Consider the following 54,784-nt stretch of genomic DNA (forward strand, 5'->3'; position numbering starts at 1 on the left):
GTCACCGTCGGACACACGGCAGCGCCGCTCGCCAGACAGGTCACGCTGGTCTTGTTCAGACCGGCCGCGGCCGGATCGCGCACCACCGAGCCGTCAGCCGCGCTCGGGCCGGCATTGCTCAGCTCAATCGTGTACGTGGTCGGGTCGCCGGCCTTGACCGTGTTGACGCCGTTGCTCTTGGTCAGCGTCAGATCCGCCACCGGAATGACCGGGTCGGTGTCGGTGACCGTGCCGGTCGGGGTCGGGTCGGTGGTGTTCGGCGGCAGGGTCGCGGTGACCGAGTTGCTCACCGAACCGCTGGTCGCGGTGACATTGGCGTTGACCGTGAAGGTCAGGGTGCCGCCGGACGGCAGCGTGGCGATCGTCAACCCGCTTTCGAAGTTGGCGACGGTGACCGCCGGACACACCGCATTGCCCGTTGCCAGGCAGGTCACGCTGGTCTTGCTCAGACCGGCCGCGGCCGGATCGCGGATCACCGTGCCGTTGGCCGCGCTCGGGCCGTTGTTGGTCAGCACGACCGTATAGACGGTAGTGCCGCCCGCGGTCACGCCGTTGCCGCCGTTGGTCTTGGTCAACACCAGGTCGGCCACCGCCGCCAGCGTGTTGTTGTCGGTCGCCGAACAGCGCCCCGTCCCCGGATCGAACACGCCGCCGTTGCGCGTGCACTGCGTATCGACGTTGGTCACGTTGTTCGGCGGCGCGATGGTCGCGGTGTTGCTCAACGTCGTCGGGAAGTTCTGCGCGAACGCAGGCAGGCCGGCCAGGGCCAACGCTGCGGCGAACCACATCCTCATCCCGGTGCGAGTCTTGCGCGGGCCAGCATCGGGGTCGCGCGGACGCGGCGACGGGCTGGACGGGATGAGGAAGTTGGCGATTTTCATACGGTAGCCCAAACAGGAGTTCGGTAAGCGCCGGGACGCGCGGGCATCCGCCGGAGGGCGGTGGCCTGCGCGCGTCTTGCGGCTGGTCGACGTGCTTACTGCGGGTTTGCCTTGGTATTGCGGGTCGTGCGGTGCGGCGGCGGGCGCTGCGGCGAACGCGATCGCGTTCAAGCCGCGACGCTCGGCTCCGCGCTCGCTGCGCCTGGACTGCGCGCGCGCTTCGGAGCCAGCTGGGCGGTGCCTGCCGCAGCCACCGGACGCGTGCGTCGGCGCTGCAGCCGCTACTGCCTGGCTGTCGCTTTTTGGTTACGGCGGGAACCGCCCGGCGCATGCCCAGTTCGGGCCACTGCACGACGAGCAGAAAGAAGCCGCCCTATGGGCGGATGGACCAGCGACATCCCCTGGGATATCGGTGCTCAGCCAATGACACGCCATGACGTGCCCCCCCTTGCTCCCACACCCGGTACGCCTTGGCGCTGTCGCTAGTGCGCCTTTTCCGTGCCTGGAGTGGAACCCCTATCGCCAATACGTGATTCGTACTGCCTTACAGGACAAGACCGCAAATAGTGTGCCATCCATCACATTGTTGCTTCAATGAAGATCACAATAAAAATGCGATGGGCAAAGCACAAATCGCGTCCTCATGGGGCAAAAAGTGACGCGAAGCGACGTTTTTTGCCCCACATTCCTGCAGGCGCGCCGAACCGCCCGGACTTACCTGCGACCAACGGACCACGAACTAAAAGTGCGTTTTCGTGTCAAAAATTAGCCGTCTTAGCGCAGAAGAGATGTGAAATTCACATGCGACTTACATCTCAAATAATCACTAAACGCGGGGAAAAAGCCGCTTAAACGCGATTTTCGGTTCAGCGCGTTCAGTCATGGACGCCACTTCGGCGTGCGCCGGGCCGTCCGCCCGGCATTCGCGGCGGACTGAGATGGTTTGCGCCCAGGCCCTATAATTCGCGTTTCTTCGATCCGACCGCCCCATGCCCTCCAGCGCTACGACCCTGTCAGTCCCCGACCTGGCGAACATCCAGTCCCTGGCCCGCGACGACATGGGCGCCGTCGACGCCCTGATCCGGCGCCGGCTGGCCTCGGACGTGGTGCTGATCAACCAGGTCGCCGAGTACATCGTCGGCGCCGGCGGCAAGCGCCTGCGGCCGATGCTGTTGCTGCTGGCGGCCGGCGCGCTCGGCCACCGCGGCCCGCAGGCGCACCAGCTCGCCGCGGTCATCGAATTCATCCACACCGCCACCCTGCTGCACGACGACGTGGTCGACGAATCCGACCTGCGCCGCGGCCGCAAGACCGCCAACGCGGTCTGGGGCAACGCCGCCAGCGTGCTGGTCGGCGACTTCCTGTACTCGCGCAGCTTCCAGCTGATGGTGGAGCTGGAGCGGCTGGAGGTGATGCAGATCCTCGCCGACACCACCAACCGCATCGCCGAGGGCGAGGTGCTGCAGCTGCTGCACGTGCGCAACCCCGACACCGACGAGCCGGCCTATCTGCGCGTGATCGAGCGCAAGACCGCGGTGCTGTTCGCCGCCGCGACCCGCCTGGGCGCGCTGCTGGCCGGCCGCGACGCCGCCGTGCAGCAGCGCCTGCACGACTACGGCATGGCCCTGGGCTACGCCTTCCAGATCGCCGACGACGTGCTCGACTACGCCTCCGACGCGCAGACCCTGGGCAAGAACCTCGGCGACGATCTCGCCGAGGGCAAGGCCACCCTGCCGCTGATCCACGCCATCGCCCACAGCGAGGACGCGGTGCGCGCGCGCCTGCGCGCGGCGGTGGAGCACGGCGACAGCGATGCGATGCCGCAGGTGCTGGCGGCGATCCACGCCACCGGCGGCCTGGCCTACAGCCGCCAGCGCGCGCAGGACTACGCCGACGCGGCCGAGGCGGCGCTGGATGGCTTGGAAGACAACGACTACGTGGCGGCGCTGCGCGGGTTGGCGCGGTATGCGGTGAGCCGCGATCACTGAGGATTGCGCGCGGGTGTGTCTGCGCAGACATCGGGGCTGGAACGTTTGCCGCTGAGCGGCAGGGCGTTTCGGCCCCGATTCGTTTTATCGCCGCGTTGTCGCGACCGCTACCTGTAGGAGCGGCGCGAGCCGCGACCGCGACAACGCAACCACCGCGCCAGTTTCATCGTAGTTGCGTTGTCGCGGTCGCGGCTCGCGCCGCTCCTACAGGCAGATCGCCAAGCTGCGTTGGTATCGGGGGCGCTTGCGCCGCTACGCGAGGCTGCGATGGTTACGGCGTAGTTGCGTTGTCGCGGTCGCGGGTCGCGCCGCTGCTACAGGCAGATCGCGAAGCTACGTCGGGGCTTCAATCGCGCGCGCCGAAGCGCTCGGCGAAGAACGCGCGCATCGCCGCGAACGAGCGCTTGGCCGCGCGCGCATCAAAGCGGCAGTTGTCTTCCGGCGGGTTGCCCGCGTTCTCCGATTCGGCGAAGCAATGCCGCGCGCCGCTGTAGTTGATCAGCTGCCAGTCGGCGCCGCCTTCGTCCATTTCCTGCTCGAAGGCGACGATGTCCTCGTTCGGCACCGACTTGTCGGCGGCGCCGTTGAGCACCAGCACCGGGGTGTTGATCTTGACCCCGTTGCCCGGCAGGTGCGCCTTGAGCCCGCCGTGGAAGCTGGCGACGCCGGCGAGGTTGACGCCGGTGCGCGCCAGTTCCAGCACGCTGGAGCCGCCGAAGCAGAAGCCCAGCGCGCCGATCCGCGACGCATCCAGCGGCGCGGTCTTGTCCTGCGCCTTGAGCGCCGCCAACGCCGCGGTCGCGCGCTTGCGCATGGTCACGCCGCCGTCGGCATAGACCTTGCCGACCGCGGCCTTGGCCTCGTCCTTGTTCTTCGGCCGCACGTCCTTGCCGTACATGTCGGCGACCAGCACCACGTAGTCGTCGCCGGCGATCTCGCCGGCGCGCTTGATCGCGTTGTCCGTCACGCCCATCCAGTTGGGCACCAGCACCAGGCCCGGCCGCTTGATCGCGTTGACATCGTCGTAGACCAGCACGCCGCTGAACGCTTCCTCGCCGATCCTCCATTCCACCGGCCGGGACTTGATCGCGGCGAAAGCGGGCGAGGCGCACAGGGCGAGCAGCAGGACGGCGACGGGACGGCGCATGGCGGGGCTCCGGGGTTGGGCGGTCGGCGCAGACTAGCGCGCTTGCCGGGCCATGGGCGTGACGATGGCGGCCGCGGGCCGATTCGATGCAAGCCGATGACGCGGGCTTTTGTGGGAGAGCCTTCAGGCCCGACGCGGTCGTTTCGGATTGCGGCGATCCGAGCGGAAGGCGTCGGGCCTGAAGGCCCTCCCACGAAAGCGGAGAGCCTCGGGCTGCGGTCTTCCCCGACGAGCGCCGGACTAAGCGATGCCGATGCCCGCGATCGCGCTGATCGTGTCGGGATCGAACCCCGCCAGTTCGGCGAAATGACGGCCGCGGGCGACGTAGTCGCGATACGGGCCGAAGCTCGGCGCGCCCGGCGACAGCAACACCACGCCGCCCTGCGCGCCGAGCGCGTCGCGGGCCTGCTGCATGGCGTCGGCGAGGTCGCGCGCCACGCTCAGGGCGAAACCGCCCTCGCCCGCCACGGCTTCGAGCAGGCGGTGGATGCGCGGGCCGTTCTCGCCCATCGTGACGATCGCCAGCGGTGCGCGCGTGCGCATCGCTTCGGAGAAACCCTGCCAGTCGATGCCGCGGTCGTGGCCGCCGACCAGCAGCGCGATGCGCTGGCCGGCATAGCAATCCAGCGCCGCCAGCGTCGCATGCGGCGTGGTGCTGATCGAATCGTTGACGTAGGCGACGCCGTCGCGCTCGCCGATCGGCTGCAGCCGGTTCGGCAGCGGCTTGAAGCTCGCCGCGGCCGGCGCCAGGGCGACGGCGTCGAGGCCGAGCGCCTCGATCGCGGTCAGCACCGCGCACAGATTGCCGCGGTTGTGCCGGCCCGGCAGCGGCAGCGCCGCGGTGTCCATGATTTCGCGCTCGCCGCGCCACAGCGCATCGCCGCGCAAATGCCAGCCGGCCGGGTCGCCGAACCAGCGGATCTCGCTGTCGGGCAGCGACAGCGCCGCCAGCGCCGGATCGGCGGCGTTGAGCACCGCGATGCGCGGCCGCGCCTGGGTCAGCAGGCGCAGCTTGTCTTCGACGTAGCGCGCCTGCGAGCCGTGCCAGTCCAGGTGTTCGGGATAGAGGTTCAGCGCCACCGCCACGTCCGGCCGCGCGCCGCCGAGGGCGACGTCGCCGGTCTGGTAGCTCGACAGCTCGATCGCCCAGAACTCGGGCGGCTGCGGCGATTCCAACGCGTCCAGCGCCTCCAGCAGCGGCAGGCCGATGTTGCCGGCCAGCGCGGTGCGGTGGCCGCCGGCGCGCAGCAGGTGCGCCAGCAGCGAGGTCGTGGTGCTCTTGCCCTTGGTGCCGGTGACGCACAGCGTGCGGCCGCCGGCGCGCGCGGCGGCATGCTCGCCGAACCACAGCGCGGTGCCGCCGATGAAACGCGCGCCCTGCTCCGCCGCGGCCACGGCTTCGGCGCGGTACGGGCTGATGCCGGGCGACTTGACGATCCACTCGAACCCGCCCAGGCGCTCGGCCGTGGCTGCGGTTTCGACGATCAGGCGCGCATCGTGGAGGCCGCGCGCGTCGGCGGCCTCATCGGGCGAACAGAACAGGGTCAGTTCGAGCTGCGGCAAGCGCGCGCGGATCGCGTGGTAGGCGGCGCGGCCTTCGCGCCCCCAGCCCCACAGCGCGACGCGCTTTGCGTCAAGCTGCGAAATACGCACGCAGTCGCTCCCACAGCGCCGGCGGCACGCGGTGCTCGCCTTCCAGCGCCAGCAGCGGCTCGATCCGCAGCTCCTCGCCCGACAGCTGCGGCCGGATCTCGCGCGCGAAGCGCTCGACCAACGCGTCCTCGCGCCATTCGGCGCGCTCGGCCAGCGCCGCCATCGCCGCGCGCGATTCGCGGCCTTCGCCGACGCATTCGAACGGCTTGTGGTTGCGGTATTCCAGCAGCGCGTCGAAGCCGTCGGTCTGGGCCGGATCGTCGAGCAGGTTGCGGCCGAAGATCGAGACCAGACGAGGCTTGGTCATGAACGGCGCCAGCGCCAGGAACACGAAGTGGCATTTCGGGCAGACGCCGCACCAGCGGCTCGCCGGCCGCTCGCCGAGGATGTGGAAATTGCGGTTGCAGCTGCTGAAATGCGCGTCGTAGCGATCCCCGCGCGCGAACTGCCGCGCCACCGCCAGTTCGCTCAACGGCCGCAGCAGCGAGTAGTAGCGCAGGTCCGCGGCCACGTGCGTCTGCAGGTAGTCGCCGAACGCCTGCTCGCAGGCCCAGCCCTTCGACCACTGGTGGTTCACCTCGCCGGTGCCCTCGATCATGCTGCCGTAGCTGGCCGAGCGCTCGTTGGAGAACACCACCTGGTCGACGCCGCGCAGCAGCGCGGCCAGGGCCATGATCGCCGAGTTCACCACGGTCACCGGGATGTGGCCGTTGTACGCGCCCTGGCGGTTGTACTCGAACAACTGCGGCGCCAATGCGCGGCCGAGGTTGAGCGTGGCCAGGCCGGTGCGCTGGGCGCAGGCGGCGATCAGCTGCGAGCCGCCGATCCAGGTGACGGTCTGCTCGATGCCGAGCGCGCGCAGGGCCTCGATGCTGACCAGCGAGTCTTTGCCGCCGCCGATGGCGACCAGCGCGTGTTCGCGCAGGCCCAGCGACGGCGCCGCCGGATCGGCGGCGGCCTGCGCCGGAAACTCGATCTTGCCGTGCAGGTTCAGGCCGTTGCGGTAAGCGAACTCGCCCAGGCCGTTGACGTAGATCAGCTCCAGCAGCGCCGCGGTGTCGGCGTCGATGGCGTACGAATCGATGCGGATCGCCTCCGGCACCGCCGCCTTGTAGTAGCTCACGCCGGCGATCAGGTGCAGCAGCCGCAGCATGCGTTCGACCGCCTGCGCGCGCGCGCCGTCGAGCGCGAACGGCGCGCCGGGCACGACGACGGTCTCGACCAGCTCCGGGCCGTCGTCGAAGGCGTAGACCAGTTCGGCCACGCCGGTCGCCGCGTCCAGGCCGCAGCGCACGAATCGGAAGGCGCGCACGGCGTCGCGCTGGAATTGATCGCTCACAGGTTCACTCTCGAAATCGAAACGGTCGCGCGCCGCGCAATCGCGGTGCCCAGGGTCGCGCAAGCGCTCATCCGAGCACCTCCTCGACCGGCAGCGCGCGCAGGTTGTAGCTGTTGGCCATGGCCATGCCGTAGGCGCCGGCGTCGGCGACCAGGATCGTGTCGCCTTCCTCGGTCGCCCTGGGCAGCAGGCGCGCGCGGCCGAGCACGTCGCTGCTCTCGCACACCGGGCCGACCACGTCGAAGGCGGCGGTGTCGGTATCGTCGGAGCGGCCGAGGTTGTGGATGCCGTGGTAGGCCTCGTACATCGCCGGGCGCATCAGCGCGTTCATGCCGGCGTCGCAGCCGATCCGGCGCACCCCGTCCTTCTCCACCACCTGGGTGACCGACAGCAGCAGCACGCCGCTCTCGGCGACCAGGTAGCGGCCCGGCTCGACGATCAGGCCATAGCGCGGATACGCGGCCTTGATCTCGTCCAGGCCGGCGCGCCAGGCGTTGAGGTCGAACTCGCGCGCTTCCGGCGTATACGCCACCGGCAGGCCGCCGCCGATGTCGATGGTCTCGATCGTGCCGACGCTGTCGGCCAGCCCGGCCAGGCTGGCGTAGACGCCGCGCCAGTGCTGCGGATCGTCGATGCCGCTGCCCAGATGCGCGTGCAGGCCGCTGATGCGCGCGCCGAGCTTGCGCGCCTCGTCGACGAAGGCGTCGAAGCGCGCCAGCGGCAGGCCGAACTTGGCCGCGACGCCGCCGGTGCGGACTTTCTCGTGGTGGCCTTCGCCGTGGCCCAGGTCCAGGCGCAGCCACAGGGTGCGGCCGCGGAACGTCTCGGGCCAGCGCTTGAGCGCCTCGACGTTGTCGAGGGTGACGATCACTCCGCGCTTGAGCGCCGCCTCGTACTCGTGGCGCGGGGCGAAGCTCGGGGTGAACAGCACCCGCTCGGGCGCCATGTGCGGGATCGCCTGGAATACCCGCTCGATCTCGGCCAGCGACACGCATTCCAGGCCGAAGCCTTCGCCGACGATCGCGCGCAGCACCGCCGGGTGCGAGTTGGCCTTCATCGCGTAGAAGCAGCGGTCGACCGCGGCGGTGCCGATCAGCGCGCGGGCGCGTTCGCGCACCGTGGCCAGGTCGTAGACGTAGCGCGGGGTGCCGGCGGCGGCCATCGCCAGCAGGCGCGCACGCTGCGCCTGCCACCACGGCGCGGCGCGTTGCGGCTTGCCGTCGGCGATCTCGCGCCAGCTCGGGCCGAACACGCTGTCGTCGCGCACCGGCATCGCGCCGCTGCGGATCAGTTCGTGGTGCAGGTGCGGCAGCAGGCCGTCGGCGTCGGCTTCGTCGATGACGAAAGTCAGGTTCAAGTCGTTGGACGACTGCGAGATCAGGTGCACGCGCTCGCGCCCGAACGCGGCCCAGATGTCGGACAGCCGGTGCAGCAGCGAGCGCATGCCGCGGCCGACCAGGGTGATCGCCGCGCACGGCGCGATCACCTTGACCCGGCATACCTCGGCCAGGTCCGCCGACAGCGCTTCGAGCACGTTGCTGTTGACCAGGTTCTCGCTCGGGTCCAGCGACACGGTGACGTTGGTTTCCGACGAGCCGATCAGGTCGATCGACAGACCGTGGCGCTTGAAGCGCTCGAACACGTCGGCGAGGAAGCCGACCTGCTGCCACATGCCGATGCTTTCCATCGACACCAGCACGATGCCGTTGCGGCGGCTGATCGCTTTCACGCCCGGCACCGTGGCGGCGCTGGCGTCGATGCGGGTGCCGGGCAGGTCGAAGCGCTCGGTGTCGAGGATCGCCATCGGCACGCCGGCGTCGCGGCACGGCGCGATCGAGCGCGGGTGCAGGACCTTGGCGCCGGTGGTAGCGATTTCCTGCGCCTCGGCGTAGTCCAGCCGCGCCAGCAGGCGCGCCTCGGGGACTTCGCGCGGGTTGGCGCTGAACATGCCGGGCACGTCGGTCCAGATTTCGACCCGCTGCGCCTTCAGCAGCGCGCCGAAGTAGGCGGCGGAGGTGTCGGAACCACCGCGGCCGAGGATCGCGGTGCCGCCGTCGCCGTGGCGGGCGATGAAGCCCTGGGTCAACAGCATTTGCGTCGGCTGCGCGCTGAAGCGCTCGAGGAAGCCCGGCTCGGCGTGGTGGCGGCAGTTCACCGACAGGCGCTGCGCCCACTCGCTGGCGTTAGGCAGCGAGACCGCGTCGAGCCACTCGCGCGCGTCGCACCAACCGAAGTCCAGGCCCTGCGAGCGCAGGTAGGCCGCGCCCAGGGTCGACGACAGCAGCTCGCCCTGGCCCAGCACTTCGGCCTGCCAGTCCAGCGCGCGGCGGGCCGCGCGCGGATCGGTTTCCAGCGCAACCAACCTCGCCAGGCGCTCGCCGAGCACGCGGTCGGGATCCAGGCCGAGTTCGGCGCAGAACGTGCGGTGGCGCTCGACCAATCCGGCGAAGCGCGCGGCCAGGCCGCCGTCGTCGCCGGCCGGCGCGTAGGCGATGGCCTGCAACTCGTTGGTGACGCCCGACAGCGCGGAGACCACCACCAGCACGCGGCGGCCGTCTTCGCGCAGACGTTTCCCAGCCAGGCGTCCGATCGTGTCCCAACGGTTGCGGCGGGATACCGAAGTACCGCCGAACTTGAGCACCACCCAGCCTGTCTGTTGCGTCTCCACGTCTTCCTCGGTCGTCGATTCCACTTGATGGGCCCGGCACGCGGCCGGGGCAGGTCGATCCGCCCGCAGCGGCCGATGAACGGGCGCGGCGGGATTCCACACTTGCGGGTCTGGCGTGCCTAGAATTACGCGCCTTGCAGCCGGCGCCCGTGTCGCATCAGCGCCGGCCCGGCAGCCGGGCACGAACCCGCGATTCTAGTCCAACCCGACCGTCGCCGAACGCCCGGCCCGCAAGTCTTTCGCCACGCTGTCGAAACGCACGCTGCCCCGCCGCTCCTCCCGCCCTGGCCCCGCCCTTGTACGCCACCTGCACGGGCCTTACGGAACTCCCCTGGAAATGACGCAACGCCGCTATCTGCAACTGGACGTCTTCGCCGACCGCCCCGGCGCCGGCAATCCGCTGGCCGTGGTCCTGGACGCCGAAGGCCTCGACGATGCCGCCATGCAGGCCATCGCCCGCTGGACCCGGCTGCCGGAGACCACCTTCGTGTTCGCCCCGACCCAACCCGGCGCCAGCTACCGCATCCGCATGTTCAGCCCGCGCCGCGAAGTGCCCTTCGCCGGCCACCCCAGCGTCGGCACCGCCTGCGTGGTGCTGGAGGCCGGCCTGGCCGCGCCGGTCGACGGCGTGCTGGTGCAGGAAGGCGTGGCCGGCTTGCTGCCGCTGGCGGTGTCCGGCGAAGGCGACGCGCGCACGATCGCGGTGCGCACGCCGCGCGCGCGCGTGGTCGAGACCGCCCGCGCCGACGATCCGCGCCTGAGCGCGGCTTTGCGCGATCTGCCGCTGGGCGCGCTGCCGCCGGCGCTGATGGACGGCGGCCGCCGCTGGTGGCTGGCCGAACTGCGCGACGAAGCCGCGCTGCGCGCCGCCCAACCGGATTGGGCGGCGATCGGCAGTTTGGCCGAAAGCACCGAAACGATGGGCCTGTGCGCGTTCGCGCGCGCCGATGCGGGCCAGGACTACGACCTGGTGGTGCGCGCCTTCGTCGGCGCGCCGGCGCAGTTCGAGGACGCCGCCTCCGGCGCCGCCAACGCCACCCTGGCCGCCTGGCTCAAGCACAACGACGCCCTGCCCGGCCGCGACGGCCGCTACACCGTCAGCCAGGGCCGCGAAGTCGGCTTCGACGCGCGCCTGCAGTTGCGCGTGGACGCCGACGGCGAGGTCTGGTCGGGCGGGCGGGTCAGCAACGTGGTGCGCGGGCAGATCGACTGGCGTTGAGCGCACTGCGCGACGGGCGGCGCGGACATGCGCCGCCCGCTTGCGACGGCCGCGTATCGACCGGGCGCGCCGCGCAGGCGCGCATCCCGACCGTGCGCATCGAAGCGGCCCGCGCTGCATAACCCACGCCGCGATCGCGGATTTCGCTCAAGCGCCTTCGGCCCGCGCCACCGCGCGCCGCCCCAGCCACGCCGCGACGAACGCAGGCAGGTACATCAGCAGGCCATACACCGCCGCCGGCACCGCGATCGCCGGCGACTGCAGCAGGGTCAGCGCGATCACGATCGCCAGGGTGCTGTTCTGCACGCCCACTTCCATGCCGACGGTGATCGCATCGCGCAGGCCGAGCCGGGCGAGCCGGCCGAGCAGGAAGCCGCCGCCGATCGCCGCCGCGCCCATCGCCAGCGCCGCCGGGCCGAGTTCGCCCAGGCTGCGCGCCAGCACGTCGCGCTGGGTGATGCAGATCGCCACGATCAACACCAGCAGCAAGCCGAGCGCGAAGCGGCTGACCCACGGTTCCACCCGCAGCGCGAACGCCGGCGCGAACCGGCGCAGGGCCATGCCGGACAGTACCGGCGCCAGCACCAGCGCGGCCAGGTGCAGCACGGTCTGGCCGAACGGCAGGCGGATGCCGCGGGTCTCGCCGCCGAACCAGTGCAGCGCCAGGTCGACCAGCAACGGCACGCTGAGGAAGGTCGCCAGCGCGCTGATCACGGTCAAGGTCACCGCCAGGGCGACGTTGCCGCGGGCCAGGTAGGTCAGCGCGTTGGAGCTGCTGCCGCTGGGGCAGGCGGCGACCAGCACGAAGCCGACCGCGAACTCCACCGCGCCGGGCCCGCCGGCGCGGACCACCAGCCAGGCCGTGGCGAAGCCGAGCAACGGCAGCAGCAGGTAATGGCCGACCAGGCCGACCGCGACCGGCCGCGGCCGCCGCAGGATCTGGCGGAAGTCCTCGCCGCGCAGGGTCAGGCCGATGCCGCACATGATGATGGCGATCGCCAGCGGCAGGCCGATCTTGAGCAGTACGCTGTCCTGCACGGAGCTCTCCTTGTTGGGTGGCGCGGACGCGGTCCGCAGAAGCGGGCCGGCGCGTCCTCGTTGGCCACGGTGCGGTCCGGCGTGGCGCGATTGTGTGCGGCGCGCCGCGGTTCCAGCCGGCCGCAACCGCCGGGGCGGGCCGGATCGACTCGCGCCGTTGCGGCCCAGCGGTTCGAACCGCCCGATCCGCCGACCTCGCGTCGATCCCGCTCGATCCTAGCCGCTGCCGCGTGGCCGCGCCCGAACGAGCGGACACCGGCCGCGGCCTGCGCCACAATCGCCCGAACCCGCCCGCCGCCGCAGACGCCGCCCTATCCGCATGACCGAGCCCGCCGCCCTGCCCGCCGATCCCTGGCTGCGCGACCTCTCGCCCGAGTTGGTCGCGCACCTGCAGGCGATGTCGGTGCGCCGGCGCCTGCGCGACGGCGAGCTGCTGTACGCGCGCGGCGACGCGGCCGAGGGGCTGTACGGCGTGGTGTCCGGGCGCATCCGCCTGAGCGTGCCGACCGCGGGCGGACGCGAGATGCTGATCGTGCAGTTCGAGCCCGGCAGTTGGTTCGGCGAGGTGTCGATGTTCGACGGCGAACCGCGGCCGCAGGACGCGCGCGCGGTCGGCGACAGCGAGATCCTGCTGCTGCCGCGCACCCGCTTCCTGGCGCTGCTGGAGCAGCACCCGGAGTTGTACCGCGGCTTCACCCGGCTGCTGTGCCGCAAGCTGCGCACGGCGCTGGACTACGTCGAGGACGCGCTGACCCTGCCGCTGGCCGCGCGCCTGGGCAAGCGCCTGCTGGAACTGGCGCGGGTGTACGGGGTCGAGCGCGAGGAAGGCCGCCTGATCGACCTGCCGCTGCCGCAGGACGACCTCGCCAACATGCTCGGCGCGACCCGCCAGAGCGTGAGCAAGCAGCTCAAGGCCTGGGAGCAGCGCGGCTGGATCGCGCTGCGCTACCGGCACGTGGTGGTGCGCGATGCGCCGGCGCTGGAACGCGCGCTGGCGCAGGACGCGGCACGCGACGCGCGCTGAGCGGCGCGGCGCATCGCTTGCGCCGGCGGTTTAGCTCGACGCCGGCAGGTCGACGACGGCTTCGACCCGGTGTCCGTCGGGATCGATCAGGAAACACGCGTAGTAGTGCGGCCCGTAGTCCGGGCGCGGGCCGGGCGCGCCGTTGTCGCGGCCGCCGCCGGCGAGCCCGTCGCGGTGGAACGCATCCACTGCGGCGCGCGAGGCGGCGGCGAAAGCGAGATGGGAACCGTCGCCGGGCGCGGCGGCGGCGGGCGTGAGGTTCAACAACAGCAGATCCTGGTTGTCGATGAGCCCGTAGCCGATGGATTCGTCGCCGTCGAACACCCGGCGGTAGCCGAGCGCGCCGAGAACCGCATCGTAGAACGCGCCGGCGCGGGCGAGATCGCGCACGCCGAGGGAGAGGTGATGGAACATGGATTCGCCGCGCACGAGTGAGACCGGCGCAGCTTAGCAGCCGCCCCGTGTAGGAGCGGCGCGAGCCGCGACCGCGACAACGCAACTGCGCCGAAACCTTCGCAGTCGTCGCGTTGTCGCGGTCGCGGCTCGCGCCGCTCCTACAGTCGGGCCTCGCGGCCGCCGGAACGGTCCGGCGGCCGCACGATCCTCAGAAGCGCGCGTCGAGGGTCAGGAACAACTGCCGCGGCGCGTTGGCGTGGAAGGCGTAGGTCTTGCCCTGCGGGTCGGACGCGCTGAACGCGGTCAGGTTGCTCGCGGTGCGCTTGTCGGTGAGGTTGCTGGCGTTGAGCGAGACCGACCACTGCCGCAGCGGGCCCATCGCATCGAAGGTGTAGCGCACGGCCGCGTCGAAGGTGGTGTAGCCGCCGAAGCCGTTGTCGTTGAGATAGGTGTAGTAGCGCTTGCCGGTGTACTTGCCGCTGACGCTGGCCAGCCACGGGCCGCGGCTGTAGCTGACTTCGCTGGAGAACATGGTGTCGGGCACGTCGACCACGCGCTTGCCGCTGGTCGGCACGGTCTTGCCGCCGTCGACGTAGTTGTCCTCGTAGGTCGACTTGTTCCACGACAGCGCGTTGTACCACTGCAGCCCGTCGAGCGGCTTCCAGATGAAGACCAGCTCGCTGCCGTAGCTGTCGACCGAACCGACGTTGAAGAACTTGGTGATGCACTCCGGACGGGTGCCGGCTTCGATGCTCGAGCACGGGTTCAGCGAGAGCAGGCGGTTGTCGAAGCGCACCTTGTATACGCTGAGCGAGGCCTGGTAGGTCTCGCCGACCTGGCGATAACCGGCCTCCAGGGTCTGCGACTCTTCCGGCTTGAGGTCGGCCTTCTGCGCGTCGAACGCGGCCTGGCCGATCGCCAGCGGGCCGCCGGCGCCGCCGCCGACGAACGCGGCGACGTTCTCGGTATAGGCGGCGAACAGTTCGCGGCCTTCGCCGAGCTTGTAGCCCACGCCCAGCTGCGGCAGGAAGCTGTCCTTGGTCTCCAGGCGGCCGCTCGCGTTGGGCACTTCCATCATCTTCGACGGGACCTGGGTCGCGCGCATGTCGACCTGGGTGCTCTTGGCGCCGACGTCCACGGTCAGGCGGCCGTCGAGCAGGCTCATGGTGTCCTGCAGGTAGGCCTGGCGGGTGTTGATGCGGTACTTCTGGAAGAACAGGCGGCGGTCGGGATCGTTGAGGAAGCGGTCGTCGTCGATCGGCCCTTCGATGAAGTAGAAGTTGCGCTGCACGTCGTGGTGGTTGCTCTCGTACCAGAACCCGCCCTGGATGCGGTGGATGCCGACTTCCCAATCCAACGAGGCCATCGCGCCGTAGCGGTTGATGCCGTAGTTGGTGCTGCGGATCGAGATCGGGATTTCCTTGGCCGTGTTCGGGTACGACCAGTTGCCCGGCGACCACCAATGGCCCTGGCCGCGGTCGTCGTGGTAATAGGTCTGCGCGTTCAGGCGCAGGCCTTCGCCGAGGTTGAACTCGCCGGCCAGCGCGGCCAGGCGGTCGGTGCGCAGCGCGCGGCTGGCGTAGTAGGCGTCGTCGATGGTCGCCGCCGGCGATTCGAACTTGCAGCGGCGGTCGCCGGCCTTGTTCGCCGGCCACGGCTTGGGCGCGCAATAGGCGGCGTTGAGCGCGCGCTGCCAGTCGGGCTTGTACAGGTTCCAGTCCCAATCCGCGCCGCGCGCGAGCAACGCCTTGGACAGATACGCGTAGTTGGCCTGGCTGGTTTCGGCGCTGGAGACGAACGCGCTGAGGCGGTTGCCGTCGCCGAAGTTGTACACGGCCTTGAGGTTGACCTGGCTCTGGTCCTGGTTGTCGTGCGGGCGCGACCACATGTCGGCGCTGAGCAACGAGCCGGACAGGTACATCGAGAAGCCGCCGTGCTCGCCGGTGTCCAGGCGCGCGTAGGTGCGGCGGGTGCTGTCGCTGCCGAAGGTCTGGGCCACGCGCAGGCCGAATTCGGCCTCCGGGTCGGCCGAGAAATACTGCAAGGTGCCGCCGAGGTTGCTGGTCGAGGCGGTGCCGAGCGAGCCGATGCCCGCGGCCAGTTCGGCGCCGGCGAGGTTCTCGCCGATCAGCGCGCGGCTGATGCCCAGGCCGTTGTAGTTGCCGTAGCTGTTGTCGCCCAGCGGGATGCCGTCGAGGGTGTAGCCGAGCAGGCGCTGGTTGAAGCCGCGCAGGCTGATGGTCTGCGATTCCTCGTTGGCGCCGTAGGCGTCGTTGGACTGCACCGAGATGCCCGGCAGCTTGTTGAGGATCTTCTGCGGGCTGGTGCCGGCGACGGTCTTCTCGATGTCGGCCAGCTTGACCCGCTGCACCTGGCGGGTTTCGCCCAGGCCGATGACCGAGACCGCGTCGAGGGTGGTGGCGTCGCGGGCCTCGCCGGCGGCCGCGGCGTCGGCGCCGTTGGCGGCGGCGTCGGCGGCATGAACGGGCGCGGCGGCCAGGGCGGCGGCGATCGCCAGCGCGAGCGCGGCGAAGGTGCAGGGGTACGGCTTCATTGCGGATCTCCGGGGGAGCGGGGCAAAAATCCGCGCAAGCATGGGCAATGCAGATGACGCGCTGATGGCGGCCGGGCGCGCGCGCAGGCGCCCTCGCGCCGGGCTAAGACCAATTGGCTATCCGCCGCCGGGCGCCGCGCGAGGGCGTTTTTGCGGCGCGAATCGACAGTTTCGCGGCAGCGCGGCGTGCCCGCGCCGGCCCCTAACCCTAAGGTGCTATTGGCCCTCCCCCTGCCGCCGCCCACCATCGGCGCCGGGTCTGGGGACGCCCTTGCGCGCCGTCGCCGATGCGACGCACGGACCGCGCTCCCACCCACGATCTTCGCAACAGGAGCCGATGTGAGCGCCATTACTTCCACCGAAGCCCCGGCCGCGGCCCCGAGCATGACCCCGGGCCAGCGCCTGAAATCGATCTTCTCCGGCTCGGTCGGCAACCTGGTCGAGTACTACGACTGGTATGTCTACAGCGCGTTTTCGCTCTACTTCGCCCACGTGTTCTTCCCCTCCGGCGACCGCATCTCGCAGGCGCTCAACGCCGGCGCGATCTTCGCCGTGGGTTTCCTGATGCGCCCGCTCGGCGGCTGGGTGTTCGGCCGCTACGCCGACCGCCACGGCCGCCGCGCCGCGCTGATGCTGTCGGTGCTGCTGATGTGCGCCGGCTCGCTGATCATCACCTTCACCCCGGGCTACGGCACCATCGGCGTGTTCGCGCCGATCCTGCTGGTGGCCGCGCGGCTGATGCAGGGCCTGAGCGTCGGCGGCGAATACGGCAGCTCGGCGACGTATCTCAGCGAGATGTCCTCGCGCGAGAACCGCGGCTTCTGGTCGAGCTTCCTGTACGTGACCCTGATCCTGGGCCAGTTGCTGGCGCTGCTGGTGCTGATCGTGCTGCAGCAGTTCGTGCTGACCGAAGAACAGCTCAGGAATTGGGGCTGGCGCATCCCGTTCGGGATCGGCGCGATCGCCGCGATCACCGCGCTGTACCTGCGCCGCAATATGCAGGAAACCGAATCGTTCACCAAGCTCAAGAACAGCGACGCGCCGGCCAGGCGCGAAGGCTCGCTGCGCACGCTGATGCGGCACCCGCGCGCGGTGCTGACCGTGGTCGGCCTGACCATGGGCGGCACGCTGGCGTTCTACACCTACACCAACTACATGCTGAAGTTCCTGACCATCAGCGCCGGCTTCGACAAGGAAACCGCGTCGTTGATCAACGCCGGCACCTTGTTCGTCTACATGCTGCTGCAGCCGCTGGTCGGCGCGCTGTCGGACCGCATCGGCCGGCGCCCGATCCTGATCGCCTTCGGCGTGCTCGGCACGATCCTCACCGTGCCGGTGATGCACTGGATCCGCGGCGCGCAGACGCCGATGGAAGCGTTCTGGCTGATCATGATCCTGCTCGCCGCGGTCAGCGGCTACACCGCGATCAACGCGGTGGTGAAGGCCGAACTGTTCCCGGTGGAAGTCCGCGCGCTCGGCGTCGGCCTGCCCTACGCGCTGACCGTCGCCCTGTTCGGCGGCACCGCCGAGCCGGTGGCGCTGTGGTTCAAGAAGATCGGCATGGAAACCGGCTTCTTCTGGTACGTCAGCGCCTGCATCTTGTGCTCGCTGCTGGTCTACGCGCTGATGCCCGACACCCGCAAGCATTCCGCCATCGACCGCGACTGACCGCGCGCGCCGACCGCCCCTGTTCGCTCACTCTCAACGCCCGGTGCCCCTCATGAAAAAATCCGGCTCCTACTTCTACCTCTGGGTGGTCGGCGCGATCATCCTCGGCGGCCTGATCGGGCATTTCTTCCCCGATTTCGGGGTCAAGCTCAAGCCGCTGGGCGACGGCTTCATCGCCCTGATCAAGATGCTGATCGGCCCGATCATCTTCCTGACCGTGGTGCTGGGCATCGCCGGCGTCGCCGACGTCAAGAAGGTCGGGCGCGTGGGGGTCAAGGCGATCCTGTACTTCGAGGTCGTCTCCACCATCGCCCTGGTGATCGGCCTGGTGGTGGTCAACACGCTCAAGCCCGGCGCCGGCTTCAACGCCGACCCGGCCAAGCTCGACCCGGCGCTGGTGGCCAAGGCCACCGACTACGCGCACAAGGCCGAGCAGCAGAGCACGGTCGACTTCCTGCTGCACATCATCCCCAAGACCTTCACCGACGCCTTCACCGGCGACGGCAGCCTGCTGCAGGTGCTGCTGCTGGCGGTGCTGTTCGGTTTCTCGCTGCTGCACATGGGCAAGGCCGGCGAGAAGGTCATGGACCTGCTGGAGCCGCTGTCGAAGGCGTTCTTCGGGATCATGAGCATGATCATGAAGCTGGCCCCGATCGGCGCCGGCGCGGCGATGGCCTTCACCATCGGCGAATTCGGCGTCGGCGCGCTCGGCCCGCTGATGAAGCTGATGGGCAGCTTCTACCTGACCTGCGCGCTGTTCGTGCTGGTCGTGCTGGGCCTGATCGCGCGCTTCACCGGCTTCAGCATCGTCCGCTTCATCTACTACATCCGCGACGAACTGCTGCTGGTGCTGGGCACGTCCTCGTCGGAATCGGCGCTGGTGCCGCTGATGCGCAAGCTCGAACGGCTGGGCTGCTCCAAGCCGGTGGTCGGCCTGGTCGTGCCCAGCGGTTACTCGTTCAACCTCGACGGCACCAACATCTACCTGACCATGGCGGCGATCTTCGTCGCCCAGGCGCTCGGCGTGGAACTCACCCTGACCCAGGAAATCACCCTGCTGGCGGTGGCGATGCTGACCTCCAAGGGCGCCTCCGGCGTCACCGGCGCCGGCTTCATCACCCTGGCCGCGACCCTGCACGTGGTGCCGGCGGTGCCGGTCGCGGGGCTGGCGCTGATCCTGGGCATCGACCGCTTCATGAGCGAGGCGCGCGCGCTGACCAACATCATCGGCAACGGCGTGGCCACGGTGGTGGTGGCGCGCTGGGAGAACGAACTGGATCGCGACCAGCTCAACCGCGAACTGCTCAATCCGCCGAGCGCGACCGAGCTCGACGCCGACCTGCCTTCCGACCATCACGGTCCGCTGGGCGAGAAGGCCTGACCCGCCGCGGGCGCATCGCCCGCGCCCGACCGGGCGGCCCGCGCGCGGGCCGCCATCCACCCGACTTCCCCCCTTGCCGGGCGCCTCGCGCGCCCGGCACGGAGCCCTGCTGCCAGGACGGCGCCGACGAACCTGGAGCACGACCATGCGCAACGCCCGCTTCGCCTTCGCCGCATCCCCCCTCGCCCTGGCCATGTGCGCGCTGCCGCAGGCCGCGCCGGCGGCGAGCTTCGACGACTGGCCGACCAAGTACCGCTTCGCCGACGGCACCGAACTCTCCGCCACCGCCAACTGGGCCTACGACGTGGTCGACTTCGACGGCGACGGCTACGGCACCGCCGCGACCCGGCTCAAGGACGACGGCCACTACCGCCGCCGCGAATTCGGCATGAACCTCAAGAAGAAGGACGTCTACGACTTCACCGCGGTGTTCGACTTCGAATCCAAGCTCTGGCTCGACGTCGCCCTGCGCCTGGAAACCAAGGCCATGCTCGGCGCCGACTACGGCAAGGTCCGGGTCGGCTACTTCAAGACCCCGGTCAGCATGGAGAGCGTCGCCGCCTCGCGCGCCGGCAGCCTGCTTGAGCTGTCGGCGGCCTCGCAGGCGGTCTATGAAGGCCGCCGCACCGGCGTGGAATGGTCGCTGGAACGCCCGCGTTACGCGCTCAGCGCCGCCTACTTCTTCGGCCACGACCTGCAGGGCGACAACCCCGGCACCACCGCCGCCGGGCGCGCGGTGTGGACGCCGGTCAAGGACAAGGACCATGTCGTGCACCTGGGCCTGAGCGGATCGGTCGAGAACCCGCACGGCTACCGCGACGGCCGCGGCGCCTGGTTCGGCCCCGCCGCGCGCTTGCGCGCGCGCCCGCTCAACGGCCTCACCGCGACGCGGCTGGTCGATTCGGGCAGCCTGCGCGACACCGACAAGATCGTACGCAACGGCCTGGAGGCGCTGTGGATCGACGGGCCGTGGTCGGTGCAGGCCGAGTACCTGCGCGCGACCGCGCAACGCGACAACGGCCAGCGCGATTTCAGCGCCGACGGCTATTACCTCACCGGCAGCTGGGTGCTCACCGGCGAGACCCGGCCCTACACCGGCAACAACGTCGGCAACGTCAAGCCGGCCCACGGCTACGGCGCGGTCGAACTGCTGGCGCGCTACGGCGAGCTCGACCTCGACGACGGCGGCATCGCCGGCGGCAAGCAGCGCGACTGGACCCTCGGCGCCAACTGGTACCTGACCAGCCACTTCAAGTTCCAGGCCAACTACGTGCACGTGAAGGCGGACAAGGGCCTGCTGTCGGCCGATCCGGATCTGCTGGAGATGCGCGCGCAGCTGCAGTTTTAAGGCTTGGCGCTGAGAAAGACGGGAACGCGGAGTGGTTGGAACCGCCGCGAATCTCGAAGCGCGGCGGGCATCACGTTCGCCGCGCAGCGCGGGGCCCGGCTTGACCGCCGTCTCACCCCCGCCCCGCTAGTCTGCCCAGGCCCCGACGCCGCGCTCCGCTCCCTTTTTCCTTTCTCCCTTCCCCGGCCCGAACCATGCTCCACACCCGCCGCCGCCAACTGCGCACCGCCACCTGGATCGTCCTGATCCTGGCCGGCATGCTGCTGTCGGCGTTGGTGGCCGGGCGCATCGCCTATTCCCAGGCGCTGCAGCGCCAGGCCGGCGAGGCCAGCGCGCTGCTGGCGCAGCGCGCGCAGGTGATCGAGCAGCACATCGACCGCTACCGGATCATGCCGGCGGTGCTGTCGCTGGACCCGCAGCTGCGCGCGACCCTGGCCAATCCCGGCGATACCGCCCAGCGCCAGCGCGCCAACGAGCGGCTGGTCCAGCTCAACTTCGCCAACCGCACCAGCACCCTGACCCTGATCGACCGCAGCGGCACCGGCATCGCCGCCAGCAACTGGGACCAGCCCAACAGCAACGTCGGCTATTCCTACGCCTTCCGTCCCTACTTCCAGCTGGCGATGGCGCATGGCGCCGGCGAGTTCTACGCCATCGGCGTCACCACCGGCGTGCCCGGCCACTTCATCGCCCGCGCGGTGCGCGACGAGCGCGGCGGCGCGGTCGGCGCGGTCGCGGTGAAAGTCGAACTGGAGGACATCCGCTCGGACTGGAGCGAGCGCGGCGACGTGGTCCTGCTCAGCGACAACCACGGCGTGGTGTTCCTGTCGGCGCAGCCGCAATGGCGCTACCGCATGCTGCATCGGCTGCCGCCGGACTGGCAGCGCGAACTGCGCGACACCCGCCAGTACCAGAGCCAGCGCCTGCGTCCGGTCGCGTTCGACGTGCAGCGCGAGATCGACGGCGGCGCGCGCGTGGTGCGCTGGCGCGAGCCGCGCCTGCGCGAGCCGATGCTGTGGCAATCGCTGCACCTGGCGCGCGAGGACTGGACCTTGCACCTGCTGCGCGACGTCACCCCGAGCATCCGCACCGCCTGGATCGCGCGCGCGGTCGCCGCCGGCGCCTGGCTGCTGGCGGTGGCGGTGGCGTTGCTGTTGGTCCAGCGCGGCCGCATCGCCGCGCTGCGCCTGCGCAGCCGGCAGGAACTGGAGAAGATGGTCGAGCACCACGCCGAAGCGCTGCGCAACGCGCAGGACGGGCTGGTGCACGCAGCGCGGCAGGCCAGCATGGGCGAAGGCCAGAGCCTGGAGCATTTGCCGCAGGGCGTCAGCGTGGTCGATGCGCAGCTGCGCCTGGTTGCCTGGAACCAGCGCTACGCCGAACTGTTCCGCTATCCGCCCGAACTGCTGCAGGCGGGCCGGCCGATCGAGGACCTGATCCGCTTCAACGCCCGCCGCGGCCTGCTCGGCGCCGATCCGGAAGACGCGATCCGCCGCCGCCTCGACCATCTGCAGCGCGGCCAGCCGTATCTGCACGAACGCGAGCGCCCCGACGGCACCGTGATCGAGATCCGCGGCAACCCGATGCCCGACGGCGGCTTCGTCACCAGCTACGCCGATATCACCGCCTACAAGCAGGCCGCGCGCGACCTGCGCACGCTGGCCGACAGCCTGGAACGCGGCATCGAGCAGCGCACCAGCGACCTGCGGGCGGCCAAGGGCGAGGCCGAGCGCGCCAACCGTTCCAAGACCCGCTTCGTCGCCGCCGCCGTGCACGACCTGCTGCAACCGCTCAACGCCGCACGCATGTACCTGTCCTCGCTGCGCCGCCGCGTCGGCGATCGGGAAGGCCGCGAACTGGCCGACCACATCGAGGCCGCGCTGGCGGCGCAGGACGACATCCTCTCCAGCCTGCTCGACATCTCGCGTCTGGAATCGGGCGCGCTGGAAGTGCGGCGCGCGGCGCTGCCGCTGGCGCGGGTGTTCGCCGCCATCGACAGCCAGTTCCGCATCCTCGCCGAATCGCGCGGGCTGCGCCTGCACGTGCTGCCCACCCGCGCGTTGGTCGACAGCGACGAGGTGCTGCTGCGGCGGATCCTGCAGAACTTCGTCTCCAACGCCATGCAGTTCGCCCCGCGCGAAGGCCGCATCGTGCTCGGCGCGCGACGCCTGCGCGAGGGCGTGCGCATCGAGGTGTGGGACAGCGGGCCGGGCATCGCCGAGAACAAGCGCGAGCTGATCTTCGAGGAGTTCCAGCGCCTGGACACCGGCGTGGAAGCGCCGCAGCGCGGCGCCGGCCTGGGCCTGGCGATCGTGCGGCGGGTCGCGCGCCTGCTCGGCCACCGCGTCGAGGTGCGTTCGTGGCCGGGGCACGGCAGCGTGTTCTCGGTCGAGGCGCCGTATGCGCGCGCGGTGGCCGGACCGGACACTGCTACGCCGTCGAACGCCGCGCCATCGACCGCCGCCGCTGCGGTTGCGGCGCCCCAGTCCGCGACAACGTCGGCGCAGGCCGCGGCCACCGCCGATCCCGACTCGCCGCTGCGCGGCCGCACGGTCTGGGTGATCGACGACGACCTGCATTCGCGCCAGGCCGCGCTGGGCCTGCTCGGCGACTGGGGCTGCGAAGCCAGCGGCGCCGCCAGCGCCGCCGAAGCGCTGACCCGCGCCGACGCGCAGCCGCCGCCGGAGCTGTTGCTGCTGGACTACCGCTTGGGCGAGAGCACCGGCTTCGAACTGGCGACGCAACTGGAAGCCAAGTGGAAACGCTTGCCGCCGGTGGTGCTGATGTCGGCCGACGCCGACCCGACCCTGCGCCCGCGCGCGGCCGAGCGCGACTGGCATTTCCTGCCCAAGCCGCTCAAGCCGGCGGCGCTGCGCGCGCTGGCGTCGCGGCTGTTGGCGCGCGGCGAGTGAGTTGCGGCGCGATTTGAAACTCCGCGGTCGCGGCTTGCGCCGCTCCTACAAAGGCTTCGACGCGACAACGCAGCGACTGTAGGAGCGGCGCAAGCCGCGACCGCGCCACTGCGCCACTGCGCTTGCGACGCAAGCGCCGACGCGCGCTAGGCCAACCCGCCGACCCCGTCGTGCAGCTCGCCGCCGTCCTCTTCCAGCGACAGCCCCTTCACCAGCACCGCCGCCTGGGTGCGCGAATGGCAGCCCAGCTTGCGCAGGATCGCGGTGACGTGGATCTTCACCGTGTTCTCCGCCAGCGACAGCTCATAAGCGATCTGCTTGTTGAGCAGCCCGTCGGCCAGCCGCAACAGCACCCGCATCTGCTGCGGCGTCAACTGCGCCAGCCGGTCGGCCAGCTGCGCGTCGCCTTCGTCGCGCTCGGCCTGCTGCGGCGGGAACCACACCTGCCCGGCCAGCACCGCGCCCACCGCTTCGCCCAGCACCGCTGCCGGCGCCGACTTGGGCACGAACCCCAAGGCGCCGAACTGCTGCGCGCGGCGGATCGTGCGCGGGTGCTCGTTCGAGGAAATGATCACCACCGGCAGCTCGGGCCGCTCGCCGCGCGCGTACACCAGCGAGGAGAAACCCATCGCGCCCGGCATCATCAGGTCGAGCATGGCCAGGTCGAACGCCTCGCCGCTGCCGATCGCCGCTTCCAGCGCGCTCTGGCTGGCGACCTCGACGATGTGCGCGCCCGGCGCGATCTCGCCCAGCGCGTAGCGCAACGCCGCCCGGAACATCGGATGGTCGTCGGCGATGAGGATGCGCAGCGCGGCGTCGGCCATGGGGGATCCCGGTGGAAAGCGGGTCCGATCCTACACGCTCCGGCCGCGGGCCGGGGCGGCCGGGAAGGCTTCGGCCCCGGGGCTCGCGCTTGTGGGAGGGACTTCAGTCCCGATGCTTTCCGCTCAGGTCGCCGCGATCCGGGAAAAAAGCATCGCGGCTGAAATCCCTCCCACAAAAGCAGCCCCGCGAACCGCAAAAACGAACGGGGCGGCCGAAGCCGCCCCGTTCATGCATCGCTCGCGCGAGCCGCTCAGCCCAGCAGGTGGGCGACGCCGGCGCGCTCTTCTTCCAGCTCGGCCAGGGTCTTGTCCATGGCCTTGCGGCTGAACTCGTCGACTTCCAGGCCTTCCACGCGGGTGTACTCGCCGTTGGCGGTGATCACCGGCACCCCGTACATCACGCCTTCGGGGATGCCGTAGCTGCCGTCCGACGGCACGCCCATGGTCACCCACTTGCCGTTGCTGCCCAGCACCCAGTCGCGGATGTGGTCGATCGCGGCGTTGGCGGCCGAGGCGGCCGAGGACAGGCCGCGCGCTTCGATGATCGCCGCGCCGCGCTTGCCGACCTGCGGGATGAAGGTGTTGGCGTTCCAGTCGGCGTCGCCGATCTTGTCCTTCAACGAGGCGCCGCCGGCCTTGGCGAAGCGGTAGTCCGGATACATGGTCGGGCTGTGGTTGCCCCACACGATCAGGTTCTCGATGTCGCCCACGGCCACGCCGGCCTTGGCGGCGAGCTGGCTCAGCGCGCGGTTGTGGTCCAGGCGCAGCATCGCGGTGAAGTTCTTCGCCGGCAGGTCCGGGGCGGACTTCATCGCGATGTAGGCGTTGGTGTTGGCCGGGTTGCCGACCACCAGCACCTTGACGTTGCGCGAGGCGACCTTGTTCAGCGCGGCGCCCTGGGCGGTGAAGATCTTGGCGTTCTCCAGCAGCAGGTCCTTGCGCTCCATGCCCGGGCCGCGCGGACGCGCGCCGACCAGCAGGGCGATGTCGGCGTCCTTGAACGCCACTTCCGCATCGTCGGTGCCGACGATGCCGGCCAGCAGCGGGAACGCGCAGTCTTCCAGCTCCATGATCACGCCCTTGAGCGCGGCCTGGGCCTTCTCCAGCGGCAGCTCCAGCAGCTGCAGGATCACCGGCTGGTCCTTGCCGAGCATTTCGCCGGAGGCGATGCGGAACAGCAGCGAGTAGCCGATCTGGCCGGCAGCGCCGGTGACGGCAACGCGGACGGGAGTCTTCATCGAGGTGTTTCCTTCGCTAGTGAACGTTGGGGCGGGCGCGGGCCCGCGAGTGTTTACAGGACGCGCGCGCCGTCACAGCCGGTAGCCGAGCGGCGCGAGCTTGTCCTTGATCTGGTCGGGTTGGTAGCCGTAGACGATGTCCTGGCCGACGATGGTGACCGGCACGCCGCGCGCGCCGACCGCGGCCATCGCGCGCTGGCCCTGTTCGGTGTCGACGTCGATCAGGGTGTAGCGCACGTCGGCCAGCTCGAAGTCCTTGCGCAGCTTTTCGCAGTAACCGCACCACTGCGCGGCGAGCATGACGATGCGCTTGTCGCCGGTGGCGTGGCGCGGATCGTCCGCGGCGAGCTGCGCCGGCGCCGAACCGAACCACTGCTGCGGCAGGCCGCCGCCCATGGCGAGCTTGGCGCCGGCCGCGCCCACGGCGAGCGCGGCGACGACGCACAACACGGTGCTTACGCGCATGACGTCGTCCTTCTCGTCGCGGGCGGGCGGCTTCGCCGGGCTCAGGCGAGCTCGGCGAAGAACTCCTGGAAGCGCTGCAGGCCCGGGGCCAGCTGCGGCGTCGGGCAGGTGTAGCTGATGCGCAGCGCGTTGGGTTCGCCGAACGCCGAGCCCGGCACGCAGGCCACGCCCTTGGTTTCCAGCAGCGCGTTGCACAGGTCCATGTCGTTGCCGATCTTGGTCCCGCTGGGCTGGTGGGTCTTGCCGAAGGCGACGCTGATGTCGGGGAAGACGTAGAACGCGCCCTGCGGACGCGGGCAGATCACGCCCGGGATCGAATTCATCACCGCCATGACCTGGTCGCGCTTGGCCTGGAACTCGGCGCAGCGCTGGGTCGGCACGTCCTGCGGGCCCGACAGCGCGGCCACGGCGGCGGCGGTGACGATCTCCGGCACGTTGGTGATGTGGTTGGAGTTCATCGTGGTCACCGCCTGGGCGATCACTTCCGGCCCGGCCATGAAGCCCACGCGCCAACCCGGCATGCCGTAGGTCTTGGACAGCGAGTCGATGAAGATCACCCGGTCGCGCAGCTCGGGACGCGAGTGCACGAAGTTGTGGTAGCCCAGGCCGTCGAACACCATGCGGTTGTAGATGTCGTCGGTGATGACCCAGGTGTCCGGGTACTTGGCGACGACCGCGGCCAGCGCGTCGATCTCTTCCTTCGAATAGACCATGCCGGTCGGGTTCGAGGGATTGTTGAACAAGAACACCTTGGGCTTCTTCGCCAGGGCGACGTCGAGCTGCTGCGGGGTGAGCTTGTAGTCCTGCGAGGCCGGGCACGGCAGCAGGTCGATCTTGGCGTTGACGATCTCGGCGATGTCGAGATAGCTGGTCCAGTACGGGGTCGGGAAGACGATGGTGTCGCCTTCGTCGAGCAGCGCCTCGGCGATGTTGTAGATCACGTGCTTGGCGCCGATGCCGGTCGCGCAGTTGACGCGCCCGTAGCCGCTCAGGCCGATCTTGCCCATGTGCTCGATGAAGGCGTCCAGCAGCGCGTCGGCGCCGCGGTTGCTGCCGTACTGGCCGCTGTCTTTGGCCAGCGCTTCGCGCACGGCGGCGTAGACGTGGTCGCCGGGCAGGAAGTTGGGAACGCCGATGGAGAAGCTGATGATGTCGCGGCCTTCGGCCTTGAGCCGCTTGGCCTTTTCGGCAACCTGCATGATCGCGCTGGGCTTGGCGCGACCGATGCGCCGGGCGAGCTGGGGCATCGTGTGAACCTCGTGGGGTGGTTACGACGGAGCGAGGATGGACGGCGCCGGAAGCAGCGGCGCGGCGCGCGGGGCGCCTCGCGGGCGACCTTGCGGAAAGGGCCGCGATTACCGCTGGTTCGAGCCGCAGAATGGTATCACAGCGGCCGCTGCGGACCGGCCCGCGCGCGGCCGCGGGGCGAGGCCGCGGGCGCCGCCGGCCGTGCATCTGCGGCCGGCTGGCCATGCACGATCCGCCTCTTGAAAACGAGACGGCGTTCAGGTTTAGTGTGCCGGCTCGAATCGCCTGCGCATGCAGGCGGCGGCGGACGCGGGGGACGCGGCCGCGGCCGTTCGGGCCGCTCGGGGATTCCAAACGCTTTCGTCAGGGACATCGGCATCAGGGGGCCGATTCGATGAAATCACTCGCCAGCAAGCTGGCCGGCGCCGTCTTGGCGCTGGCGATTACGTGCGCGCCGCTGTCGGCCGCCCACGCCCAGAACCGTACCGCCACCGACGCCCAGGGCCACGCGCTCAAGGTCGAAGGCAGCGTGGTGCTGATCGAACCGGACATCGAGCTGAGCCTGGTCTCGGCCGGCGGGCTCGCCGAGCCGCGCAAGGAATGGTCCGACGCCGCGCGCAATCTCTACCCGCAGGCCGTGCGCGAGCTGCTGGCCGGCTCCAAGGCCGAGCGCCGCGACGACTACGACGTGCCCGACGACCTCGACCCGAATTCGCAGATGGGCCAGATCGTGCGCCTGAACCAGGCGGTGGCGCTGAGCATTTCCCAGTACAGCCTCGGCGGCGCGCTGGCGACCAAGAAAGACGCCAAGACCGGCAAGCCGCGCATGGACTGGAGCCTCGGCCCGGGCGTGGCCGGGCTGCGCGAAGCCACCGGCGCCGACTACGCCCTGTTCACCTACATCCGCGACTCCTACGCCACCGGCGGGCGCACCGCGGTGCGGCTGCTGACCATGCTCGCCGGCGCGGCGGTCGGCGCCTACATCGACGTCGGCGGCGGCAGCCAGGTCGGCGTGGCCACGCTGGTGGACCTGCGCACCGGCCAGGTCGTGTGGTTCAACCAGATGGTCAAGGGCAGCGGCGACCTGCGCGACGAAAAGGGCGCCAAGGGCACCGTCGCCAGCATGCTCAAGGGCATTCCGCTGTGAGCGGCGCGGCGCTGCGTCCGCCGCGCCGGCCCGCCTCCGCCCTGCTCCGCTCCGCCCCGCTGTCGTGGGTCCTGGCCTGCGCGCTCGCCGCGCCGGCGCCGGCGTCGGCCGCCGCGCCGGTCGAACCGATCCGGCCCGGCGAACGGCCCAGCCCCGGCAGCACCGAGGCCGAGCTGTGGTACGGCATGGACCAGGCCGAGCGCGACATCAAGACCGCGCCGGCGCTGGTGCGCGATCCCGCGCTCAACGCCTACGTGCACGGCGTCGCCTGCAAGGTCGCCGGCGAGCACTGCGCCGACCTGCGCGTCTACATCGTCGACGTGCCGGTGTTCAACGCCTCGATGGCGCCCAACGGCACGATGCTGGTGTTCACCGGCGCGCTGCTGCGCATGCAGGACGAATCCGAGCTGGCCCTGGTCCTGGGCCACGAGTTCGCCCACTACCGCCAGCGCCACGGCCTGCGCGGCTGGACCAAGGCCAAGAGCACCACGGCGGCGATGGCGTCGATCGCGATCATCCCCAGCGTGGTCGCGCTGGCCGCCTCGCTCGGCGGGCTGGCCAGCGTCAGCAAGTTCTCGCGCGACATGGAGCGCGAGGCCGACCGGATCGGTTTCGACCGCGTGGTCGGCCTGGGCTACGACCCGCAGGCCGGCGCGCAGGTGTGGGGGCGGATGCTGCGCGAGGAAAAATCCAGCAAGCGCTCCAAGCCCTGGCCGGTGTTCGCCAGCCATCCCAACACCGCCGAGCGCCTGGAAGACACCGCCGCCGCGGCCAAGACCCACGCCGGCGCGCCCGGCGAAATCGGCCGCGACGCCTACCAGGCGGCGATGCGGCCGTGGCTGGACCGCTGGCTGGCCGGGGAACTGTCGCGGCGCACCTACGACACCTCGATCCAGGTCATCGGCGACCTGCGCGAGGAAGCCCTGCGCGCCGGCGACCACGGCAACCAGGGCCTGTACGGCTACTACCTCGCCGAAGCCTACCGCCGCCGCGGCAAGAACGACGACCGCCAGCGCAGCGCGCAACTGCTGAGCGAGGCCGTCGCCCACGCCGACGCGCCGCCCGCGGCCTGGCGCGAGCAGGCCTACGCGCTGCGCGAACGCAAGGACGCGGCCGCCGCGATCGACGCGTTCCGCCGCTATCTCGCCGCCGCGCCCGACGCCGAAGAACGCCCCTTCATCGAAAAAACCATCGCCGAACTGGAGACCGCTCCGTGACTTTGCGCCTCAAGACCTTCGCCGCGGCCCTGGCGGTCCTCGCCCTGGCCGGCTGCGCCGCCAACACCCTGCAGCGCGCCGGCGCCTCGACCGTGTTCGACCTGCGCCTGGACAGCACCCTGGACTGGGCCCGGATCAAGGGCGCGCGCCAGGAAACCTGGACCATCGACGGCACCCGCCTGAACCAGTTGCGCATCTACTCCAACATCAAGCCCGGCGAACACGTGTTCATGGCGCGCAAGGAGAAGGCCTCCAAGCCCGACGGCCCGTGGTTCCGCAGCGGCATGCGCCCGGACGAACTGCGCGACCTGGTGCTCGACGGCCTGCGCGAGGAAGGCGCGGTCAACATCGACGGCGGCGAACTGCATCCGCACCGCTTCGGCGCGGTCGACGGCCTGCGCTTCGACTTCTCCCTCAGCAACGCCGACGGCCTCAACTACCGCGGCACCGTCGCCGCGGTGGAGCGCGACGGCAAGCTGACCTCGCTGGTGTGGATGGCGCCGAGCGAGCACTACTACGGCCGCGACGCCGACTCGGTCGGGCGCATGCTCGACACGATGCAGTTCGTGCGCTGAGCGCCCCGCCGCCCGCCCGAAGCCCTGTCGGGCCTTCCCGCCCGATGTCCTGCGGGAGGGCCTTCAGGCCCGACGCCCTCGGCTCAGGCCGCCATGCACCGGCAGCAATCCGCCGGGCCATGCGACCCCAAAAAAAAGACGGCCTCGCGGCCGTCTTTTTCGTTCCCGCCGCTGCGAACCCGCGGCGGGCGCAAGGCTTACGGACGCGCGTTCGCGTCCAGCACCTTGTTCCACTCGGTCACGCGCTCGGCCTTGGCGGCCAGCACCGCGGCGGTGTCGCCCTCGATCTTGACCGAGTTGATCTTGTCGCCCTGCTGCACGGTATCGACGATGTCCTGGCCTTCCAGGACCTTGCCGAACACGGTGTGCTTGCCGTCGAGCCAATCGCAGACGATGTGGGTGATGAAGAACTGGCTGCCGTTGGTGCCCGGGCCGGCGTTGGCCATCGACAGCACGCCGCGCTGGTGGCCCAGGCCGTTGCGGGTCTCGTCCTCGAAGCGGTAGCCCGGGCCGCCGGTGCCGGTGCCCTGCGGGCAGCCGCCCTGGATCATGAAGTTCGGGATCACCCGGTGGAAGCTGAGGTTGTCGTAGAAGCCGCGCTGGGCCAGGTTGACGAAGTTGGCGACGGTCAGCGGCGCCTTCTCGGCGGCGAGTTCGACGCGGATCGGGCCGCGCGAGGTGTCGAAGGTGGCGATCAGGCTCATGCAACGTGCTCCAGGGGGCGATGGGGAATGGGGTGGATCGTCGCCGGCCGAGATGGCGACGGCGGGGGCGATCCACAAGGGTACCGAAGCGACGAACCCGCCGGCCGCCGCTGCCGGAGCCGTCCAAGCCGCGACAGCGCCGGGCCAAGGCCGCCGCAGCAGCCGCGCCGAGGCCGCGAAGTCCGCCGCCGCCCGATACTTCGCACAGCCGGGTGAGATTACGCGGCCGCACTGGCGGCCTCGCGGCGTCGGAAACCCCGCGTTTTACCCGGTTTCCGCGCGGTCGCCGTCCGCGCCGGCCCTGTCGGGCCGGGCCGAAACCGCCGCCGGCCCGTTCAGCTTGCTGGGTCGCTGAACAAAAACCCCCGCCCGCACAGGCGTTTGCCGTATTTGCCCGGTATAATGGCCGGCTTCCTTCCAACGTCTAGGCGCCTTACGGCGTCCTCCCGCATGTCCATCGAACGCCTGCGCAATATCGCCATCGTCGCCCACGTCGACCATGGCAAGACCACCCTCGTCGACCAGCTGCTGAAGCAGTCGGGCACCCTGAACGAGCGCGCCGTGGTCCCGGACCGCGTGATGGACAGCAACGACCTGGAAAAGGAACGCGGCATCACGATCCTGTCCAAGAACACCGCGATCCGCTGGACCAATCCCAACACCAAGGAAGTCTGGCGCATCAACATCGTCGACACCCCGGGCCACGCCGACTTCGGCGGCGAGGTCGAGCGCGTGCTGTCGATGGTCGACTCGGTGCTGATCCTGGTCGACGCGATGGACGGCCCGATGCCGCAGACCCGCTTCGTCACCCAGAAGGCCTTCGCGATGGGCTTCAAGCCGATCGTCGTGGTCAACAAGGTCGACCGTCCGGGCGCGCGCGCCAGCTGGGTGCTGGACCAGACCTTCGACCTGTTCGACCGCCTCGGCGCGACCGACGACCAGCTCGACTTCACCACCGTCTACGCCTCGGGCCTGCAGGGCTACGCCGGCATGGACGAGAGCGTGCGCGGCGGCGACATGACCCCGCTGTTCGAAGCCATCTGCGACCACGTGCCGGCGCCGCCGGTCGATCCGGAAGGCCCGTTCCAGATGCGCGTGACCTCGCTGGACTACAACAACTACGTCGGCGTGATCGGCGTCGGCCGCATCCAGCGCGGCAAGATCAAGACCAACCAGCAGGTCACCGTGATCTCCGCCGCCGACGGCAAGCCTCGCAACGCCAAGGTGCTGCAGGTGCTCGGCTTCATGGGCCTGGAGCGCGTCGAAGTCGGCGAAGCGCAGGCCGGCGACATCATCGCGTTCTCCGGCATCGAGGCGCTCGGCATCTCCGACACCATCTGCGATCCGTCCGCGGTCGAGCAGCTGCCGGTGCTGACGGTGGACGAGCCGACCATCTCGATGACCTTCCAGGTCAACGACTCGCCGTTCGCCGGCGTGAAGGACCGCAGCGGCGGCAAGTTCCTGACCTCGCGCCAGCTGCGCGACCGCCTCACCCGCGAGACCCAGCACAACGTCGCGCTCAAGGTCGAGGACACCCAGGACGCCGACAAGTTCAAGGTCTCCGGCCGCGGCGAGCTGCACCTGTCGATCCTGATCGAGAACATGCGCCGCGAAGGCTACGAGCTGGCGGTGTCGCGTCCGGAAGTCATCATCAAGGAAATCGACGGCATCATGCAGGAGCCGTACGAGTCGCTGGTGGTGGACATGGAAGAGCAGTTCCAGGGCGGCGTCATGGGCCGCCTGGGCGAGCGCAAGGCGCTGCTGCAGAACATGGAACCCGACGGCAAGGGCCGCGTGCGCCTGGACTACATCATCCCGGCGCGCGGCCTGATCGGCTTCCAGACCGAGTTCCGCACGCTCACCGCCGGCACCGGCCTGCTGTTCCACGTGTTCGACCATTACGGCCCGAAGGCCGACGGCCAGATCGGCCAGCGCCAGAACGGCGTGCTGATCTCCAACGGCACCGGCCCCTCGCCGGCCTACGCGCAGATCGCCATGCAGGAGCGCGGCCGATTGTTCATCGAGCCGGGCGAGGAGATCTACGAGGGCCAGATCGTCGGCATCAACAGCAAGGACAACGACCTCACCGTCAACGCCCTGCGCGGCAAGCAGCTGACCAACTTCCGCGCGTCCGGCAAGGACGACGACGAAGGCCTGATCCCGCCGATCAAGTTCTCGCTGGAGCAGGCGCTGGAATTCATCGACGACGACGAACTGGTCGAGATCACCCCCAAGGCGATCCGCCTGCGCAAGAAGTTCCGCAGCGAGACCGACCGCAAGCGCGCTTCGCGCGCGGCCTGATCGCGATGAGGGCGCGGACCGCAACCGCCGGTCCGCGCCCCGCTCCGCACGCCGCGCAACGCGGCGTCGCGCGCGGTCTGCGTATTTTTTCCGCTTCGATCCCCACCCCGATCTTCGATTCCGGCCGCGCCGTCGCAGTTGCGCCGCGCCGCTGCGCCCTTGGGCGGTTGCAAAAAAGTCCGCGCACGGGGAACCTGCGCGCGTGAGCGAGATCGAAGCGAAATGGAATTGCATCCCCTGATCTGGTGGTTGGCCGGCCTGGTGCCGGGACTGGCCTTGGGCTGGTGGCTGCGCGCGCGCATCGCCGCGAAGCAGCCGATCCGGCACATCCCCGCCGTGCAGGCGCCGCCGTCGGCGCCACCCGTCGCCGACGCGGACACCGCCCCCGAACCGCTCGCCGCACCGGCGCGTCCGGCCGCCGTCGCGGCGCCGCCAATCGCGCCCGCCGATCCTGCCCCGCCGGCCGCGCCGCCCGCGGACCCGGTACCGCCCGCCGCCGAGCCGCCGGCGTGGCCCGACGCCGTGCAGGACCTGTTCGACCGCGGCCAGGCCGTGGAGGCGATCGTGCTGATCCGCCGCAGCCTCGGCGCGCCGCTTGCGCGCAAGGCCGCGCGCGAGCGGTTCGCCGACCCGGGCGCGTCCGCGCCGCTGCCCGCCGAGGTGCGCAAGCTCGCCGACGAGGGCAAGAAGCTCGATGCGATCCGGCGGCTGTGCGACCTCACCCACATGGACCTGCCGATCGCGCAACGGCTGGTCGAACACTACGTGGCCCATCCGAGCCGATGACCGATCCCGGCCCGCACTACGACGCCAATCCCAAGGCCCACCCCGGACTGCACGCGATCGCCGCGGTCGAAGCCGGCAAGGGCCTGCTCGCGCTGTCGGCCGCCAGCGGCCTGGAACTGCTCGGCCCGGCGCCACTGCAGCGCTGGATCGAACTGCTGATCCGCCGCTTCCATCTCGATCCCGAGCACGGCTCGATGGCCTGGCTCGCGCACAGCATCAGCCCCGGCTCGGTGCACCTGGCCGCCGGCATCGTGTTCGCCTACGCCGCGCTGCACCTGGTGGAAGCCTGGGGCCTGTGGAAGGCCAAGGCCTGGGCCTCGTGGCTGGGCTGCCTCGGCGCGGCGCTGTACCTGCCGTTCGATCTCTACGCGTTGGCGCGCCATCCCGGCTGGCTCGCGATCGCCGTTCTCATAATCAACGTGATCGTGGTTTGGGTTCTCGCCCGCGACATCCTCAAACGTCGGCATTAGTCCACACGCCGGCACGCCGATGACGCCGGCGACCGCGCATGCGGTCGCGCGCGCGTTGCGCAATAGCGATCACACCCGCCTGCGCGGAACCCGCATCCGCGCCGGACAACGCGCGCATTCGTGGCGCGCTTCGCGTCCGTACCGGTCTCCAATCACAGGCTGCGCGCCACAGGCCGGTGTATCGTGGTTCGGTCGCGGCCGCACGCCGCGACGGCGTCGGCGACGCAGGCGATTCACCGGCATATCGGCGCCTCCCCCCAGCAGAGGAACGCTCATGAAGACCTGGTCCAAGCCCCAGATCCGCGAAATCCCGTGCGGCTGCGAAATCAATTCGTACTCGTCCGGCGATCTGTTCTGAGCATGCCCGCTTCCGCCGTCGCCACGCGCGCGCGGACGCGCCCCGAATCGACGGACCGTCCGACGGGACCTCGATGATGCGCATCCTCGTGCTCGGAGCGGCGGCCGGAGGCGGCTATCCGCAGTGGAACTGCAACACGCCCGGCAGCCGCCGGGCGTGGCACGAGCAAGACGGCGCCAAACGCCGCAGCCAGGCCAGCATCGCGGTCAGCGCCGACGGCGAACGCTGGCTGCTGGTCAACGCCTCGCCCGACTTCCGCCAGCAGGTGCTGGCGCTGCCGTCGCTGTGGCCGCGCCGCGGACTGCGCCATTCGCCGATCGAGGCGGTGCTGCTCAGCAGCGGCGAGATCGACCACATCGCCGGCCTGCTGTCGATGCGCGAACGCCAGCGCTTCGACCTGTGGGCCAGCGCGCGCGTGCATGCGCTGCTCGCGCAGAACCCGATCTTCGACGCCCTGCATCCCGACTACGTCACGCGCAAGCCGCTGGCGCTGGACACGCCGACCGACATGGTCGGCCTGGATTCGCTGCTGGGCCTGCGCGTGACCGCGTTTTCCGTGCCCGGCAAGGTGCCGTTGTTCATGGAGTCGCGCAGCCCGGACCTGCGCGGCGGCAACGAGGAAACCCTGGGCCTGGAGATCACCGACGGGCGCGAGCGTTTCTACTACATTCCCGGCTGCGCGGCGCTGACCCAGGCGCTGCGCGAGCGCTTGCGCGGCGCCGCGCTGGTGTTCTTCGACGGCACCTTGTGGCGCGACGACGAAATGCAGCGCGCCGGCGTCGGCAGCAAGACCGGCGCGCGCATGGGCCACATGAGCATCGCCGGCGGCAACGGCGCCGACGACGCCGGCACGCTCGCCGCGTTCGCCGGCCTGGACGTGCGGCGCAAGCTGTTCATCCACCTCAACACCACCAACCCCGTGCTCGACGAAGCCTCGCCCGAGCGCGCGCACGTGCGCGCGCAAGGCTGGGAAGTCGCCGAGGACGGCATGGAACTGACGATATGAACGCCGCCACCGCGCCGGACGCGCACGCCGTCCAGACCGCGCGCGCGCGCGCCGACGCCGGCGCGCCGCTGTCGCCCGACGAACTCGAAGCGCGCCTGCGCGCGATCGGCGCCGAGCGCTACCACGACAAGCATCCCTTCCATGTGCTGCTGCACAGCGGCCGGCTCGGCCGCGTCCAGGTCCAGGCCTGGGCGCTGAACCGGTTCGAGTACCAGCGCTGCATCCCGCTCAAGGACGCCGCCCTGCTCGCCCGCATCGAGGACCCGCAACTGCGCCGGGTGTGGCGCCAGCGCATCGTCGACCACGACGGCGAACGCGAAGGCGACGGCGGCATCGCCCGCTGGCTGCGCCTGACCGACGCGCTCGGGCTCGACCGCGAACTGGTCGAATCCGGGCGCGCGCTGCTGCCGGCCACCCGCTTCGCGGTGCAGGCCTATCTGCAGTTCGTGCGCGAGCGCAGCCTGCTGGAAGCCATCGCCTCCTCGCTGACCGAACTGTTCGCGCCGGCGATCATCGGCCAGCGCGTGGCCGGCATGCTGGCCCACTACGACTTCGTGTCCAGCGACGCGCTGGCCTATTTCGACTCGCGCCTGCGGCAAGCGCCGCAGGACGCGGACTTCGCCCTGGACTACGTCAAGCGCCACGCCGCCACGCGCGCGCAGCAGGAATCGGCCCTGGCCGCGCTGCGCTTCAAGTGCGACGTGCTGTGGTCGATGCTCGACGCGCTGCACCTGGCCTACGTCGAGCCGCGCCTGGTTCCGCCGGGCGCGTTCCATCCCGCGCAGGCGCGGCCATGAGCGCGACCATCGACGCCGGCAGCGTGCTGCGCTTTCCGGTCGGCGTGCGTCTGCAGCACGACCGCGCGCGCGAGCGCTGGGTGTTGCAGGCGCCCGAGCGGGTGGTCGAGCTGGACGAGATCGCGCATGCGGTGCTGACCCACGTCGACGGCCGCTGCGACGTCGAGGCGATCGTCGCCGCGCTCGCCGCCGAATACGGCGCCGACGCCGGCGAGATCTACGGCGACGTCATCGAACTGTTCTCCAGCCTGCTGGAAAAACGCATGCTGGCGTTCGCGCCGCGGCTGTCGTGAGCGCGCAGCGATGAGCGCGGCGCGATCGGGCGGCCGGCCAAGGCGTTCGTCGCGATGAGCGCGCGGCGGCGCACCGCGCGGGCGCGCAGCGGCGCGACGACGGCCGCGGGCGCGCGGCGATGAACGCGCGCCCGGCCGCCTTCGCCGCGCCCGAACCGCCGCTGGCGGTGCTGCTCGAACTCACCCATCGCTGCCCGCTGGCCTGCCCGTATTGCTCCAACCCGCTGCAACTGGTCGGCCTGCGCCAGGAACTGGACACCGCGCAGTGGCAGCGCGTGCTCGCGGAAGCGGCCGAACTCGGCGTGCTGCAGGCGCACTTCTCCGGCGGCGAACCGACCCTGCGCAAGGATCTGGCCGACCTGCTGCGCCACGCCCGCGCGCACGGCCTGTACTGCAACCTGATCACCTCCGGCGTCGGCCTGACGCGCGAGCGCTTGCAGGAACTGCAGCGCGCCGGCCTCGACCACCTACAGCTGAGCCTGCAGGACAGCCGCGCCGACGGCGCCGACCGGATCGCCGGCTATGCCGGCGCGCACGCGCGCAAGCTCGCCCTGGCGCGCTGGTGCGGCGAACTGGAACTGCCGCTGACCCTCAACGCGGTGATCCACCGCCACAACGCCGAGCGCGTCGGCGAGATGATCGACCTGGCGGTCGAGCTCGGCGCCGGCCGGCTCGAAGTCGCCCATACCCAGTACTACGGCTGGGGCCTGAGGAACCGCGCCGCGCTGCTGCCCACGCGCGCCCAGTTCGACGCGGCCAGCGCCGCGGTCGCCGACGCGCGCGAACGCCTGCGCGGGGGCCTGACCATCGACTACGTCACCCCCGACTACTACGCGCGCCGGCCCAAGCCGTGCATGGGCGGCTGGGGCCGGCGCTTCGTCAACATCACCCCCGAAGGCAAGGTGCTGCCTTGCCACGCCGCCGAGACCATCGACGGCCTGCGGTTCGACAGCGTGCTCGAACGCGGCCTGGGCGAAATCTGGCGCGACTCCGATGCCTTCAACCGCTACCGCGGCACCGCCTGGATGCCCGAACCCTGCCGCGGCTGCGAACACCGCGAACGCGACTGGGGCGGCTGCCGCTGCCAGGCGCTGGCGCTGAGCGGACGCGCCGACACCCTCGACCCGGTGTGCGAGAAATCGCCCGACCATGCCGGCCTGCGTGCGCTGACCGAACGCGAATCGCAGGCCCCGGCCCCAGAGTTCGTCTACCGACGCCCCGGCCGCTGAGCGTTGCCGCCTAGCGTCCTGTAGGAGCGGCGCGCGCCGCGCCCCACCGAAGCGATGCACGCAAGCGCTGCCGCTCGACGCTGCAGATCATCCATCGCGCCGCGGTGAAGCGCTCGGTGTCCCGGTCTGCGGGGAACCGGCCCTCGCGCAGACCGCTTCGGTGAGTCGCGGCGCGCGCCGCTTTTGGAGGCGGGCCATGTGCGAACGCACCGCCGCCAACAACCGCCGACGCCACGCGATCCCCCGTCCACCCCGCACCCGCTTCCGCCCGCAACCGCCGCAGGCATACTCGCTTCGCCCTGCCCTCTCGCCCCGGAACCGGCCATGCCCGCCCCGTCCACCGCATCGCGCCCGACCGCACCCGCCCGCGTTTCCGCCGCGCCCTGGGCCGCCCTCGCCTGGCCTTGCGCCGCACTCGCCTGCCTCGCCCTCGCCGCGTGCGCCGGCGGCGCCGCGCCGCGGCCGCCGCAGCCCATCGCCGCCACCGCTGCGGCCGCGCCGCGCGACTTCGTGCCCGGCGACCCGCTGCGCATCGCCGAGGCCGACACCGCCTCGCTGGCCGCGCGCATGGCCGGCGGCGAACTCACCAGCTCGCGCCTGACCCAGGCCTACCTCGACCGCATCGCCGCGCTCGACGACGCCGGCCCGCAGCTCAACGCGGTGATCGAACTCAATCCCAACGCGCTCGGCGAAGCGCGCGCGCTCGACGAGGAACGCAAGGCCGGGCGCGTGCGCGGCCCGCTGCACGGCATCCCGGTGCTGATCAAGGACAACATCGATGCGGTGCCGATGGTCAACTCGGCCGGCTCGCTCGCGCTGGCCGCGCACCGGCCGCGGCAGGACGCGCCGCTGGTGGCCGCGTTGCGCGGCGCCGGCGCGGTGATCCTGGGCAAGACCAACCTCAGCGAATGGGCGAACTTCCGCTCCGACCGCTCGATCTCCGGCTGGAGCGGCCGCGGCGGCCTCACCCGCAATCCCTACGCGCTCGACCGCAGCGCCTGCGGTTCCAGCAGCGGCACCGGCGCGGCCATCGCCGCCAGCCTGGCCGCGGTGGGCGTAGGCACCGAGACCGACGGCAGCATCCTGTGCCCGGCGGCGATGAACGGCCTGGTCGGGTTCAAGCCCAGCGTCGGCCTGGTCAGCCGCGCCGGCATCATCCCGATCTCGCACAGCCAGGACACCGCCGGCCCGATGGCGCGCAGCGTCGCCGACGCGGCGCAGCTGCTCGACGCCCTGGCCGCGGCCGAAGCCGGCGGCGACGCGGCGGCGCAGGCGGCCGCCGGCAAGCGCGCGCAGGACTTCGCCGCCGCGCTCGACGCCGACGCCCTGCACGGCGCGCGCCTGGGCCTGCTGCGCGACACCGGGGTCAAGACCCATCCCGACCAGGACGCGGCGCTGCAGCGTGCGCTCAAGTCCATGCGCGAGGCCGGCGCCACCGTCGTCGAAGTGCGCATGCCGACCCAAGGCAAATGGAATGCGGCCGAGTTCCAGGTGCTGCTGTACGAATTCAAGGACGGCCTGCAGCGCTACCTGCAGGGCAGCGACGCGCCGGTGAAGACCCTGGACGAACTGATCGCCTTCAACCGCGCCAACGCCGCGCGCGAGATGCCGTTCTTCGGCCAGGAACTATTGGAACAGGCGGCGAAGAAGGGCCCGCTGAGCGATGCCGCCTACCGCAAGGCCGCCGCCCAGGCGCGCCAGCTCGCCGGCGCGCAGGGCATCGACGCGCTGATGAAGAAGCACAAGCTCGACGCGCTGATCGCCCCGGCCACCGCGCCGGCGTTCATGGTCGACCCGGTCAACGGCGATCAATTCGGCGGTTCCAGCTGGGGCGCCGCCGCGGTCGCCGGCTATCCGAGCCTGACCGTGCCGATGGGCGAAGCTCACGGCTTGCCGGTCGGCCTGGCGTTCATGGCCCGGCGCTGGGACGACGCCCGGCTGCTGTCGCTGGGCTACGCCTTCGAGCAGCTCATCCAGGCGCGCACCGCGCCGAAGTATCGGGTGACGTTGAGCCCCTGAGATCGTCGCCGCTTTGGTTTTTGTGGGAGGGACTTCAGTCCCGACGCTCTTGTCCCAGTTCGCCGCGACCTGATCCAAAGGCATCGGGACTGAAGTCCCTCCCACAAAGAAAAAGCCCGCCTCGCGGCGGGCTGTTTCGTTCAAGCGAACCTCCAATCCTCAAGCCGGCGCCGCGATCTGCACCTGCTTGCGCACGATCAGCATCGCCACTTCCAGCGCCTGCTCGTAGTTCAGGCGCGGATCGACCGTCGAGCGGTATGCGCGCTCCAGGTCGCTTTCGGTCAGTTCGCGCGCGCCGCCCAGGCATTCGGTCACGTCCTCGCCGGTCAGCTCCAGGTGCACGCCGCCCAGGCGGGTGCCGGCCGCGGCGTGCAGTTCGAAGCTCAGCTCGATCTCGGCGCGGATGTTGCGGAAGCGACGGGTCTTGTAGCCGTTGCTGGTGCTCTCGGTGTTGCCGTGCATCGGATCGCACACCCACAGCACGCGGCGGCCGTCGCGGCGCATCGCATCGAGCAGCGGCGGCAGCTTGTCGGCGACCGTGCTCGCGCCCATGCGGTGGATGAAGGTCAGCCGGCCCGGCTCGTCCTCAGGGTTGAGCAAGTCGATGGTGCGCAGCAGTTGGTCCGCCGTCACCGACGGACCGACCTTGAGCGCGATCGGGTTGCGGATGCCGCGGAAGTACTCGGCGTGGGCGCCGTCCACCGCCGCGGTGCGCATGCCGATCCACGGGTAGTGGGTGCTGAGGTTGAAGTGGCCCCAGTGGCGCGGCACCTGCCGGGTCAGCGATTCCTCGTACGGCAGCAGCAACGCTTCGTGCGAGGTGTAGAAGTCGACCCGGTTGAGGTTGTGCACCTCGGCGCCCGACAGCGTCTCCATGAAGCGCACCGCGTCGCCGATGGCGTTGACCATGCGCCGGTACTCGTCGGCCAGCGGCGAGTGGCCGACCCAGCTCAGGTTCCAGTATTCGGGATGGTGCAGGTCGGCGAAACCGCCGTCGATCAGCGCGCGCACGAAGTTCATCGTCATCGACGAACGCGCGTGGCCCTTGATCATGCGGCGCGGGTCCGGCTTGCGCGCGGCCTCGTTGAACGCCGGCGCGTTGACCATATCGCCGCGGTAGCTCGGCAGGGTCACCCCGTCGATGGTTTCGGTGTCGGCCGAACGCGGCTTGGCGTACTGGCCGGCGAAGCGGCCCACGCGCACCACCGGCTTGCGCATGCCGTGCACCAGCACCAGGCTCATCTGCAACAGCACCTTGAGCCGGTTGGAGATGACGTCGGAGGAGCACTGGTCGAAGCTCTCCGCGCAATCGCCGCCCTGCAGCAAAAATCGCTTGCCCTCCTGCGCCTCGGCCAGTTGCTGCTTGAGCGAGAGGATCTCCCACGACGTCACCAGCGGCGGCAGATGGCGCAGCTCGGCCAACGCGCTCTCGAGTTCGGCCTGGTCCGGATAAGTCGGCAGCTGCAGTGCGGTGCGCTCGCGCCAGGAGGTCGGGCTCCAGTCGGCGGGAAGGTTGACGGCACGGAGGTTGCTGCGATCGGAGGCGCTCATTTGCTTGGTTCCGTTGGGTGTCGCGGTGTGTGGGAGGCTTGCGGTGGATGGGAAGGGTGGCGAAGCTGTGCGGTGCGGCTTAGCGGCTTACTTGGGCGAACGGGGGCGGAACGCGGCATAGGCCGCCCACAGCGCCAGCACGACGAAACAGATCAGGCTCCAGGCCGGCATCGCCAGGCCGAGGAAGGTCCAGTCGACGTTGGCGCATTCGCCCGAGCCGGTCATGACCTTGCGGATCACGCCGCCGATCGGCATCGCCTGCATCATGTAATCGAGGCCGGGACCGCAGGCCGGAACCTGGTCCGGCGGCAGGTGTTGCAGGCGCACGTGGTTGCTGGCCACGGCGATGCCGGCGCCGGCGGCGACCAGGGCGAGCACGCCCCAGATCCGGCGGCCCAGCGGCTTGCCCGGCCCGTGGATGGCGCCGAGCAGGAACATCAGGCCCAGCGCCGCGAACGCCACGCGCTGGAAGATGCACAGCGGGCACGGCTCGAGGTGTTGGTAGAACTGAAGGTACACGGCATACGCGAGCAAGCCCGCGCAGGCCAGGAAGCCGAGCAGGAACTGGATCCGGAAGGAGGCTTTGAAGGGATTCATGTACACACCATACGGGGCGGGGTCGGGTCGTGCCAATGTCGAATCGGCATGTGATTGGGCAACGCTGCGTCGCGTCGCAGCCCACATGGACTGCGCCGGCGGCGCGAAAGTTGCCGCCCTGCGACGATTCGTCCGCGCGACGATCGCCCGCCTCATGCCGGCCCAGTTGGTGCCGATCCGACCGCTCTGTCCTGTCTGCCCGCGTCCTCCTCGCTGCCTGGGCCCGACCCTACCGGTTCGGGACGTTTACCGCGGTAACCGTTGCCGGCGTAACCGTCGCCGGAAAGCAAAAACCCCGACCTCTCGGCCGGGGTTTCGCTCGCAGGGCCCCCGACCGCGATGGCCGAGACCCAGTGTGCTGGCTGTCCGTCGCGCCGGATGCGGCGCGGACGGGGAATTACTCGGACGCCGCTTCCGGACGGTCCACCAGCTCGACGTAAGCCATCGGCGCGTTGTCGCCGGCGCGGAAACCGCACTTGAGGATGCGCAGGTAGCCGCCCGGACGGGTCGCGTAGCGCGGGCCCAGGGTGGTGAACAGGGTGCCGACCGCTTCCTTGTCGCGCAGGCGCGAGAACGCCAGGCGGCGGTTGGCGACGCCGTCGACCTTGGCCAGGGTGATCAGCGGCTCGGCGACGCGGCGCAGTTCCTTGGCCTTCGGCAGGGTGGTGCGGATGAGGCCGTGCTTGATCAGCGAAGCGGCCATGTTGGTGAACATGGCATCGCGGTGGGCGCTGGTACGGCTGAACTTACGACCGGATTTCTGATGACGCATGACGGTGATTCCTGTGAATGTTGTGACGGTTGGCGTTCGCTGTCGCCATCCAGGCGTTGGAGCATTGGACTGCGGATGGTCCGAACCGGGCTTCCTTGACCGGTTGGCCGCGGACCTTGGGGGCCGTCGGCGGGGTGTTGCGGTGACGCTGGGTATTACGGTGGCGCAGGTGGATCAGGCGTCCGCGCTTCGGCGGGCTTCGGCGTGGACGCCTGTCGTTCCCCTGCCCGGCGCAGCGCGCCGGGCGTTCGCCCCGGCCGCGCGGCAGCGCCGCGCAGCTAGGCCGGGGTTCACCCCATCATCCCGTGCGAGGCGATGCCCGCCGGCGGCCAGTTCTCGAGCTTCATGCCGAGCGACAGGCCGCGCTGAGCCAGCACTTCCTTGATCTCGGTGAGCGACTTCTTGCCCAGGTTCGGGGTCTTGAGCAGCTCGACCTCGGTCTTCTGGATCAGATCGCCGACGTAGTAGATGCTCTCGGCCTTGAGGCAGTTGGCCGAACGCACGGTCAGCTCGAGATCGTCGATCGGGCGCAGCAGGATCGGATCGATGCCGCTGGTGGCCGGCTTCTGCGCGCCGCGGTCGCGGTGGGTGAAGTCGCCGAACACCGACAGCTGGTCGGTGAGGATGTCGGCGGCGGTGCGCACGGCTTCCTCGGCGTCGATCGTGCCGTTGGTCTCGATGTCCAGGACCAGCTTGTCCAGGTCGGTGCGCTGCTCGACGCGCGCGGCTTCCACGGCGTAGGCGACGCGGCGGACCGGCGAGAAGCTGGCGTCCAGGACCAGGCGGCCGATCGCGCGGCTCTCTTCGTCCGGACGACGGCGCGAGGCCGCCGGCTGGTAGCCGAAGCCGCGCTCGATCTTCAGACGCATGTTGATCGCCGTGTCCTTGGTCAGGTGGCAGATCACGTGGTCGTTGTTGAGGATTTCGACGTTGTGGTCGGTCTTGATGTCGCCGGCGGTGACGATGCCGGGGCCCTGCTTGGCCAGCGACAGCGTCGACGACTCGCCGGTATGCATGCGGATGGCCACGTCCTTCAGGTTCAGCAGGACTTCCAGCACGTCCTCTTCCAGACCTTCGACCGTGGTGTACTCATGCAGCACGCCGTCGATTTCGACCTCGGTGATGGCGAAACCCGGGATCGACGACAGCAGCACGCGGCGCAGCGCGTTGCCCAGCGTGTGGCCGTAACCGCGCTCCAACGGCTCGATCACGACTTTGGCGCGATTGCCGGCGAGGCGTTCGATCTGCGGGCCACGCGGGCGCAGTACCTGGTTGGCGGTAACCGTCATGTTTCGGTGTCTCCAATGACCTTCGCCGGGGGGCGACGGAAGGCTTTAGCTCTTGGAGCCCCCTCGAATCGAGGGAGCGGCCGCCGCGGCTGGCGCCACGGCGGCCTGGGGTGCACAGCGCGCCGGCCTCGCGAAAGACCGGCGCCGGGCTTGCACTATTACTTGCTGTACAACTCGACGATCAGCGCTTCGTTGATGTCGGCCGGCAGATCCGCGCGGTCCGGGATCGCCTTGAACACGCCGCTGAACTTCTTGCTGTCGACTTCGACCCACGACGGCGACAGGTCCATCTGCGACGAGACGGTCAGCGACTCCTGCACGCGCAGCTGCTTCTGGGCGCGTTCGGACAGGGCGATGATGTCGCCGGCCTTGACCTGGAACGACGGCAGGTTGACCGACTTGCCGTTGACGGTGACGCCGCGGTGCGAGACCAGCTGGCGGGCAGCCGGACGGGTCACGGCGAAGCCCATGCGGTAGACGACGTTGTCCAGGCGGGTTTCGAGGAACTGCAGCAGGTTCTCGCCGGTGTTGCCCTTCTTGGTCGAGGCCTTCTTGTAGTAGTTGCGGAACTGACGTTCCAGCAGACCGTAGATGCGCTTGACCTTCTGCTTCTCGCGCAGCTGGGTAGCGTAGTCCGACAGCTTGCCCTTGCGGGCGGTCGGACCGTGCTGGCCGGGCTTCTGCTCGAGCTTGCACTTGGAGTCGAGGGCGCGGGCCGACGACTTCAGACTGAGGTCGGCGCCTTCGCGACGGGCGAGCTTACAGGTGGGACCGATATAACGAGCCATGTTCTTTCAGCTCCTCAGACGCGACGCTTCTTCGGCGGACGGCACCCGTTGTGCGGGATAGGCGTCACGTCGATGATGTTGATGATCTTGTACCCGACGTTGTTCAGCGAACGCACGGCGGACTCACGGCCCGGACCCGGACCCTTGATGCGCACTTCCAGCGACTTGACGCCGTAGTCGAGCGCAGCACGGCCGGCCTTTTCGGCGGCGACCTGGGCGGCGAACGGGGTCGACTTGCGCGAGCCGCGGAAACCGGCGCCGCCCGAAGTCGCCCACGACAGCGCATTGCCCTGGCGGTCGGTGATCGTGATGATGGTGTTGTTGAAAGAAGCGTGGACGTGGGCGATGCCGTCGGTGACGACGCGCTTGATCTTCTTCTTGGTCTTGACTGCTGCCGGCTTGGCCATGGTCTAGGTCCCCTTACTTTCTGATGGCCTTGCGCGGACCCTTGCGGGTACGAGCATTGGTCCGGGTACGCTGACCACGCAGCGGCAGGCCGCGACGGTGACGCAGGCCGCGGTAGCAGCCCAGGTCCATCAGACGCTTGATGGCGATGCCGATTTCGCGGCGCAGATCGCCTTCGACCACGAACTTGCCGACTTCGGCGCGCAGGCGCTCGACTTCGGGTTCCGACAGGTCACGGATCTTGGTGGTCGAAGTCACGCCTGCGGTTTCGCAGATTTGCTTCGAACGGGTACGGCCGATGCCGTAGATGCTCTGGAGCCCAACCCAGACATGCTTCTGGGCAGGCAGATTGACGCCCGCAATACGCGCCATAACGCGATCTCCAACTGGTTTGGCGGCCGAGACGGATTAATCCCGGCGGAGTGAACTGGAAATTGTATCTAGGTCTCGGGTTAATAGGAAGCCCCGCGGCACCCGAAGGTGCCACGGCGCTCCGGCATGGGGAGTGTGCCCATGCTCCGGCGACGAGTCGGAACTGGCTGAACGGACGATGCCTTGTCCCTCAGCCCCGCGCGCTACTCTGGCGCGCGTACTGGTTCTGACTCACCCGCGCGCGAGACCGCCGCGCGAGCCGCCCTTCAGGTTCGCTTTCTTCAACAGGCTTTCGTACTGATGGGACATCAGATGCGCCTGGATTTGAGCGATGAAATCCATCACCACGACCACAACGATCAGCAGCGAGGTGCCGCCGAAGTAGAACGAGGTGCCCAGTTGGGTCCGCATGACCTCCGGGAGGAGGCAGACGATCACCAGGTAGATCGCGCCGGCCGCCGTCAGGCGGGTCAGCACGCCATCCACATAATCCGCCGTCGCCTTGCCCGGACGGATGCCCGGAATCAGCGCACCCGACTTCTTGAGGTTGTCGGCGGTTTCCTGCGAGTTGAACACCAGCGCCGTGTAGAAGAACGCGAAGCCGATGATCAAGCCAGCATACAGGATCATATGCACCGGCTCACCCGGGGCCAGCCACTGGCTGAGCCGCTGGAGGAAGCCGGAGAAACCCGAACCGCTGTTGCTCTGGGCGAACCAGGTAGCGGCGGTGGCGGGGAACATCACGATGCTCGACGCGAAGATCGCCGGGATCACGCCCGACATGTTGAGCTTCAGGGGCAGGAACGACGCCTGGTTCATGTAGGCGTTGCGACCGCCCTGGCGGCGCGCGTAGTTGACCGTGATCCGGCGCTGGCCGCGTTCGACGAAGACCACCAGGTAGGTGAAGCCGAACACCAGCAGGATCACCACGATCGCCGCGATCGCGCTCATGTCGCCGTTGCGGATCTGCTCGAACATGTGCAGGACCGCGGCCGGCAACCCGGCGACGATGCCGGCGAAGATGATCAGCGACACGCCGTTGCCGACGCCACGCTCGGTGATCTGCTCGCCCAGCCACATCAGGAACATGGTGCCCGCGGTCAACGCGATCACCGCGGTCAGGATGAAGCCCATGCCCGGCGCGTACACCACCGGCACGCCGTCGGGCGCCACGCTGGACTGCAGGCCGGCGGCGATGCCCCAGGCCTGGAACACCGCCAGCGGAATGGCGCCCATCCGCGACCACTGGTTGATCTTGCGCCGGCCCGACTCGCCTTCCTTCTGGATGGCCTTCAGGCTGGGCACGATCTGCACCAGCAGCTGCACGATGATCGACGCCGAGATGTACGGCATCACGTTCAGGGCGAACAGGCTGAAGCGGTGCAGGGCGCCGCCGGTGAACATGTTGAACATGTCCACGATGGTGCCCTGCTTGGTCTCCATGAACTTGACCATCGCCTCCGGGTTGATACCCGGCACCGGGATGTAGCTGCCGATGCGGTAGACGATCAACGCGCCGATGACGAACAGCAGACGCTGGCGCAACTCGGTGAACTTACCGAGCCCGCCGCCGATACCAGCCATTGCGTTGCCGCTGCGCGCCATTCGTCAGTTACTCCTCGACCTTGCCGCCGGCCGCTTCGATCGCGGCCTTGGCGCCGGCGGTAGCCAGCACGCCCTTGAGCACGAACTTCTTGGTCAGCTCGCCCTTCTTCACGATCTTGGCCTGCTTGGCCGTGCTCGGAACGAGCTTGGCGGCCTTCAGCGCGGCGAAGTCGATGTCGCCGGCGTCCAGCTTGTCCAGCTGGTACAGCAGCACTTCGGCGGTGTCCTTGGCCAGCTTCGAGCGGAAGCCGATCTTGGGCAGGCGACGCTGCATGGGCATCTGGCCGCCTTCGAAACCGGCCTTGATCTTGCCCTTGCCCGAGCGCGCGAACGAGCCCTTGTGGCCGCGACCGGCGGTCTTGCCCAGGCCGGAACCGATGCCGCGACCGACGCGGGTACGTTCCTGGCGGGCGCCGTCGGCGGGCTTGAGAGTGTTGAGACGCATGGTGATTACTCCTCGACCTGGACGAGGTAGTGAACCTTGTTGATCAGGCCGCGCACCTGCGGGCTGTCCTTCAGTTCACGCACATCGTTGAGCTTGTTCAGGCCCAGCGCGCGCACCGACAGGCGGTGACGCGACTGGGTGCCACGCAGACCCTTGACCAGACGCACCTTGACGGTGCCGGTACCGGCTTCGTTCTTAGCCATTGAGGAGATCCTCCACCTTCTTGCCGCGCTTGGCCGCGATCTTGGCCGGCGAGTGCATGTCGGTCAGGCCCTTCACGGTGGCGCGGACCAGGTTGATCGGGTTGCGCGAACCGGTGGCCTTGGCCAGCACGTTCTTCACGCCGACCGCTTCCAGCACGGCGCGCATCGCGCCGCCGGCGATCACGCCGGTACCTTCCGACGCCGGCTGCATGAACACATGCGCCGCGCCGTGGCCGGACTTGACCGCGTGCCACAGGGTGCCGTTGTTGAGCTCGACGGTGTTCATCGCCTTGCGGGCGTACTCCATCGACTTCTGGATCGCGACCGGCACTTCGCGCGCCTTGCCGTAGCCGAAGCCGACCTTGCCGTTGCCGTCGCCCACCACCGTCAGCGCGGTGAAGGTGAACTGGCGGCCGCCCTTGACGGTCTTGCTGACGCGGTTGACCGCGATCAGCTTCTCGATCATGCCGTCGTCGATTTCTTCGCGGTTGCGATCGCGATCGCGGCCCCGCGGCGCTCTGTCGTCTGCCATTTCGATATCTCGTTGATTAAAGGGATTTGCGGCCTGGCCGCTTATGATTGTGAAGTGACTCGGATGCAGCGACGACCGCGGAAACCCGCGATCTCGCCCGACGCAACCCGCGTCGGCAGGTGAAACGGTTCGGCGCGTAAAGCGTGGAGACGGATCTCCACGCTTTCAAGCCTGAATACGGCGAGCCGTATCAGAACTGCAGGCCGCCTTCGCGCGCGGCGTCGGCGAGGGCCTTGATGCGTCCGTGGTAGCGGTAGCCCGAGCGGTCGAACGCGACCTTCTCGATGCCCGCGGCCTTGGCGCGCTCGGCGATCATCTTGCCGACCTTGACGGCGGCATCGGCGTTCTTGCCGTTCTTCAGACCTTCCTTGACGTCGGCCTGCACGGTCGAGGCGGTGGCCAGGACCTTGGAGCCGTCGGCGGTGAAGATCTGGGCGTACAGGTGCTGGCCCGTGCGCAGCACGGTCAGGCGGGCGACGCCGAGGTTGCGGATGTGCGAGCGGGTCGACTTGGCGCGACGCAGGCGAGCGATATTCTTGTTCATGTTCTGGTCTCCGAAAGCTGAAAGCCTGGTGATCCGGGGCCGGCCCGCAGGCCGGCGCCCTACCCGTTAGGCCTTCTTGGCTTCCTTACGGATGATGACTTCGCCGGCGTACTTCACACCCTTGCCCTTGTAGGGCTCCGGCGGACGGAAACCGCGGATCTTGGCGGCGACTTCGCCCACGCGCTGCTTGTCCGCGCCCTGGACCAGGATCTCGGTCTGGGTCGGAGCGGCGAGGGTGATGCCTTCGGGGGCCTGGAACACGACCGGGTGCGAGAAACCCAGCGACAGGCTGAGGTCCTTGCCCTGCATCGCGGCGCGGTAACCGACGCCGACCAGCTCGAGCTTGCGCTCGAAGCCTTCCGACACGCCCTTGACCATGTTGGCCAGGATCGCGCGCAGGGTGCCGGTCAGCGGGATCAGCGCGGCGTCTTCGGTAGCGAAGACGGCCTCGTTGTTCTCGACCTTGAGGTTGATGGCGGCCGGCTTGGCGATGCTCAGCGAGCCCTTCGGGCCCTTGGCGACGATCGCGTCGGCCTGCACGTTGATTTCGACGCCCTTCGGCAGGGCGATCGGCTTCTTGGCAACTCGGGACATGGTTCGTTTACTCCCTTAGGCCACGAAGCACAGGACTTCACCGCCGACGCCCTGCTGGCGCGCCTGCGCATCGGTCATGATGCCCTTGGAGGTGGAGATGATGGCCACGCCGAGGCCGCCGAGGACCTTGGGCAGCGCGTCCTTGCCGCGGTACTGGCGCAGGCCCGAACGGGAGTAGCGCTCGAGGCGCTCGATCACCGGCTTGCCCTCGTAGTACTTCAGCGAGATTTCGAGTTCGGACTTGCCGGCGGACGTGGGCGTCACGCGCGAGTCCAGGATGTAACCCTCTTCCTTCAGCACGGCGGCGATGGCCACCTTCACCTTGGACGAAGGCATCTTCACCGTCTGCTTGCGCACAGCGGCCGCATTCTTGATGCGGACCAGCATGTCGGCGATGGGATCAGTCATGCTCATTAAAAGTCACCTATGAGTAGCACCGATATCCGCGGGATTGCGAATTTCAGTTGTATACGACGCCTTACAACAACGCCAGCGCGGCCCGAAGGCCGCGCTGGGAACCCGGGCCGAAGCCCGGGGAGCCGGCAACTATAACAGACTTTTAAGCCTTGGGCTCTCGAGCCTGTCCAGCCGCCGGCGTTGACCGCTTACCAGCTCGCCTTGCGCAGGCCCGGCACGTCGCCGCGCATGGTGGCTTCGCGCAGCTTGTTGCGGCCCAGGCCGAACTTCTGGTAGACGCCGCGCGAGCGGCCGGTCAGGGCGCAACGGTTGCGCTGGCGGCTCGGCGACGAGTCGCGCGGCAGCTTCTGCAGCTTGACCACCGCATCCATCTTGTCCTCGTAGGAGGACGCGTCGGACGAGATGATCTTCTTCAGCGCGTCGCGCTTGGCCGCGAACTTCTTCGCCAGCTTGGCCCGCTTGAGGTCGCGGTTGACCATGGAGGTCTTAGCCATTGTTCAATCCTAGCCTCAGTTACGGAACGGGAAGCGGAAGGCTTCGAGCAGGGCCTTGGCCTCGGCGTCGGTCTTCGCGGTCGTGGTGATCGCGATGTCCATGCCGCGCAGGGCGTCGACCTGGTCGAAGTCGATTTCCGGGAAGATGATCTGTTCCTTGACGCCCATGTTGTAGTTGCCGCGGCCATCGAACGAACGGCCCGACACGCCGCGGAAGTCGCGGACGCGCGGCAGCGAGATGTTGATCAGGCGGTCCAGGAACTCGAACATCTTGGCGCGGCGCAGGGTGACCTTGGCGCCGATCGGCCAGCCGTCGCGGATCTTGAACGAAGCCACCGACACGCGGGACTTGGTCACGATCGGCTTCTGGCCGGCGATCTTGGTCATGTCCGCAACGGCATTTTCCAGGATCTTCTTGTTGGTGGCGGCTTCGCCCACGCCCATGTTCAGCGTGATCTTGACGAGGCGCGGCACTTCCATCGGGTTCTTGTAACCGAACTTCTCAGTCAGCGCGGGAACCACTTCTTTCTTGTAAAACTCTTCGAGCCGGGTGGTCATCTCAGCATTCCTCAGGCGTCGACCGCCTCACCGCTGGAGCGGAACACACGCAGTTTGCGTCCATCCTCCAGCACCTTGAAACCGATGCGTTCGCCCTTGCCGGTGGCCGGGTTGAACAGCATGACGTTGGAAATGTGGATCGGCGCTTCGCGCTCCACCACGCCGCCCGGCTGGTTGGCCTGCGGATTCGGCTTGGTGTGGCGCTTGACGATGTTGATGTTCGACACGACGACCTTGTCGCCGAGCACGCGCACCACATCGCCCTTCTTGCCCTTGTCCTTGCCGGCGGTGACGATCACTTGATCGCCCTTCTTGATACGGTTCATGGTCTAGTTCCTCCGCTCAGAGCACTTCAGGCGCGAGCGAAACGATCTTCATGAACTTCTCCGAGCGCAGCTCGCGAGTCACGGGCCCGAAGATACGGGTGCCGATCGGCTCATGCTTGTTGTTGAGCAACACCGCAGCGTTGCCGTCGAAGCGGATCAGCGAGCCGTCCGGACGGCGCACGCCCTTGCGGGTGCGCACCACGACGGCGTCGTAGACGTCGCCCTTCTTGACCTTGCCGCGCGGAATCGCATCCTTCACGGTGACCTTGATGATGTCGCCAATGTGCGCGTAACGGCGCTTGGAGCCGCCGAGCACCTTGATGCACATCACTTCCTTGGCACCGGAGTTGTCGGCCACGCCGAGGTAGCTTTGCATCTGGATCATGGTTCAGCCTCCTCTTATTCGGCCACGCGGCTGACGATCTCAACCACGCTCCAGTTCTTGGTCTTGGAAAGGGGAGCAATCTCCTTCACGCGCACGATGTCGCCTTCCTTGCAGGCGTTGTCGGCGTCGTGGGCGTGGAGCTTGGTCGAGCGACGGATGTACTTGCCGTACAGCGCGTGCTTGACCTGGCGCTCGACGAGCACGGTGACGGTCTTGTCCATCTTGTTGCTGACGACCCGGCCTTCAACCGTGCGCACAGCCTTCTCTGTCTTGTTGTCGGTCATGGCAGGGTCCTTACTTCTTCTCGCCCAGCAGCATGTTCACGCGAGCGATCTCGCGGCGAACACGGCGGGCGTCGTGGGTCTTGGCGAGCTGGCCGGTGGCCTTCTGCATGCGCAGGGCGAAGCCCTCCTTGTGCAGTTCGACCAGATGAGCCTTCAGCTCATCGGCAGACTTCTCGCGCAGTTGCTTGAGTTCCATTAGCGCACCGTCCGGGTAACGAAAGTGGTGGTCACCGAGAGCTTGGCGGCCGCCAGACGGAACGCTTCGCGCGCCACGTCTTCCGGAACGCCCTCGATCTCGTAAATCATGCGACCGGGCTGGATCTGCGCGACCCAGTACTCGACGTTGCCCTTACCGGAGCCCATTCGGACTTCGATCGGCTTCTTGGTGATCGGCTTGTCCGGGAACACGCGGATCCACATCTTGCCGCCGCGCTTGACGTAGCGGCTGATCGAGCGGCGGGCCGCTTCGATCTGGCGAGCGGTCAGCTGGCCGTGCGCGGTCGCCTTGAGGCCGTACTCGCCGAAGCTGACGGCGTTGCCGCTCCAGCTCAGGCCCTCGTTACGGCCCTTGTGTACCTTGCGGTACTTGGTTCGCTTGGGTTGCAGCATGGCGGATTACCTCTGTTCGCGGGCAGGACGGCCCGAGCGGTCGTTGCGATCGCCGCGGTCGCCGCGATCGCCGCGGTCGCCACGGTCACCACGCTCGTTGCGCGGCGAGTCGTCCTGCTTCTCCTGGCCGACCTGGGCGAAATCGAACACCTCGCCCTTATAGATCCAGGTCTTGATGCCGATGATGCCGTAGGTCGTCTTGGCTTCGGCGAAGCCGTAGTCGATGTCGGCGCGCAGGGTATGCAGCGGCACGCGGCCTTCGCGATACCACTCCGAACGCGCGATCTCGGCGCCGTTGAGGCGGCCGGCCACGTTGACCTTGATGCCCAGCGCGCCCAGACGCATCGCATTGCCCACCGCGCGCTTCATGGCGCGGCGGAACATGATGCGGCGCTCGAGCTGCTGCGCGATCGATTCGGCGACCAGCTGCGCGTCGAGCTCCGGCTTGCGGACCTCGGTCACGTTGATGTGCGCCGGGACGCCCATCAGGTTGCTGACTTCCTTACGCAGCTTCTCGATGTCCTCGCCGCGCTTGCCGATCACCACGCCCGGACGGGCGGTGTGGATCGTGACGCGGGCGTTGTTCGCCGGACGTTCGATGAAGATCTTCGAGATGCCGGCCTGAGCCAGCTTCTTGCGAAGCATCTCGCGAACCTTCAGGTCAGCCGCCAGGTACTCGGCGTACTGCTTCTTGTTGGCGAACCACTTGGAATTCCAATCCTTGGCGATGCCCAGGCGGATTCCGGTCGGATGAACTTTATGACCCATTGTCTACTCCGCCTTACTTGCCGGCGCCCACAACCACAGTGATGTGGCTGGTGCGCTTGAGGATGCGGGTGCCGCGGCCCTTCGCACGCGCCATGAAGCGCTTCAGTGCGGGACCCTCGTCAACCATGATGGTCTTGACCTTGAGATCGTCGACGTCGGCGCCCTGGTTGTTCTCGGCGTTGGCGATGGCGGACTCCACGACCTTGCGGATCAGTGCAGCAGCCTTCTTGTCCGAGAACTTCAGCAGGTTGACGGCGCGCTCGGCGGACAGACCGCGCACCTGGTCGGCGACCAGGCGGGCCTTCTGCGGGGAGATGCGCGCGGTGCGCAGGATGGCTTTCGCTTCCATGGTCATCTCCTTACTTGCCCGACTTCTTGTCGCCGCCGTGACCCTTGAACGTACGGGTCAGAGCGAACTCGCCAAGCTTGTGGCCGACCATGTTCTCGTTGACCAGCACCGGGATGTGGTTCTTGCCGTTGTGGATGGCGATCGTGAAACCGACCATCTCCGGCAGGACCATCGAGCGGCGCGACCAGGTCTTGATCGGCTTCTTGTTGTTGCCCGCGGTCTCCACCTTCTTGATCAGATGGTGGTCGACGAAGGGACCTTTCTTCAGTGAACGTGCCATGGCCGATTAACCCCTGCGATCGCGCACGATGAATTGCGTGGTGCGCTTGTTCTTGCGCGTCTTGTAACCCTTGGTCGGAACACCCCACGGGGTGACCGGATGCGGGTTGCCCTGGCCGGCCTTCGCCTCGCCACCACCGTGCGGGTGGTCGACGGGGTTCATGGCGGCGCCGCGGACGGTCGGCTTGATGCCGCGCCAACGCTTGGCGCCGGCCTTGCCGAGCTTCTCGAGGTTGTGCTCGTCGTTGCCGACTTCGCCGACGGTGGCGCGGCACTCGACCGGCACCTTGCGCATTTCGCCGGAGCGAAGACGCAGCGTGGCGTAGCCCTGCTCGCGAGCCACCAGGTAGGCGCTGGCGCCGGCCGCGCGGGCCAGCTGGGCGCCCTTGCCCGGCTTCATCTCGACGCAGCACACGGTGGTGCCGACCGGGACGTTGCTCAGCGGCAGCGTGTTGCCGACGCGGATCGGGGCGTCGCGGCCCGCGATCACCTGGTCGCCGTCCTTCAGGCCCTTCGGGGCGATGATGTAACGGCGCTCGCCATCGACGTAGCACAGCAGCGCGATGTGCGCGGTGCGGTTGGGATCGTATTCGATCCGCTCCACGCGCGCCGGAATGCCTTCCTTGTCGCGCTTGAAGTCGATGATGCGGTAGTGCTGCTTGTGACCGCCGCCGATGTGGCGGGTGGTGATCCGGCCGTGGTGGTTACGGCCGCCGGTCTTGCCC

The 54,784-nt window shown here is 69.2% G+C and carries 56 protein-coding genes (1 of these 56 cut by a window edge); 18 read left to right on the forward strand and 38 right to left on the reverse strand.

The window, feature by feature from the left end:
- The coding region (locus tag BLV01_RS23140; protein ID WP_139179122.1) for a DUF11 domain-containing protein at positions 1–1,052 on the reverse strand (1,052 nt) is incomplete at its 3' end.
- 818 nt (positions 1,053–1,870) lie between these two features.
- Between BLV01_RS23140 and BLV01_RS23145 the strand changes: the two genes are divergently transcribed.
- Entirely contained in the window at positions 1,871–2,869 is a 999-nt protein-coding gene (locus BLV01_RS23145; RefSeq protein WP_091805806.1) for a polyprenyl synthetase family protein, read from the forward strand.
- A 346-nt stretch (positions 2,870–3,215) separates the two neighbouring features.
- Here the strand turns inward: BLV01_RS23145 and BLV01_RS23150 are convergent, their stop codons facing one another.
- The 4 genes from BLV01_RS23150 to BLV01_RS23165 form a co-directional block, all read right to left on the reverse strand.
- A complete protein-coding gene (locus BLV01_RS23150) occupies positions 3,216–4,016 on the reverse strand; it encodes a dienelactone hydrolase family protein (RefSeq protein WP_091805808.1) in 801 nt (266 codons plus the stop codon).
- Between the two features lie 240 nt (positions 4,017–4,256).
- On the reverse strand, positions 4,257–5,669 hold the full coding sequence (gene murD / locus BLV01_RS23155; protein WP_091805811.1) for a UDP-N-acetylmuramoyl-L-alanine--D-glutamate ligase: 1,413 nt from the start codon (positions 5,667–5,669) through the stop codon (positions 4,257–4,259).
- Positions 5,650–7,008 (reverse strand): UDP-N-acetyl-alpha-D-muramoyl-L-alanyl-L-glutamate epimerase, encoded by a 1,359-nt coding sequence (murL, locus tag BLV01_RS23160; protein ID WP_091805814.1) that lies wholly within the window; start codon positions 7,006–7,008, stop codon positions 5,650–5,652. The genes murD and murL overlap by 20 nt, the downstream gene beginning before the upstream one ends.
- A 67-nt stretch (positions 7,009–7,075) precedes the next feature.
- Entirely contained in the window at positions 7,076–9,676 is a 2,601-nt protein-coding gene (locus BLV01_RS23165) for a bifunctional aspartate kinase/diaminopimelate decarboxylase (protein WP_091805905.1), read from the reverse strand.
- A 337-nt stretch (positions 9,677–10,013) separates the two neighbouring features.
- On the opposite strand from BLV01_RS23165, the gene BLV01_RS23170 reads away from it, so the two are divergent.
- Positions 10,014–10,895: a PhzF family phenazine biosynthesis protein gene (locus BLV01_RS23170; protein ID WP_091805817.1), complete on the forward strand. Its 882-nt coding sequence runs from the start codon at positions 10,014–10,016 to the stop codon at positions 10,893–10,895.
- Positions 10,896–11,042: 147 nt separating this feature from the next.
- Here the strand turns inward: BLV01_RS23170 and BLV01_RS23175 are convergent, their stop codons facing one another.
- The gene (locus BLV01_RS23175) at positions 11,043–11,933 is read right to left on the reverse strand and encodes a bile acid:sodium symporter family protein (RefSeq protein ID WP_091805820.1); all 891 of its coding nucleotides are present in this window, start codon (positions 11,931–11,933) and stop codon (positions 11,043–11,045) included.
- A 319-nt stretch (positions 11,934–12,252) separates the two neighbouring features.
- Here BLV01_RS23175 and BLV01_RS23180 point away from each other — a divergent pair, with 319 nt between their 5' ends.
- Complete coding sequence (locus tag BLV01_RS23180; protein WP_091805823.1) at positions 12,253–12,957, forward strand: Crp/Fnr family transcriptional regulator; 705 nt, start codon at positions 12,253–12,255, stop codon at positions 12,955–12,957.
- 30 nt (positions 12,958–12,987) lie between these two features.
- On the opposite strand, the gene BLV01_RS23185 is transcribed toward BLV01_RS23180, so the two are convergent.
- Positions 12,988–13,371: a VOC family protein gene (locus BLV01_RS23185; RefSeq protein ID WP_091805826.1), complete on the reverse strand. Its 384-nt coding sequence runs from the start codon at positions 13,369–13,371 to the stop codon at positions 12,988–12,990.
- A 190-nt stretch (positions 13,372–13,561) separates the two neighbouring features.
- Positions 13,562–15,907 (reverse strand): TonB-dependent receptor, encoded by a 2,346-nt coding sequence (locus BLV01_RS23190; protein WP_091805829.1) that lies wholly within the window; start codon positions 15,905–15,907, stop codon positions 13,562–13,564.
- A 339-nt stretch (positions 15,908–16,246) separates the two neighbouring features.
- Here BLV01_RS23190 and BLV01_RS23195 point away from each other — a divergent pair, with 339 nt between their 5' ends.
- The 4 genes from BLV01_RS23195 (at position 16,247) to BLV01_RS23210 (ending at position 23,216) form a co-directional block, all read left to right on the forward strand.
- The gene (locus BLV01_RS23195; RefSeq protein WP_254782746.1) at positions 16,247–17,575 is read left to right on the forward strand and encodes an MFS transporter; all 1,329 of its coding nucleotides are present in this window, start codon (positions 16,247–16,249) and stop codon (positions 17,573–17,575) included.
- A 52-nt stretch (positions 17,576–17,627) separates the two neighbouring features.
- Positions 17,628–18,956 carry a dicarboxylate/amino acid:cation symporter gene (locus BLV01_RS23200; RefSeq protein ID WP_091805836.1) on the forward strand — a complete coding sequence of 443 codons (1,329 nt, stop codon included), beginning with the start codon at positions 17,628–17,630 and terminating at the stop codon, positions 18,954–18,956.
- A gap of 193 nt (positions 18,957–19,149) precedes the next feature.
- Positions 19,150–20,304, forward strand: a complete 1,155-nt coding sequence (locus tag BLV01_RS23205; RefSeq protein WP_254782749.1) for an OprO/OprP family phosphate-selective porin — start codon at positions 19,150–19,152, stop codon at positions 20,302–20,304.
- 194 nt (positions 20,305–20,498) lie between these two features.
- Positions 20,499–23,216: a hybrid sensor histidine kinase/response regulator gene (locus BLV01_RS23210; protein WP_091805842.1), complete on the forward strand. Its 2,718-nt coding sequence runs from the start codon at positions 20,499–20,501 to the stop codon at positions 23,214–23,216.
- Between the two features lie 146 nt (positions 23,217–23,362).
- Here the strand turns inward: BLV01_RS23210 and BLV01_RS23215 are convergent, their stop codons facing one another.
- The 4 genes from BLV01_RS23215 to BLV01_RS23230 form a co-directional block, all read right to left on the reverse strand.
- Positions 23,363–24,040 carry a LuxR C-terminal-related transcriptional regulator gene (locus tag BLV01_RS23215; RefSeq protein ID WP_091805845.1) on the reverse strand — a complete coding sequence of 226 codons (678 nt, stop codon included), beginning with the start codon at positions 24,038–24,040 and terminating at the stop codon, positions 23,363–23,365.
- 251 nt (positions 24,041–24,291) lie between these two features.
- Positions 24,292–25,278: a malate dehydrogenase gene (locus BLV01_RS23220; protein ID WP_091805848.1), complete on the reverse strand. Its 987-nt coding sequence runs from the start codon at positions 25,276–25,278 to the stop codon at positions 24,292–24,294.
- Positions 25,279–25,350: 72 nt separating this feature from the next.
- Positions 25,351–25,743, reverse strand: coding sequence for a glutaredoxin family protein (locus BLV01_RS23225; protein WP_091805851.1), 393 nt, complete (start codon positions 25,741–25,743; stop codon positions 25,351–25,353).
- Between the two features lie 41 nt (positions 25,744–25,784).
- Positions 25,785–26,990: a pyridoxal phosphate-dependent aminotransferase gene (locus BLV01_RS23230; RefSeq protein ID WP_091805854.1), complete on the reverse strand. Its 1,206-nt coding sequence runs from the start codon at positions 26,988–26,990 to the stop codon at positions 25,785–25,787.
- Positions 26,991–27,385: 395 nt separating this feature from the next.
- Between BLV01_RS23230 and BLV01_RS26485 the strand changes: the two genes are divergently transcribed.
- The 3 genes from BLV01_RS26485 to BLV01_RS23240 are packed head-to-tail and all read left to right on the forward strand — an operon-like array spanning position 27,386 to position 29,930.
- Positions 27,386–28,138, forward strand: a complete 753-nt coding sequence (locus BLV01_RS26485; RefSeq protein WP_175486224.1) for a hypothetical protein — start codon at positions 27,386–27,388, stop codon at positions 28,136–28,138.
- Positions 28,135–29,355 carry a M48 family metallopeptidase gene (locus tag BLV01_RS26490; protein WP_175486225.1) on the forward strand — a complete coding sequence of 407 codons (1,221 nt, stop codon included), beginning with the start codon at positions 28,135–28,137 and terminating at the stop codon, positions 29,353–29,355. Before BLV01_RS26485 ends, BLV01_RS26490 begins: the two co-directional genes overlap by 4 nt.
- Positions 29,352–29,930 carry a hypothetical protein gene (locus tag BLV01_RS23240; protein WP_139179125.1) on the forward strand — a complete coding sequence of 193 codons (579 nt, stop codon included), beginning with the start codon at positions 29,352–29,354 and terminating at the stop codon, positions 29,928–29,930. The genes BLV01_RS26490 and BLV01_RS23240 overlap by 4 nt, the downstream gene beginning before the upstream one ends.
- A gap of 197 nt (positions 29,931–30,127) precedes the next feature.
- On the opposite strand, the gene BLV01_RS23245 is transcribed toward BLV01_RS23240, so the two are convergent.
- Complete coding sequence (locus BLV01_RS23245) at positions 30,128–30,634, reverse strand: peptidylprolyl isomerase (RefSeq protein WP_091805860.1); 507 nt, start codon at positions 30,632–30,634, stop codon at positions 30,128–30,130.
- Positions 30,635–31,084: 450 nt separating this feature from the next.
- Between BLV01_RS23245 and typA the strand changes: the two genes are divergently transcribed.
- The 8 genes from typA to BLV01_RS23290 all read left to right on the forward strand — a co-directional run bounded on the left by typA (position 31,085) and on the right by BLV01_RS23290 (position 39,893).
- Positions 31,085–32,935: a translational GTPase TypA gene (gene typA / locus BLV01_RS23250; RefSeq protein ID WP_091805863.1), complete on the forward strand. Its 1,851-nt coding sequence runs from the start codon at positions 31,085–31,087 to the stop codon at positions 32,933–32,935.
- A gap of 222 nt (positions 32,936–33,157) precedes the next feature.
- Entirely contained in the window at positions 33,158–33,721 is a 564-nt protein-coding gene (locus BLV01_RS26495; protein ID WP_091805866.1) for a hypothetical protein, read from the forward strand.
- Positions 33,718–34,191: a DUF2127 domain-containing protein gene (locus BLV01_RS23260; protein ID WP_091805869.1), complete on the forward strand. Its 474-nt coding sequence runs from the start codon at positions 33,718–33,720 to the stop codon at positions 34,189–34,191. The genes BLV01_RS26495 and BLV01_RS23260 overlap by 4 nt, the downstream gene beginning before the upstream one ends.
- A gap of 434 nt (positions 34,192–34,625) precedes the next feature.
- Positions 34,626–35,555, forward strand: coding sequence for a pyrroloquinoline quinone biosynthesis protein PqqB (pqqB, locus tag BLV01_RS23270; RefSeq protein WP_091805910.1), 930 nt, complete (start codon positions 34,626–34,628; stop codon positions 35,553–35,555).
- On the forward strand, positions 35,552–36,352 hold the full coding sequence (gene pqqC, locus BLV01_RS23275; protein ID WP_091805874.1) for a pyrroloquinoline-quinone synthase PqqC: 801 nt from the start codon (positions 35,552–35,554) through the stop codon (positions 36,350–36,352). Before pqqB ends, pqqC begins: the two co-directional genes overlap by 4 nt.
- The gene (gene pqqD / locus BLV01_RS23280) at positions 36,349–36,645 is read left to right on the forward strand and encodes a pyrroloquinoline quinone biosynthesis peptide chaperone PqqD (protein WP_057948528.1); all 297 of its coding nucleotides are present in this window, start codon (positions 36,349–36,351) and stop codon (positions 36,643–36,645) included. The genes pqqC and pqqD overlap by 4 nt, the downstream gene beginning before the upstream one ends.
- Positions 36,646–36,764: 119 nt before the next feature.
- Positions 36,765–37,874 (forward strand): pyrroloquinoline quinone biosynthesis protein PqqE, encoded by a 1,110-nt coding sequence (gene pqqE, locus BLV01_RS23285; RefSeq protein ID WP_091805877.1) that lies wholly within the window; start codon positions 36,765–36,767, stop codon positions 37,872–37,874.
- Positions 37,875–38,198: 324 nt separating this feature from the next.
- A complete protein-coding gene (locus BLV01_RS23290) occupies positions 38,199–39,893 on the forward strand; it encodes an amidase (RefSeq protein ID WP_091805881.1) in 1,695 nt (564 codons plus the stop codon).
- Between the two features lie 159 nt (positions 39,894–40,052).
- On the opposite strand, the gene BLV01_RS23295 is transcribed toward BLV01_RS23290, so the two are convergent.
- From BLV01_RS23295 to rplB, 25 genes are all read right to left on the reverse strand, one after another.
- Entirely contained in the window at positions 40,053–41,444 is a 1,392-nt protein-coding gene (locus BLV01_RS23295; RefSeq protein WP_091805884.1) for a class II 3-deoxy-7-phosphoheptulonate synthase, read from the reverse strand.
- Between the two features lie 87 nt (positions 41,445–41,531).
- Positions 41,532–42,041: a disulfide bond formation protein B gene (locus BLV01_RS23300; protein WP_091805913.1), complete on the reverse strand. Its 510-nt coding sequence runs from the start codon at positions 42,039–42,041 to the stop codon at positions 41,532–41,534.
- Positions 42,042–42,438: 397 nt separating this feature from the next.
- A complete protein-coding gene (rplQ, locus tag BLV01_RS23305; protein ID WP_091805887.1) occupies positions 42,439–42,813 on the reverse strand; it encodes a 50S ribosomal protein L17 in 375 nt (124 codons plus the stop codon).
- Between the two features lie 290 nt (positions 42,814–43,103).
- The gene (rpoA, locus tag BLV01_RS23310; protein ID WP_091805890.1) at positions 43,104–44,102 is read right to left on the reverse strand and encodes a DNA-directed RNA polymerase subunit alpha; all 999 of its coding nucleotides are present in this window, start codon (positions 44,100–44,102) and stop codon (positions 43,104–43,106) included.
- A gap of 158 nt (positions 44,103–44,260) precedes the next feature.
- Entirely contained in the window at positions 44,261–44,890 is a 630-nt protein-coding gene (gene rpsD / locus BLV01_RS23315) for a 30S ribosomal protein S4 (protein ID WP_091805893.1), read from the reverse strand.
- A 14-nt stretch (positions 44,891–44,904) separates the two neighbouring features.
- On the reverse strand, positions 44,905–45,297 hold the full coding sequence (rpsK, locus tag BLV01_RS23320) for a 30S ribosomal protein S11 (RefSeq protein ID WP_057948535.1): 393 nt from the start codon (positions 45,295–45,297) through the stop codon (positions 44,905–44,907).
- A gap of 13 nt (positions 45,298–45,310) precedes the next feature.
- Positions 45,311–45,667, reverse strand: a complete 357-nt coding sequence (rpsM, locus tag BLV01_RS23325; RefSeq protein ID WP_091805896.1) for a 30S ribosomal protein S13 — start codon at positions 45,665–45,667, stop codon at positions 45,311–45,313.
- A gap of 231 nt (positions 45,668–45,898) precedes the next feature.
- A complete protein-coding gene (gene secY / locus BLV01_RS23330) occupies positions 45,899–47,272 on the reverse strand; it encodes a preprotein translocase subunit SecY (protein ID WP_057948537.1) in 1,374 nt (457 codons plus the stop codon).
- Between the two features lie 7 nt (positions 47,273–47,279).
- Positions 47,280–47,723 carry a 50S ribosomal protein L15 gene (gene rplO, locus BLV01_RS23335; RefSeq protein WP_078999419.1) on the reverse strand — a complete coding sequence of 148 codons (444 nt, stop codon included), beginning with the start codon at positions 47,721–47,723 and terminating at the stop codon, positions 47,280–47,282.
- Positions 47,723–47,920 (reverse strand): 50S ribosomal protein L30, encoded by a 198-nt coding sequence (rpmD, locus tag BLV01_RS23340; RefSeq protein ID WP_057948539.1) that lies wholly within the window; start codon positions 47,918–47,920, stop codon positions 47,723–47,725. Before rpmD ends, rplO begins: the two co-directional genes overlap by 1 nt.
- The gene (gene rpsE / locus BLV01_RS23345) at positions 47,913–48,452 is read right to left on the reverse strand and encodes a 30S ribosomal protein S5 (protein ID WP_057948540.1); all 540 of its coding nucleotides are present in this window, start codon (positions 48,450–48,452) and stop codon (positions 47,913–47,915) included. Before rpsE ends, rpmD begins: the two co-directional genes overlap by 8 nt.
- A gap of 190 nt (positions 48,453–48,642) precedes the next feature.
- A complete protein-coding gene (gene rplR, locus BLV01_RS23350) occupies positions 48,643–48,996 on the reverse strand; it encodes a 50S ribosomal protein L18 (protein WP_091805899.1) in 354 nt (117 codons plus the stop codon).
- A gap of 66 nt (positions 48,997–49,062) precedes the next feature.
- Complete coding sequence (rplF, locus tag BLV01_RS23355; protein WP_057948542.1) at positions 49,063–49,590, reverse strand: 50S ribosomal protein L6; 528 nt, start codon at positions 49,588–49,590, stop codon at positions 49,063–49,065.
- Between the two features lie 15 nt (positions 49,591–49,605).
- Positions 49,606–50,004 (reverse strand): 30S ribosomal protein S8, encoded by a 399-nt coding sequence (rpsH, locus tag BLV01_RS23360; RefSeq protein WP_057948543.1) that lies wholly within the window; start codon positions 50,002–50,004, stop codon positions 49,606–49,608.
- Positions 50,005–50,195: 191 nt separating this feature from the next.
- Complete coding sequence (rpsN, locus tag BLV01_RS23365; RefSeq protein ID WP_057948544.1) at positions 50,196–50,501, reverse strand: 30S ribosomal protein S14; 306 nt, start codon at positions 50,499–50,501, stop codon at positions 50,196–50,198.
- A 15-nt stretch (positions 50,502–50,516) separates the two neighbouring features.
- A complete protein-coding gene (gene rplE, locus BLV01_RS23370; RefSeq protein ID WP_057948545.1) occupies positions 50,517–51,059 on the reverse strand; it encodes a 50S ribosomal protein L5 in 543 nt (180 codons plus the stop codon).
- An 11-nt stretch (positions 51,060–51,070) separates the two neighbouring features.
- The gene (gene rplX, locus BLV01_RS23375; protein WP_057948546.1) at positions 51,071–51,385 is read right to left on the reverse strand and encodes a 50S ribosomal protein L24; all 315 of its coding nucleotides are present in this window, start codon (positions 51,383–51,385) and stop codon (positions 51,071–51,073) included.
- A 16-nt stretch (positions 51,386–51,401) separates the two neighbouring features.
- Complete coding sequence (gene rplN, locus BLV01_RS23380; protein ID WP_031373826.1) at positions 51,402–51,770, reverse strand: 50S ribosomal protein L14; 369 nt, start codon at positions 51,768–51,770, stop codon at positions 51,402–51,404.
- 14 nt (positions 51,771–51,784) lie between these two features.
- Positions 51,785–52,054, reverse strand: a complete 270-nt coding sequence (gene rpsQ / locus BLV01_RS23385; protein WP_057948547.1) for a 30S ribosomal protein S17 — start codon at positions 52,052–52,054, stop codon at positions 51,785–51,787.
- 10 nt (positions 52,055–52,064) lie between these two features.
- Positions 52,065–52,250: a 50S ribosomal protein L29 gene (gene rpmC / locus BLV01_RS23390; protein WP_057948548.1), complete on the reverse strand. Its 186-nt coding sequence runs from the start codon at positions 52,248–52,250 to the stop codon at positions 52,065–52,067.
- On the reverse strand, positions 52,250–52,663 hold the full coding sequence (gene rplP / locus BLV01_RS23395) for a 50S ribosomal protein L16 (protein ID WP_057948549.1): 414 nt from the start codon (positions 52,661–52,663) through the stop codon (positions 52,250–52,252). Before rplP ends, rpmC begins: the two co-directional genes overlap by 1 nt.
- 6 nt (positions 52,664–52,669) lie before the next feature.
- A complete protein-coding gene (gene rpsC / locus BLV01_RS23400) occupies positions 52,670–53,431 on the reverse strand; it encodes a 30S ribosomal protein S3 (RefSeq protein WP_057948550.1) in 762 nt (253 codons plus the stop codon).
- A gap of 13 nt (positions 53,432–53,444) precedes the next feature.
- Complete coding sequence (rplV, locus tag BLV01_RS23405; RefSeq protein WP_055902442.1) at positions 53,445–53,780, reverse strand: 50S ribosomal protein L22; 336 nt, start codon at positions 53,778–53,780, stop codon at positions 53,445–53,447.
- A gap of 10 nt (positions 53,781–53,790) precedes the next feature.
- Positions 53,791–54,060, reverse strand: a complete 270-nt coding sequence (gene rpsS / locus BLV01_RS23410) for a 30S ribosomal protein S19 (RefSeq protein ID WP_057948551.1) — start codon at positions 54,058–54,060, stop codon at positions 53,791–53,793.
- Positions 54,061–54,066: 6 nt separating this feature from the next.
- Positions 54,067–54,784, reverse strand: partial view of a 50S ribosomal protein L2 gene (gene rplB, locus BLV01_RS23415; RefSeq protein WP_057948552.1) — the 3' portion only. It continues 110 nt past the right edge of the window; the window shows 718 of its 828 coding nt (coding positions 111–828); the start codon falls outside the window, past its right edge; the stop codon is at positions 54,067–54,069.

Origin of the sequence: Lysobacter sp. yr284 (assembly GCF_900107375.1) — a bacterium.
GTDB lineage: Bacteria > Pseudomonadota > Gammaproteobacteria > Xanthomonadales > Xanthomonadaceae > Lysobacter.

What these genes read in the sequence shown, in the direction of transcription:
- BLV01_RS23145 (WP_091805806.1), top strand. Translation starts at nt 1,871, where the DNA reads ATGCCCTCCAGCGCTACGACCCTGTCAGTCCCCGACCTGGCGAACATC.
- BLV01_RS23150 (WP_091805808.1), bottom strand. Translation starts at nt 4,016, where the DNA reads ATGCGCCGTCCCGTCGCCGTCCTGCTGCTCGCCCTGTGCGCCTCGCCC.
- BLV01_RS23170 (WP_091805817.1), top strand. Translation starts at nt 10,014, where the DNA reads ATGACGCAACGCCGCTATCTGCAACTGGACGTCTTCGCCGACCGCCCC.
- BLV01_RS23180 (WP_091805823.1), top strand. Translation starts at nt 12,253, where the DNA reads ATGACCGAGCCCGCCGCCCTGCCCGCCGATCCCTGGCTGCGCGACCTC.
- BLV01_RS23185 (WP_091805826.1), bottom strand. Translation starts at nt 13,371, where the DNA reads ATGTTCCATCACCTCTCCCTCGGCGTGCGCGATCTCGCCCGCGCCGGC.
- BLV01_RS23190 (WP_091805829.1), bottom strand. Translation starts at nt 15,907, where the DNA reads ATGAAGCCGTACCCCTGCACCTTCGCCGCGCTCGCGCTGGCGATCGCC.
- BLV01_RS23200 (WP_091805836.1), top strand. Translation starts at nt 17,628, where the DNA reads ATGAAAAAATCCGGCTCCTACTTCTACCTCTGGGTGGTCGGCGCGATC.
- BLV01_RS23205 (WP_254782749.1), top strand. Translation starts at nt 19,150, where the DNA reads ATGTGCGCGCTGCCGCAGGCCGCGCCGGCGGCGAGCTTCGACGACTGG.
- BLV01_RS23210 (WP_091805842.1), top strand. Translation starts at nt 20,499, where the DNA reads ATGCTCCACACCCGCCGCCGCCAACTGCGCACCGCCACCTGGATCGTC.
- BLV01_RS23215 (WP_091805845.1), bottom strand. Translation starts at nt 24,040, where the DNA reads ATGGCCGACGCCGCGCTGCGCATCCTCATCGCCGACGACCATCCGATG.
- BLV01_RS23220 (WP_091805848.1), bottom strand. Translation starts at nt 25,278, where the DNA reads ATGAAGACTCCCGTCCGCGTTGCCGTCACCGGCGCTGCCGGCCAGATC.
- BLV01_RS23225 (WP_091805851.1), bottom strand. Translation starts at nt 25,743, where the DNA reads ATGCGCGTAAGCACCGTGTTGTGCGTCGTCGCCGCGCTCGCCGTGGGC.
- BLV01_RS23230 (WP_091805854.1), bottom strand. Translation starts at nt 26,990, where the DNA reads ATGCCCCAGCTCGCCCGGCGCATCGGTCGCGCCAAGCCCAGCGCGATC.
- BLV01_RS26485 (WP_175486224.1), top strand. Translation starts at nt 27,386, where the DNA reads ATGAAATCACTCGCCAGCAAGCTGGCCGGCGCCGTCTTGGCGCTGGCG.
- BLV01_RS23245 (WP_091805860.1), bottom strand. Translation starts at nt 30,634, where the DNA reads ATGAGCCTGATCGCCACCTTCGACACCTCGCGCGGCCCGATCCGCGTC.
- typA (WP_091805863.1), top strand. Translation starts at nt 31,085, where the DNA reads ATGTCCATCGAACGCCTGCGCAATATCGCCATCGTCGCCCACGTCGAC.
- BLV01_RS26495 (WP_091805866.1), top strand. Translation starts at nt 33,158, where the DNA reads ATGGAATTGCATCCCCTGATCTGGTGGTTGGCCGGCCTGGTGCCGGGA.
- BLV01_RS23260 (WP_091805869.1), top strand. Translation starts at nt 33,718, where the DNA reads ATGACCGATCCCGGCCCGCACTACGACGCCAATCCCAAGGCCCACCCC.
- pqqB (WP_091805910.1), top strand. Translation starts at nt 34,626, where the DNA reads ATGCGCATCCTCGTGCTCGGAGCGGCGGCCGGAGGCGGCTATCCGCAG.
- pqqC (WP_091805874.1), top strand. Translation starts at nt 35,552, where the DNA reads ATGAACGCCGCCACCGCGCCGGACGCGCACGCCGTCCAGACCGCGCGC.
- pqqD (WP_057948528.1), top strand. Translation starts at nt 36,349, where the DNA reads ATGAGCGCGACCATCGACGCCGGCAGCGTGCTGCGCTTTCCGGTCGGC.
- pqqE (WP_091805877.1), top strand. Translation starts at nt 36,765, where the DNA reads ATGAACGCGCGCCCGGCCGCCTTCGCCGCGCCCGAACCGCCGCTGGCG.
- BLV01_RS23290 (WP_091805881.1), top strand. Translation starts at nt 38,199, where the DNA reads ATGCCCGCCCCGTCCACCGCATCGCGCCCGACCGCACCCGCCCGCGTT.
- BLV01_RS23295 (WP_091805884.1), bottom strand. Translation starts at nt 41,444, where the DNA reads ATGAGCGCCTCCGATCGCAGCAACCTCCGTGCCGTCAACCTTCCCGCC.
- BLV01_RS23300 (WP_091805913.1), bottom strand. Translation starts at nt 42,041, where the DNA reads ATGAATCCCTTCAAAGCCTCCTTCCGGATCCAGTTCCTGCTCGGCTTC.
- rplQ (WP_091805887.1), bottom strand. Translation starts at nt 42,813, where the DNA reads ATGCGTCATCAGAAATCCGGTCGTAAGTTCAGCCGTACCAGCGCCCAC.
- rpoA (WP_091805890.1), bottom strand. Translation starts at nt 44,102, where the DNA reads ATGACGGTTACCGCCAACCAGGTACTGCGCCCGCGTGGCCCGCAGATC.
- rpsD (WP_091805893.1), bottom strand. Translation starts at nt 44,890, where the DNA reads ATGGCTCGTTATATCGGTCCCACCTGTAAGCTCGCCCGTCGCGAAGGC.
- rpsK (WP_057948535.1), bottom strand. Translation starts at nt 45,297, where the DNA reads ATGGCCAAGCCGGCAGCAGTCAAGACCAAGAAGAAGATCAAGCGCGTC.
- rpsM (WP_091805896.1), bottom strand. Translation starts at nt 45,667, where the DNA reads ATGGCGCGTATTGCGGGCGTCAATCTGCCTGCCCAGAAGCATGTCTGG.
- secY (WP_057948537.1), bottom strand. Translation starts at nt 47,272, where the DNA reads ATGGCGCGCAGCGGCAACGCAATGGCTGGTATCGGCGGCGGGCTCGGT.
- rpmD (WP_057948539.1), bottom strand. Translation starts at nt 47,920, where the DNA reads ATGGCTAAGAACGAAGCCGGTACCGGCACCGTCAAGGTGCGTCTGGTC.
- rpsE (WP_057948540.1), bottom strand. Translation starts at nt 48,452, where the DNA reads ATGGCAGACGACAGAGCGCCGCGGGGCCGCGATCGCGATCGCAACCGC.
- rplR (WP_091805899.1), bottom strand. Translation starts at nt 48,996, where the DNA reads ATGAACAAGAATATCGCTCGCCTGCGTCGCGCCAAGTCGACCCGCTCG.
- rplF (WP_057948542.1), bottom strand. Translation starts at nt 49,590, where the DNA reads ATGTCCCGAGTTGCCAAGAAGCCGATCGCCCTGCCGAAGGGCGTCGAA.
- rpsH (WP_057948543.1), bottom strand. Translation starts at nt 50,004, where the DNA reads ATGAGCATGACTGATCCCATCGCCGACATGCTGGTCCGCATCAAGAAT.
- rpsN (WP_057948544.1), bottom strand. Translation starts at nt 50,501, where the DNA reads ATGGCTAAGACCTCCATGGTCAACCGCGACCTCAAGCGGGCCAAGCTG.
- rplE (WP_057948545.1), bottom strand. Translation starts at nt 51,059, where the DNA reads ATGACCACCCGGCTCGAAGAGTTTTACAAGAAAGAAGTGGTTCCCGCG.
- rplX (WP_057948546.1), bottom strand. Translation starts at nt 51,385, where the DNA reads ATGAACCGTATCAAGAAGGGCGATCAAGTGATCGTCACCGCCGGCAAG.
- rplN (WP_031373826.1), bottom strand. Translation starts at nt 51,770, where the DNA reads ATGATCCAGATGCAAAGCTACCTCGGCGTGGCCGACAACTCCGGTGCC.
- rpsQ (WP_057948547.1), bottom strand. Translation starts at nt 52,054, where the DNA reads ATGACCGACAACAAGACAGAGAAGGCTGTGCGCACGGTTGAAGGCCGG.
- rpmC (WP_057948548.1), bottom strand. Translation starts at nt 52,250, where the DNA reads ATGGAACTCAAGCAACTGCGCGAGAAGTCTGCCGATGAGCTGAAGGCT.
- rplP (WP_057948549.1), bottom strand. Translation starts at nt 52,663, where the DNA reads ATGCTGCAACCCAAGCGAACCAAGTACCGCAAGGTACACAAGGGCCGT.
- rpsC (WP_057948550.1), bottom strand. Translation starts at nt 53,431, where the DNA reads ATGGGTCATAAAGTTCATCCGACCGGAATCCGCCTGGGCATCGCCAAG.
- rplV (WP_055902442.1), bottom strand. Translation starts at nt 53,780, where the DNA reads ATGGAAGCGAAAGCCATCCTGCGCACCGCGCGCATCTCCCCGCAGAAG.
- rpsS (WP_057948551.1), bottom strand. Translation starts at nt 54,060, where the DNA reads ATGGCACGTTCACTGAAGAAAGGTCCCTTCGTCGACCACCATCTGATC.